The following is a 56164-nucleotide window of genomic DNA, read 5'->3' as shown; positions in this document are numbered from 1 at the left end:
GATCACGCAAGCCAGCACATAGATGACCGCCAGGGCGCGCAGGAATTGCAGATAGCCGGCCGGTTCTGCCCCCACCCATCCGGCGAGGGAGCTATTCAACGCGAACAGCAGCACCACCGCGACGACAGCCACGATGAACGCAGGCAACTGAAAGAACCGTGACCCCACGCTGGCCGGCAACAGACCGGTGGCGACGTTGGCGATCTTTTGATTGGCCATGAAGGGCTGGCCATAGGCGACATAGAGGAAACGGCCGACGGCCGTGGCGATCACCACGGCGGCGAGCAAGCCCCAGCGCTGAGTCAGGACCAGTTCATTGGACATGTTCTGACCGGTCTTCAGCCCGATGAACAGCACGAACAGGCCAAGCGCAATGGCGCCGGCATAGAACGCTTCCTTGACAGCGCGTTGGATGGGGGTGGCGACGATGTCGCGCTCCGGAGATATGGTAACGGCCATGATCTCAGACCTTTTCGACTTCAGGCCGGCCCAGAATGCCGGAAGGCAGGAAGATCAGCACGATGGCCAGGATCGAGAACGCCGCGACGTCCTTGTAGTCGATCGAGAAATAGGCCGACCACATGCTCTCGATGAAGCCGATCAGCAGCCCGCCGAGCACGGCGCCCGGCAATGAGCCGATGCCGCCAAGCACCGCCGCGGTGAATGCCTTCACACCCGGCACAAAACCGTCGGAGAAAGCCACCACGCCATAGTACATCAGGAACAACGTGCCGGCGACGGCGGCAAGCGAGGCACCCATGATGAAGGTGATCGAGATGGTGCGGTCGACGTCGACGCCGAGCAGTGCGGCCATCTTGCGGTCCTGTTCGCAGGCGCGTTGCGCCCGGCCTAGCGAGGTTCTGTTGACCAGATACCAGAACAGCACCAGGAGCAGCGCGGTGACGATGACGATGATGATCTGCTTCAGCGACACGCTGACGCCGTCGATGTTGTAGACTTGGCTGACCATCGGCGGGATCGGCTTGTTGCGCGGGCCCTGCGTCACCTGGACGAAGTTCGACAGCGCGATCGACATGCCGATGGCGGTGATCAGTGGCGCCAGCCGGAACGAACCGCGCAGCGGCCGGTAAGCCACCTTTTCGATCGTCCAGTTGTAGAGGCTGGTGAGCAGCATCGCCACGATCATCATGACCAGCAGCGCGATGACCACGGGCACCGAATAGAACATCGCGCCGAGGATGAGGAAGACGATCAGCGCCGTGAAGGCGCCCACCATGAAAATGTCGCCATGGGCGAAGTTGATCATGCCGATGATGCCGTAGACCATCGTGTAGCCGATCGCGATCAGCCCATAGATCGATCCCAGCGTCAGCCCATTGATAAGCTGCTGGACAAAGTACTGCATGTGTACATGGCTCCCCTGGAATGTCGCCCATGCAGACGCATTCCTTTTCGTATTTCCCCTAGTCGTAAAGTTTCGAGCCCGGATTGCAACGTGATTTTTTTGACTGCCCCGCGTGTTTCTGATTCACGTCGTTTCGACCGCCCGTTTTTTGCACCCGACCCCTGGACTACCGCGGACCCTATCATTGGCATAACGCAATGTCTTTGACGATTCGGCCGCATCATGCGCCCCGTTTCGAAGAAATCGCCGTCAAAATTAGGTGATAAGAAGAATCGTTGCGTTCCTGACACGGTTCGTTTTTTCGCCACACTCCTTTCCCCAAGGTCAGGATTCCTCCTGGCTGGCCTCAAAGCCATGCTCGAATGGATCGCGGTCGCCCGCGAGCATCACATTCAAGCGACTGCGCCTGTCTGGCTGCCGATCGAGGAAATTGCCCTACTCCCGATCAGTACGCCGATCCCCCGTCTTCGCTCAGCGCATGCCGCTCCGTGCCCTGAAGGGGAGGATTGAAGACACTCACCAGGATCATATCGCCGGAGGCGTCGGCACGCAGATAGTGGTCGTCATGTTCGTCGAGCACATAGATCGTGCCCGGCTCGATGCGATGCACCGCACCGGACATGTCTTCGACCTCACCAGCGCCGGCGATGCAGTAGCAGGCCTCGAAATGCCTGCGATACTGGAGGCGCGATTCGCTGCCGGCGCGCACGACAGTGTGGCAGACGGTGAAGCCCATGCCGTCCCGCTGTGTCAGCAGGCGGTGGCTGGTGCCATTGCCCCAATCCACGAAGCAGTCAGATTTTTCTACATCAGCCAATTGTCTGGTGAACATGTTTTCTTTCCCTGCAGATCGTGGCCCGAGCCAGGAATGCCAATAGGGCCGCTGGAACGGATGCAGGAGTGCCGCAACGTGCGCGGACATTCAAATGATTGCTTCTCACCTGATGTGTTAGTAAATTTTACAGATGGACTATATCCCACTGAATGCCATCCGCGCCTTTGAGGCCGCCGCCCGTCGCTTGAGCTTTTCGGCGGCGGCCGAAGAGCTTCACGTCACCCATCCGGCCATCAGCCACCAGATAAGGCGGCTCGAAGAGTGGCTGGGCACGCCTCTGTTCCACCGGGACGCACGCAAGGTACGGCTGACGGATGCCGGCGTGATCCTGCAGGCGTCGGCGAGCGGAGCCCTTGCCGAGCTTGGGGCCACATGCCGGCGCATCCGCCGCAATGCGGGGTCGGCGACACTATCCGTCGGCTGCATACCGTCCATCGCCAGCCGCTGGCTGGTTCCCCGCCTGCCGGACTTCACCGCCAGCCATCCCGATATCGGCATGCGGGTCGCTTATGCCAAGGCCGAGGACAGGCTTGGAGATGGTGAGAACGATGTGCTGATCACGCTCGGAGCCGATCCGACGCCTGGCGTCACCAGCCTCAAGCTGTTTTCACGCCTCAACCGGCCGGTGTGCAGTCCGCATTACCTGGCTGGCAGGCAGCATCTGCGGACAGCTTCGGATATCGCTGCCGCCGATCTTTTGCATGACGAAAACCGGCAGGGCTGGCGCGAATGGTTCTCCGAGGCCGGACTTCCCAATGTCGATGTCGGCAACGGACCCGTCTTCGCCGACTTCAACATTCTTGCGACTGCGGTCATTGCCGGCCACGGCGTGGCGCTTTGTCCGGTCGACGTCTTTCGCGACGAACTGAAGCGCGGCGACTTGGTGGTTCTGTCTGATGTCTCGACCAACCGCGACAAGAGCTATTTTCTGACGATGTCGGTGGATGCCTCATCAGCCGCGCTCACCTTCGCCGACTGGTTCCGCCGGGCAGTCTCGGTCGATGCTGATGATCAGCGATCCGCTGGTATCACTTGACCACGAAACCATGCGCGAACGGATCGCGGTCGTCGATGAAGATCGTATTCAGTCCGGTCATGCGCGCCCAGCCGCCGATCGAGGGAATGATCGCCGGCTTGCCCGCCACCGTGACCTCCTTTTCGACCTTGCCCTTGAACAGCGAACCGATGATCGATTCATGCACGAAGGCGTCGCCGGCCTTGAGCTTGCCCTTGGCATGAAGCTGCGCCATGCGCGCCGAAGTGCCGGTGCCGCACGGTGAGCGGTCGATGGCCTTGTCGCCGTAGAAGACGGCATTGCGGGCGTCGGCCCCTTCCACCGTCGGCTTGCCGGTCCACAGCATATGCGACAGCTTGTTGATGCCGGGGTTTTCCGGATGCACGAAAGTGTATTTCTCGTTGAGCCGCTGCCGCACCACCGGGCTCCAGGCGATGAGGTCGCCGGCGGAATGGTCCGCCATGTCGCGATAGTTCTTCTGCGGCTCGACGATGGCGTAGAAATTGCCGCCATAGGCGACATCGACGCTGATCTCGCCGAGCCCGGGGCATTCGACCGTCAGACCTTCGGCATAGAGGAACGACGGCACGTTGGTGATGCGCACCTCCTCGACATACTCGCCGACCTGTTTGTATTCGGCGATGACCAGGCCGGCCGGCGTGTCGAGCCTCAGTACGCCCGGCGTCTTCGGCTTGATCAGCCCATGCTCGATGGCCATCGTCACCGTGCCGATGGTGCCGTGGCCGCACATCGGCAGGCAGCCCGAGGTTTCGATGAACAGGATGGCTATGTCGCAATCCTCGCGCGTCGGCGGATAGAGGATCGAACCCGACATCACGTCGTGACCGCGCGGTTCGAACATCAGGCCAGTGCGGATCCAGTCATATTCGGCGAGGAAGTGCGCCCGCCGTTCCATCATCGTCGAGCCCTCGAGCAACGGGCCGCCGCCGGCGACCAGCCGGACCGGATTGCCGCATGTGTGGCCGTCGATGCAGAAGAAGGATTTCCTGGCCATGGCGTTCCTCGAAAATTCAAAACCGTTGTGGACTGAAAGGGGCGAGATCAACAGGCGCAACCTGCCCCAGAATGATTTCCCGGATCAACCGTCCGGTCGCCGCGGCCTGGGTCAGGCCGAGATGGCCATGGCCGAAAGCGTAGACCACCGGCCGGCTTCCCGACGCCTTGCCGATGACAGGTACCGAATCCGGCAGCGAGGGCCGGAACCCCATCCATTCGCGCCCGCCCGAGGGATTGAGTCCAGGCAGGAATTGCTGCGCCTTCCGCAGGAGCGCTTTCGACCTGGCATAGTTGGGCGGCCGCTCGATGCCGCCGAGTTCGACGGCGCCGCCGACGCGCAGGCCCGTTTCGAGCGGCGTGATGACGAAGCCATGGCCGGAGAAGATCAGCTGCCGCTTCACGTCGAAGGCGCTTTTGGGCAGCGTCGTGTTGTAGCCGCGCTCGGTCTCCAGCGGAATGCGGTCGCCAAGCTGCCGTGCCAAAAGGTGCGACCATGCACCAGCGGCGACGACGAGGTGCCTGGCCTGCCTGGTCGTGCCGTCGGCCAGGGTCAGCGTCGCGCCATCCTGGTCCGCCGCGACCCGGCTGATCCTGGCCATTTCAAAGCGGGCGCCCCTGGCCTCGGCGTAGGCCCACACCGCCTTGCCAAGCAATTTCGGATCGGAGACGGTCTTCCAGCCCGGCACGAAGGTGCCCTTGATGAAGCGCGGGGACAGGCCAGGCTGCAAACCGGCCAGGTCCTTACCCTCGACATGGCGGAAGCCGATGCCGAAACGCTCGCGCGCGGCCCAGCCGGACAGCGAGGCGCGGAACTCGGCCTCGCTTTCATAGAGTTCAAGCGAGCCATCCTCGCGCAGCATCGGCCGCGTGCCGGAGCGATCGAGCAGATCCATCCATTCCGCTTCGGCGAGCTTCATCATGCCGGCCTGGGCGGCGAGGCTCGCTTCGTATTTCGCCGGCGCGCCGGCGCGCCAGAAGCGGATCAGCCACGGCAGCAGCTTCGGCAGATAGGCGGGCGGAATGCTGAGCGGACCGAGCGGATCGGCCAGCCATTTCGGCAGGTTCTTGATCATGCCCTTGTGTGCCAGCGGCAGCACGTCCGAGAAGGCGAAGGCGGCGGCGTTGCCGGAGCTCGTCTCCTCGCAGATGCCGGTTCGGTCGAAGACCGTAACGTTCCGCCCTGCCTCGGCAAGGAAGGCCGCCGCGCAGATGCCGATGATGCCGCCGCCGATGATGGCGATGTCCTCGCCTTCCCCATGCGAACGGGGAGAAGGTGCCCCAGTGGCGGAGCGTCGCTCCTGTTCCGGGGATTTGGAATTTCCTGGCACGTCGGTGCTGTCCCTTACTCGGCTGCCACCAGTTTGTCCGCCGATAGAGGAGACGTCTGGAGCGACGGCAGCTTCGGCCGCACCGCCAGCGCATCCCGTATGATCTTCTCCACCGCCTTGCGGCGCTCGCCCGACAGCGGCTGGCGCGGCATGCGCACCCGGTCATTGGTACCAATCGCCAGCACTTCGGCAAGCTTGATGTTTTGGACCAGATAGGTCGAGACATCGAGGTCGAGCAGCGGCCGGAACCAGCGATAGATGGCGAGTGCCTCCTCGCGGCGCCCCTCTCTCATCAGCTGGTAGATGGCGACGGTCTCGCGTGGGAAGGCGGTGACCAGGCCGGCCACCCAGCCGATGGCGCCGACCGACAGCGCCTCGAAGGCGAGATTGTCGACGCCGGTGAACAGATCGTAGCGGTCGCCAAGCCGGTTGATGATCTCGGTCGAGCGCCTGATGTCGTCGGAGGATTCCTTGATGGCGACGAAGCGCTTGTCCGATGCCAGTTCCTCCATCTGGTCGACGGTAACGTCGACGCGGTAGGCGAGCCGGTTGGAGTAGATCATGACCGGCAGGTCGCCGGCCTCGGCGACCGCGCGCAGAGCCGCCACCGTTTCTTCCGCATTGGTGTGGTAGATCGGGCTCGGCACCACCATCAGGCCATTGGCGCCTTCCTTGGCGGCGCGCCTGGCGATGCTGGCCGCTTCCCGGGTGCCCGCCTCATTGACCGTCAGCAGCACCGGCTTCTTGCCAGCGACTTTCTGCGCCGTCTTCAGCACCTCGATCTTCTCGTCAGGCGATAGCATCGGCCCTTCGCCGAGCGAGCCGCAGACGATGATGCCGTCGCAGCCGGCCTCCATCTGCAGGTTGAAGCAACGCTCCATCTCGGCATGGTCGAGCCGATCGTCGGCAGTGAATTTGGTCGTGACGGCGGGGAAAACTCCGGTCCACATGGCTGTCTCTCCAAGTTGATATATCAGCCGTATATCTATTAAGAGCTGGCCTGTCAACGCTGACTCCATTATGATATATGAAAAATATATCAGGAGCCGGCCATTGATCTCCCCGCTGATATCCATCGAGACGAACGCAACCTTCGAGCCTGCGGCGACGAAGGCCTATCGCATGCTGGAGCACATGATCGTCACGCTGGAACTGGCGCCGTCGAGCTTCGTCACCGAAGGCGCGCTGATCGACAAGCTCGGCCTCGGCCGCACCCCGGTACGCGAGGCGATCCAGCGGCTGGCTTGGGAAGGGCTGCTGGATGTCCGGCCACGCGCCGGCATCGCGATCGCGCCGCTGCATCCCGGCGACTGGCTGCGCGTGCTCGACGCCCGGCGCGGCGTCGAAGTGGTGCTTGCCCGTTCGGCCGCCCGCTTTGTCACCCGCGAGGCCGCCGACCTGTTTCATGAGGCGGCGCTTGCCATGCAGAAGGCGGTCATCTCAGGCAACGTGCTGGCCTTCATCCAGGCCGACAAGGCGCTCGACGAGGCCCTGGCGCTGGCTGCTGACAACCCCTTCGCCGCCCGGTTGGCCGCACCTCTGCAAACCCACAGCCGCCGCTTCTGGTTCCGCTACAAGGCGGATACGGGCCTGGCCGAATCCGCCGAGCATCATGTCGCTCTGATCCGCTCGATCCTCGACGGCGACGAGGAGGGAGCCGCCAAGGATGCCAAGCGGCTGATGGCGCTGCTGCGCGGCCATGCCGAGGTCGCCGCGACGCGCTGATTGAGCAGTCAGATCCCTTGCGTGGTGGTGATGGCGGTATTCTCCCACCCGTCACCGGTTGCGAAAATGCAGCTTCGGCCCTGCACGTCGGTCACCAGCATCGACCAAGTCCCACTTGCCGAAACATAGACCTCGACAATGGCGGCCTGACCAACCACACCGTAGCCGATCTGCTTTTGTTGCAGGGCCTTTGCCAATGCCGCGACGAGGTCACTGTGGCCGCCGCAGATGAATTGCGCCTGCGCCGATAGCGTCGACAGCGCCAGCGCGATGCCGACCGCGGCTATCCTGATCCATCGAAACGAAAATTTGTGTGCCATCTGGCACCTCCTTCGCCTTCGCGTTCCGGCAAAGGGAGGCACATGAGGCAGCCTCAATACACCGAAACACTCCAGGCCGGGTTCGACGTCTTCATCACGTCACTCCTTCTGGTTTCCGGTCTGTCGTCAGGGGAACTTTATCATTCCCTGGAATCGATATGGTGAGGCCCCGATCCGAAAACAAGCGCCATTTCGGAGCTCGGGGCGCGTTGCAGGACGAAGACCCGCGTCAAGCTTCCGCAGGTTCGCGAAGTGCCGCCCATTTCAGCAAGGCATCGAGAGCCGGGCACAGAGCCTGGCCCCAATCGGTCAGGCAGTACTCGACCTTGGGCGGCACTTGGTGGTGCACGATCCGGCGCACGATTCCGTCGGCCTCCATCTGCCGCAGTTGCTGAATCAGCATTTTCTGCGAGATCGCCGGGATCGCCCGTTCGAGGTCGGAAAAGCGCAGCACCTTGCCGCCGAACAGGTGAAACAGGATCACCAGCTTCCAGCGGCCTTCGAGAATGCGCAGCACATTCTCGACGCCGCTCGCTGCCGAAGAAGGCGTCAATGACTCGGGCTTACCTTCAGGTAAGTACCTTACTTTTTCGTCGGTTCTTGTCATTTCACCAGCATATCTCATTTTAGGAACCGGACAAGCGCCGCCGGCCTCGACGGGCGGCGGCAACGCGCATCGGAGACGACAGCATGATCGCAACCCTTCCGCAGCCACTGGCCGATTATTTCGCCGCCAAGAACCGGCATGACATTGACGCCATGCTCATTCCTTTCTCGCCGGACGCCACGGTCAGGGACGAAGGCAGAACCCATCGGGGTCCAGCCGCGATCCGCGGCTGGATGGAGGAGACGACACGCAAATACCGGGTGACCGTCGAGGTCGCCGAGGCGACCGCCAATGGCGATGCATGGCGAATCGCCGGCATCGTGTCGGGGAATTTCCCAGGCAGCACTGCGACGCTCCACTATAACTTCACGCTGGCCGACAACCGGATCGCCCTGCTGGAGATCGGCGCATGACCATCGTCCAGAAATTTGCAATCGACGACCGGGAATTCACCGGCAAGCGCGTTCTGGTTACCGGCGGTACCAAGGGTGCCGGCGAAGCGATCGTGCACAGGCTTTCGGCGGCAGGTGCTGTCGTTCTCACGACCGCCCGCTCGGCGACCGAAGCATGCCAGCCGAAGCTGTTCGTGCAGGCCGATGTGAGTACTTTGGCGGGTACCGAGACGGTGGTCGCGGCCATCATGGAACGGCTTGGCGGCATCGACATCATCGTGCACAGCGTCGGCGGGTCGAAGAGCCCAGGTGGCGGGTTTGCCGGACTGACCGATCAGCTCTGGCAGGACGAGCTCAGCCTCAATCTGCTGGCGGCCGTGCGGCTCGATCGCCTGCTTGTCCCACATATGATCGAGCAAGGCGCAGGCGCGATCGTTCACATATCGTCGATCCAGCGCCGCCTGCCGTTGCACGAATCCACCATCGCCTATGCGGCGGCCAAGGCCGCCCTTTCGACCTACAGCAAGGCGCTGTCCAAGGAGCTCGGCCCCAAAGGCATCCGCGTCAACGCCGTGGCGCCGGGCTGGATCCACACCAGCGCTTCGGAAGCCATGGTGAAGCGACTGGCCTCCCACTCGGGTTCGGATCAGGCAACCGCCCGCCAGAGCATCATGGATGCGCTGGGCGGCATCCCGATCGGCCGGCCGGCATGGCCGCAAGAGGTTGCCGAACTTGTGGCATTCCTCGTCTCGGACCGTGCGGCATCGATCCACGGCGCCGAATACGTCATCGATGGTGGCACGATTCCAACAGTGTGATGCCGCGCAAGAAACAAAGGGCGCGGCCAAAGCCGCGCCCTTAACTCGATGAAAATCCGAATTCAGTTCATCGTCGGAATGACGAACTCGGCACCGTCCTTGATGCCGGACGGCCAGCGCGAGGTGACCGTCTTGGTCTTGGTGTAGAAGCGGAAGGCGTCCGGGCCGTGCTGGTTGAGGTCGCCGAAGGACGACGCTTTCCAGCCGCCGAAGGTGTAATAGGCGATCGGAACCGGGATCGGCACGTTGACACCGACCATGCCGACCTGGACACGGCTTGCGAAGTCACGAGCGGCGTCGCCGTCGCGGGTGAAGATGGCGACGCCATTGCCCATCTCGTGGTCGTTGGCGAGCTTGATCGCGCTCTCATACGTCTGCGCGCGCACCACCGAGAGCACCGGCCCGAAGATCTCTTCCTTGTAGATGCGCATGTCCGCCGTGACGTTGTCGAACAGGCAGCCGCCCATATAGTAGCCGTCCTCATAGCCCTGCATCTTGAAGCCGCGGCCGTCGACGACGAGCGTGGCGCCTTCCTTGACGCCGGTGTCGACATAACCTTTCACGCGCTCCAGTGCCTGCGCCGTCACCAGCGGGCCGAAATCGGCGGCCGAATCCGTCGACGGGCCGACTTTCAGGCTTTCCACGCGCGGTACCAGCTTTTCCATCAGCCGGTTCGCGGTGTCGTTGCCGACCGGAACGGCCACCGAGATCGCCATGCAGCGCTCGCCTGCCGAGCCGTAGCCGGCCCCGATCAGCGCGTCGACGGTCTGGTCCATGTCGGCGTCGGGCATGATGATCATGTGGTTCTTGGCGCCACCAAAACACTGCACGCGCTTGCCCGCCGCGGTGCCGCGCGAATAGATGTAATGCGCGATCGGCGTCGAGCCGACAAAGCCGACGGCCTTGATATCGGGATCGTCGAGGATGGCGTCGACCACTTCTTTGTCGCCGTTGACGACGTTGAGGATGCCCGCCGGCAGGCCGGCCTCGAGGAACAGCTCGGCGATGCGGATCGGCACGCCCGGGTCACGCTCCGACGGCTTCAGGATGAAGGCATTGCCGCAAGCGATTGCCGGCGCGATCTTCCACAGCGGGATCATCGCCGGGAAGTTGAACGGCGTGATGCCGGCGACGACGCCAAGCGGCTGGCGCATCGAATAGACGTCGATGCCGGGGCCGGCGCCATCGGTGAACTCGCCCTTCATCATGTGCGGCGCGCCGATGCAGACCTCGACCACTTCGAGGCCGCGCTGGATGTCGCCCTTGGCGTCGGCGATCGTCTTACCGTGCTCGCGCGCCAGAATGTCGGCCAGTTCGTCATAGTCGCGGGCGACCAGTTCGAGGAATTTCATCAGCACGCGCACGCGGCGCTGCGGGTTGGTGGCGGCCCATTTCGGCTGTGCTGCCTTGGCGTTCTCGACCGCCGCGCGCAGTTCCGCCTGCGAGGCGAGCGCCACCGTGCCGCGCACGGAGCCATCCATCGGCTGCATGACGTCCTGCTTGCGGCCGCTGGTACCGGCGACACGCTTGCCGCCGATGAAATGACCGTATTCGATCATGATGTCTCTCCCTTGTTTGTGATGGGTGCATTGTCCGCCTTTGTGGTGGCGAAGGCAACGCGAGGGAGAACGCAACCGTTGTGCGAAAATTAGATATCGATTGACTGGCGAGCATCAATTCTCGCAAATGGCCGACAACAAGATATCTCCTGGGGGATGCCCGTGAACTGGGATGACGTCCGCATCTTTCTCGCCGTGGCGCGTGCCGGCCAGATTCTCGGCGCCGCCAGGCGGCTGGAGCTCAACCACGCCACCGTCTCGCGCCGCATCGCAGCACTCGAGGACGCGCTGCGCACAAAACTCTTCCGCCGGCTGACCACCGGCAGCGAGTTGACGCCCGCCGGCGAGCGGTTCCTCGATATTGCCGAGCGCATGGAGGGCGACATGATCGCCGCGCGTTCGACCATATCAGGCGAAGGCGACGATATCTCCGGCACCGTGCGCATCGGAGCACCCGACGGCTTCGGCGTCGCCTTCCTGGCCAGACGCCTCGGCGAACTGACCGCGCTGCACCGCGAGCTGACGATCCAGCTCGTGCCGGTGCCGCGCTCCTTCTCCCTGTCGCGGCGCGAGGCCGACATCGCCATCACCGTCGAGCGGCCGACCGAAGGTCGGCTGGTGGCGGGCAAGCTGGTCGACTATTCGCTCGGCCTGTTTGCCTCGCGCGCGTACGCAGATGCCAATGGCCTGCCCAAAACAGCGGCCGAACTCGGCCGGCACACCCTCATTGGGTATGTGCCTGACCTGATCGTCAGCCCATCGCTCGACTACGCCGCCGAATTCAGCGCGGACTGGCGCACCAGCTTCGCCATTTCCTCCGCACTCGGCCAGGCCGAAGCGGTGCGCTCGGGCGCCGGCATCGGCATCCTGCACACCTTCGTCGCCCGTTCGATGCCCGAGCTGGTGGCCGTCGATGTGGTGGCGCCCATCCGCCGCGCCTACTGGCTGGTCTATCACGAATCGGTCAGGCCGCTGCGCCGCATCCAGATCGTCGCCGGCTTCATCACCAAGGCGGTGGAGCGGGAAAGAAGCCTTTTCCTTTAGAAGCGCTGTCAGAGGCGCCTGGCAGGTGCAACACACGACGCCTTTCCCTTGCCACAAAACCGGCCAGTGTGGCATCAGGCGTGCGGTCGCCGGCCACGAGGCAAGGCCGCCGGGTGGGGAAATCGTTCAGAAAGCTGGCGCGGATAAACATGCGAGCCGTTCTTGCCATCCTGCCGCTGCTTTTCGTCTCGGCCTGCGCCAACCCATGGGCCAAGGTGCCGGAAGCCGAATTGCCCAAGCCGATCCGCTACGCCATGGCGCGCCCCTCGCCTTTCGTCATCGGCAATTATTGCGGCCCCGGCACCCGCACCGGCGATCTGTCGGCCCGGCCGGTGAACCGCCTCGACGCCGTATGCCAGGTCCATGACGCCTGCTACATCGCCCGCCACAATCATTGCGACTGCGACTCCGCGCTTATCACCTCCGCCAGGGCAATTCGCGACGACAAGACGGCGCCACGCAAGATGCGCAGCGAGGCAGAATTGCTGATCGCTACCTTCGCCATTCCCGTCTGCAAGGTGTTTCCACAGGGCTTCATGCCGCCGCGCGACCCGGCACAGTTGAGCGCGATGAAGGCCGGAGCCGCCGGTTGAACCGCAGCGCATCCATCATCCTTGCCCTAATCGGGCTGGCCGCCCTTGCCGGTTGTACCGGCACAGGCCGCAATGCCTGCGACCTCCTGCCGGGACAGGAAGCCTGCGCGCGGCCTTCTCTGTCGGCCGGCACGCCCGGGCCGCAGGTCGCGGCGTCGCAGTTTTTCGGCGATGCCGGCGCCAGTGACTACGAAAGACGGTTCCTGGCGCTGCTTGCCCACAATCAGCTCGGCGCCATGGACCGCGCCAACGGCACCGGCCCATTCGGGCGCAACCGGCGCGACGTGCAGAACAGTGACTTCCAGGCGACCTATTCGACGCTGCAGCAACTGGCCGGACCGGTCGCCAGGGCGCATCTGCCGCCCGCCAGTGGCGGCAGCGGCGAGGGCCAGTTCGACGGACGCTGGCGGGTGTCGCGGCAGACGCTTTACATCGATGCGGCGGCGCGGCCCACAGCCCCCAAGACTTTCGATTTCTCCGGCCTGCAGGCACGCAGCACCGAGATCGTCGTGCGCCAGGTCGGCGAGCAGCCTGCCGACATCGAGGCCACCTGCGACGGCGCGTTGGCGATCCGCGACGCCGGCGCCTCGCGCACCATCGCCGCTGGCGCGGCATTTCGGTTCCGCCTGTCTGGCGAGGACGACGCAGTCAGCCTGTTTCCAAGCGACAGCCTGAACCGCTGCACGGCAAGGATCCGATCCAGCCTTGCTTCGGCCGGCGCGCCGCTTACGATCCGGCGCGAAGAGGCCGCCGATCCCTCGCTCGCCAGCTTCGACAGCCGCTACGAGCGTTGCCCGGTCCCCGACAGCGCCGGCCTCGACGCGCTTGAACGCGCCTTCTATGCCAGCCGCTGGCTGTCGCAGACCTGCGCCCTGCCGATCGGCGCGCCCAAGCTGCTGCGCAAGTCGCGCGACGGTTTCAACGCCAAGGTCGAGGCGCTGATGGGCGCGCCTCTGTCCGATGCGGCAATAGACAAAGGCGACCCCGATCTGCCGCTCGATTTCTCCAGGGCACCAAGGCTGAAGCTGATCTATCTGTCCTCGCTCGAATTCAAGGCCGACTTTTCCGGCTGCATCATGGAGCGGCTGATCCGCCATCATGCCGCGCTGGGCACCAAGGTGCGCATCTTGGTCACCGACGTGCTGGAGCGCGAGAAGGACGACGCCATGCTGCACCGGCTGGCGGCCGAGTTCCCCAATGTCGAATTGCAGGAGTACCGCTGGCGCGCCGACCATGGCGCGCCGATCGACGAGCAGATTTCACAATTGCACAAGACCCATCATATCAAGATGCTGGCGACGCTGGCTGAAGACCCAGCGCGCTCGCGCGTCATCATCGGCGGCCGCAACATCCATGATGGCTTCCTGTTCCATCAGCCGATCGACCTGTCGCGCTATCCAGACCTGCAGCAATACGGCAAGACCGACGGGCTTTCGCTGAACTACTATTCGAACTGGAGCGACTTCGACATCGAGTTCGCCGACAGCGCCACGGTCGAGACGCTCGCCGCGCATCTGTCGACGATATGGTTGCGCGACGCCGACACCAATCTGGCGCGCCCCTTCTCCATCCCGGTTCGCGGTGATGGCCCCCAAGGCAATGCCCGGCATTTCATTTCGGTGCCCTATGAAGACGATCATGCGCTGGAGGCCTATTTCGTCGAGCTGGTCGATGCCGCTCAACACCACATCCAGATCGTCAACCCCTACCTTAATTTGACGCCGAGCCTCGCCCAGGCCTTTGACCGGGCGCTCGCCCGCGGCGTCAAGATCGACATTGTCGGCCGCATTGATCTCAAGGGCGATATCGGCGGCAGGTTCCTCACCGCGCTCAACAAGCTGTTTGTCGAGAAATATGGCGACCGCATCAACATCCGCGAGTTCAAGGCGCCCGACGTGGTGCTGCATTCCAAGATCATGATGATCGACGAAAGGCTGGTCGCCATCTCCTCGGTCAACCTCAACAACCGCAGCTTCTTCCACGATTCAGAGAACGGCATGATGGTGCTCGATCCCGCCTTCTACATCAGGATGAAGCCGATCTATGACGACTATCTCGCCCACTCGAACCCGGTTTCCACCAAGGTGACGATCCCGTGGGCCTATCGGTTGCTGTTCGATGAGGCCTGGGTCAGGCAGGCGTTCTGATGCCATTCCAGGAATAGTGTGAAGCGGTTTTCCGTCCGGAATTGCATCCCCCCCAGAGGACGCGCCGCGCCTATTTCAGGTAGCGCTCCTGCGCCAGCGCACGGGCATCGATGTCGGGCACCTTGTTGGACATGATGTCGGCCAGCACCTTGGCCGAGCCGCAGGCCATGGTCCAGCCGAGCGTGCCATGGCCGGTGTTGAGGAACAGATTGGAAAGCTCGGTGCGGCCGATCAGCGGCGGCCCATCCGGCGTCATCGGCCGCAGCCCGCACCAGAAGGTCGCCTCGCGCATGGCGCCGGAGCCGGGAAAGAGATCGCCGACCGAATGTTCGAGCGTGCGCCGCCGCGATTCATGCAGCCTGAGGTCGAAGCCGGAAATCTCGGCCGTGCCGCCGACGCGGATGCGGTCGCCGAGCCGGGTGATCGCCACCTTGTAGGTCTCGTCCATCACGGTCGACACCGGCGCCAGGACGGCATCCTTGATCGGCACGGTGATCGAATAGCCTTTGACCGGATAGACAGGGATCGACCGTTTCATCCGGCGCATGAAGCCCGCCGAGTAGCTGCCCAGCGCCATCACATAGGCTTCGGAGGCCTTGAAACCCTTGCTGGTGCTGAGATTGGCAATGCGGTTGCGGCTGCGGATGACGCGCCAGATCGTCGTGTCGTATTCGAACGTGACGCCACGCGCGACACAGAGCTCGGCCAGTTTCTCGGTGAACATCTTGCAGTCACCGGTCTCGTCATGCGGCAGCCGCAGCCCGCCGACGAACTTCTCGCGCACACCGGCCAGCGCCGGCTCCGCCGCGATGCAGCCGTCCTGGTCGAGGATCTCGTAGGGCACGCCATATTTCTTCAGCACCTCGACATCGCCGCCGGTGCCGTCGAGCTGCTTTTGCGTGCGAAACAGCTGCAGCGTGCCCTGGGTCCGCTCGTCATAGCTGATGCCGGTCGCCTCGCGCAGCGCCTTCAGCGTGTCGCGGCTGTATTCGGCCAGCGGCACCATCCGCGACTTGTTGATCGCATAGCGCTCGGCCGTGCAGTTGCGCAGCATCTTGACCAGCCAGGTCCACATATGCGGGTCGAAGGCCGGCCGCACCACCAGCGGGCCATGCTTCATCAACAGCCATTTGATCGCCTTCAGCGGAATGCCGGGTCCGGCCCAGGGCGATGCATAGCCGGGTGAAATCTCGCCGGCATTGGCGAAGCTGGTTTCCAGCGCCGGGCCCTTCTGGCGGTCGAGCACAGTCACCTCGTGGCCAGCCTCGGCAAGATAATAGGCCGTGGTCACCCCGATGACGCCGCCGCCCAGCACCATGATCTTCATCGTTCACTCCTTGCCGCGCCGCGCATCCTCAGGACGCCCATGGACGCGACCGCATTTCTCGATTTGCGCATGATCCCAAATGAAAATCGATGCCGATTTTCGAGACCCATGCGCTGTGGCCCATTCACGCCGCCGAGGGACCGGGGTCGTCGTCTTCTGTCTGCCGCATTCCGGCCGTCTCGCCAAGAGGCCGCCAATCGTCTTCGGCGCTGTAGACAAGAGTGAGCCCGTGCGGTCGTCGCCCATCGGCCCGGTCCTTCTGCCTGACCGCGCGCCGGGCAGCCTCCGGCTGGTAAAGCACGGCCTTGATCAGGATCGACTCCCGTCGGCCATCGGCGTGCTCGATCAAAGCCGTTTCGCCCTGCGCCATGCCTAGCATGCAGAGCCCGCGCCTCGTCGCCACCGACAGGCTGGAGCCGACCGGTCCGCGCACCTCGTTCTGCACCAGGGTGCGCGTCTCGGTCTGACCGGCGTCGATGCTGAACACCACTCTGCTATTGAGCGTCACAATACCGGGCTCGACCGAATCGAGCGGAACGACATCGGCGCTTGAAAGCTTGTGTTCGAGCATACGCGCGATCGGATCCGCGAATGCCCGCCGGCGCGCCAGCATGACTTCGAGGACTGCGAAGTCCTTCGTCGTCAGGCAGCAATTCGTGCTCGTCATCATCGCCTCCACGATCAAGGCCGTCGCGGGCCGGAGGGCGGCGTATCGACGGCTTCAACGGTCACCGACAGTTCCCGGCCGCCACGGCTGCTCCAACACACCGCCTGCCCGATGGTCGCGCCGATGAGCGCCGTTCCCATCGGCGTCAGCACCGAAATCCTGTTTTCGGCAATGTCGGCTTCGCCGGGATAGACCAGCATGATGCGCTGGGTCTCCCCGCCGTCGGCACGGACCGTCACGATCGAGCCCATACGCACCACGCCGGCCGGCATCGCCGCCGCGTCCGTGATGACGGCCCGGTCCATTTCCGAAAGCAGCTCCTCGGCCGTCTCGGGGGTGCGATCGAGCAAGGCCCTCGCCAGGCTGGTCAACCTGCCGTGGTCGGTATCGCTGATCAAAATCTGGCTGCTTGGTCGCAGTCCGATTGCATGTTGCATGGCAAACCTCATGGATCGGCGCATCGAACGAATGCGCGCTTGCCACCGCGCTGACGGCGGCGTGATGAAAAGCCGGCAGCCGCGAAAAGCTGCACGACTTGATGGCGATGGTGGATGTATGGATGCCCCGATAAGGACGGACGCCGGAAGGCGGCCGCGCCGGGGCTACGATCCCGCGATCGGGCAGACCCTGAACAAGGTTCTGGTATAAGCGAGGTTGCTCATGCTCCGAACCTTGCCGACAGGCGCCCGCTTGTCAAGCGCGGCCAAACCGCTCAACCGCCGACATAATGGCGATAAAAGCGCGGACCGAGACTGGCCAGGATTTCATAGCCGATGGTGCCGGCATGGCCGGCGGCATCGTCGACGCTCTGCGAGGGGCCAAGCAGCTCGACCAGATCGCCCTCGCGCAGCCTGCCGGGCGGCAGAGCGGAAATGTCGAGAATGATCGAATCCATCGACACGCGCCCGAGGAAAGGCAGACGCAGTCCTGCGAACCAGGCCGCCGAAGCGGAGCGGCGCAGCCAGCCATCCGCATAGCCGAACGAAATCGTCGCCAGGCTCAGCGGACCGTCCGCGTGATAGGTGTGGCCATAGCCGATGCCGGTGCCCTTTTCGACGCGGCGCGTCTGCGCCACCTTGGCCTGCAGCCGCACCACGGGCAGCATCGGATTGGGTTCGCCGGGCGTCGGGTTGATGCCGTAAAGCGCCGCGCCGGGGCGGGCGAGATCGTAATGATAGGACGGCCCGAGAAAGATGCCGGAAGAATTGGCAAGCGAGGCAGGCGCCCGGGGCAGCATGGCGCGCAGCCGCTCAAACGCCAGCCGCTGCTGTTCATTGGCCGGATGATGCGGCTCGTCGGCGCAGGCCAGGTGGCTCATCACATATCTGATGTCGATGCCGTCGAACGCGCTGCTATCCCCGGCCAGTGCCTCGACTTCGGCTGGCGCCATGCCGAGCCGCGACATGCCGCTGTCGACCTGGAGCGCGGCCGGCAGCCGGCGCCCGGCGTCGTGTGCCACCGTGCGCCAGGCTTGCAACTGCGCGCCACTGTTGATGGCCGCGCAAAGCCCAGCCGCCACTGCTTCCGGCTCGGAGCCCGGCGGCAGCCCGTTCAGCACGTAGATGTCTGGTCCGGTACCGATCGCCTTGCGCAACGCGATGCCTTCAGCCAGCAGCGCGACGAAGAAGATGTCGCAGCCTTCCCGGGCCAACGCTGCTGCCACCTGGGCCGCGCCGAGGCCGTAGCCATTGGCCTTGACCACGCCGGCGCAACGCACGCCGCCCAACCGCGCCTTCAGCCGCCGGTAGTTTTCACGGATGACGCTGAGATCGATGGTCAGGATGGCGCCAGCCGCCACTTCGCTGACCGGCCAATCGGTGACGGTTTTCGCGGCATTCCGGTTGACGGTGTCGTTCATGGCGACCCTCATTGCATCGGCCATCAATACGATCCCCGCACCGGCGCGGCAACCGCGACGCGCCGCTACCGCGCCAGATGGCTGAACGCCGCCACCACCTCTTCATAGACCTTGCGCTTGAACGGCACGATCAGGTCGGGCAGGTCCTGCATCGGCCGCCACGACCATTTGTCGAATTCGGCGGTATGGCCTCCCGGCGGCGGATTGATCTGGATTTCGCTCACATCGCCATGAAAGCGGAAGGCGAACCATTTCTGCGTCTGGCCGCGATAGCGGCCCTTGAAGGCAATGCCGACGAGATGATCCGGCAGGTCGTAGTTGATCCAGTCCGGCGCCTCGGTGAGCAGCGAGACGCTGCGCATGCCGGTCTCCTCATAGAGCTCGCGCTCCGCCGCCTGCAACGGTTCCTCGCCCTTGTCGATGCCGCCTTGCGGCATCTGCCAGAGCTGCGTCGTGCCGGCGAATTCGCTGTCGGGTTCGGCGATGCGATGCCCGACCCAGACCAGGCCCTCGCCATTGAGGATCATCAACCCGACACAGGGGCGGTAGGGCAGCGTTTCACGATCGATGTGTTTGGTCTTTGACATGCCCCTTTCAACCACGTTGGCTGCGAGGAGTCACGATGCATCGAGGAATCGATCGCGATGCCGGGAATCTTCAAGCAAGGAAGTACAGAAAGACTCGACTCCATCTTTTGTTTGCGCCACTGTGTATTCGGGGGATAAGAAGATGTCTTTACAAATGTTGAGGGCGTTAGCCCTTGTATCCATTCTGCCCATGGTCGGCGGATGCCTTCCGCAATCTGTGAAAGGTTGGCCATACCGCAACGGTCCGGACCCGGTCATGCCATATGCGGCGGTAAAACCACATCTCGACAATCAAGTTCAGATCATGAATGCGTTCAAGAGCAACGTGATCGGATATGGCGGCGCTCAACCCGAGAGCAAGATTTGGTATTACACGGCGCTGGAGGGATATAACTTCGTGGACGGGGAGTGCGATCAATACATGGATGAGCTCTACGCGCTGGACCATGGGCGTGATCGCTTCAAATCCGCTGTCGACAGCACCGGGCTGCTGGTGAACGCCATAATGGCGACGGATCCGTCCTCCAAGGTCGCGATGTCTATCGTCGCGCAAGCGTTTGGCCTGGCCAGCAAATACGTCGACACATTCGCAAACAGCTATCTGTATTCCGGCCACTCGTCGACCGTCCATCACGTGGTCTCGGAGATGCAAGCCGCCTACCGCAGCAAGGTCGTGCCCTCGGCCATTACATCTGAACCCGAAGCCTATCAAAGCATCAGGGGCTACCTGGAACTATGCCTGCCGCCGACCATCGAGGCCAAGATTGACGAAGCGCTTTCGGCGAGCAAGGCCAGCACCCCACCCAAGGAAGAAGACGGCAACCCCAAGCCGTCGGCAGCGCCGTTGGTAACGCTCACCGCGCCGCCCACCGACTAGAGCAATTCCAGGAAAAGTGTGTGCGGTTTTCCCGGGGAAAGCGCGTAGCGCTCTCCCTTGGGAATTGCGTCAAAACAAAGAGTTAGAGCAGTTCGCCATTTCCGCGAAGCGGTGAACTGATCTAGATCCTTCCCCGAACCGGGTGATCGCTCGCGACGGGCCTTCGCGGTGTCGCGGCTTCGTCACCTCTTTTGCGGATCGATCGCCACTGCTGAAATCGGCACGATCTCGATGCCGCGTTTCTTGGCCTCGGCAATCCAGGACGACACGGTGTCGACCGTCAGGTCGAAGGCCGAGCCGATGCCGACGGCAGAGCCCTTGGCCCGCGCGGTAGCTTCGAGACTGTCCAGTTTCTTCAGGATGGCGCCGCGATCCTGCACCGCGTCGATCGCCGTATCGCCGGCGACGAAGGGCACGCCGTCCTTCAGCGCCAGGTCGGGCGCCAGGCTGCGCGCCGACGAACCATCGTCGATATAGGCGAGACCCCGTTTGCCGAGTTCGGCCATGAACGGCTCCATCGCCGCCGTGTCGGCGGAAAAGCGTGCGCCCATATAGTTCATGACGCCGGTATAGTTCGTCGTCCGCGACAGCGCCCAGTGCAGATTCTTGAGATTCTCTTCGGCGCTCGCCGCCACGGTCAGCGTGTTGCGGCCGGGGTTGACATTGGGATAGTCGAACGGTTCGAGCGGCACCTGCATGACGATCTCGTGGCCGCCCTGCCGGGCGGCCTGCATCCAGCGGCCGATGCTGTTGCCTTGCGGGGCAAAGGCCAGCGTCACTTCCGCCGGCAACCTGGCAATCGCCGCCTGGGTGCCGGTCTGCGACACGGCAAGCCCGCCGATGACGATTGCCACCCGCGCACCGCGCGCGCCGGACCACGGCCGCGCATAGACATCGAAGGGCCGCCTGCCATCGGCGGAGCGCATCGGCAAGGGTCCGGTGTCGCTGGTTTCGATCAGCGCCTTGTCGGGAAGATGCGCGACCTTCAGGTTCTGCCCGACGGTCGATGGATCACGGATGATGATCGCCGGCTGCGGAGGACCATCGCCCTCCTCCTTCTGCACATGGATGATCTGCGGACCACCGGTCTTGGTTGGCGTTTCAACCTTTGGCGCCGCGACAGGAGTCAAGGCGGATGGCGCGGCAGCGGGCTCGGCCGCCGCCGTCACCTTCGGCGTCGAAACGGCGACCTCTTGCGGCTTGCGAAATGGCTTTTCCCTGAGGGCTATCGCGGCCGAGGCGCCGACCACCGCCAGCACGACAATTGTCGGCACGATCACGCCCGCACTGACCTTGCCGGCAGCGCGCGGCGCCCGGACGGCCTGTCCCAGCGGGCGTTCGATGTCCTTGCCGATATCAGCCAAGCCCTGTCCCCGGAGCACATGATTCCGAAGGCGCCCCTTCGGCGACATACGCGAATTCATCAACCCTGGCGCGCCACTGGCACCGTATCTGGAGGCCTTGTCTTGCCTCGCCGAATCAAACTGCCGGAACCTTTCGGTCCCGGCAGCATCGCATTGCTTCGTTCAGCCGGCCAGAGCTGGCCAGCCAAGCCGTTACTGGTTGAGCACGGCCTTTTCCGGATTGGGCGGGAAGGCCGGGTCGGTCTTCTCGCCGCGCAGCAACTGCTCGGCGAAGATGAGCTGCAGATCGTCCTTCGGATCCGGCGGCACATAGGCTGCCGAGCCCGAGCCGGTCGAACTCTCGTCGGCGCCCTTGATGTGGCCCTTGAGGTCGGACTCGCCGCGCGTCAAATCCCTGCCCTGCAGTTCCGGCGGCAGCGGCTGGTCGACCTTGATGTCGGGCGTGATGCCCTTGCCCTGGATCGACTTGCCCGACGGCGTGTAATAGAGCGCCGTCGTCAGCCTGAGCGCGCCATTCTCGCCGAGCGGAATGATGGTCTGCACCGAACCCTTGCCGAAGGACTGCGTGCCGACCACCGTGACGCGGCGCAGATCCTGCAGCGCGCCGGCGACGATTTCGGAGGCGCTGGCAGAGCCGCCATTGACGAGCACGATTATCGGCTTGCCGTTGACGTCGTCGACCTGCTTCGGCTTGGCGTCGAAGCGGGTGACGTCCTTCGGATCGCGGCCGCGCGTCGAGACGATCTCGCCGCGCTTGAGGAAGGCGTCGGACACGCTCACCGCCTGGTCGAGCAGACCGCCCGGATTGAGGCGCAGGTCCAGCACATAGCCCTTGAGCTTGTCGTCCGGCACCTGCTTCTTGATGGTGTCGATGGCGCTCTCGAGGTCGTCATAGGTCTTTTCGGTGAAGGAGGTGATCTTCATGTAACCGATGTCCTTCTCGACCCGGAACTTGACCGCCTTGACCTTGATGATGTCGCGGACCACCGTCAGCTCGATCGGCTTGTCGGCACCCTGGCGCAGGATGGTGAGCTTGATCGGCGTGTTGACCAGGCCGCGCATCTTGTCGACCGCGTCGTTGAGCGTCAGGCCGCGAACCTCTTCACCGTCGATCTTGGCGATGTAGTCACCGGCCAGCACACCAGCCTTGGCGGCAGGCGTGTCGTCGATCGGCGTGATCACCTTGACCAGGTCGTTCTCCATGGTGACCTCGATGCCGAGGCCGCCGAATTCGCCCTTGGTCTGCACACGCATGTCCTGCGCCTGTTCGGCGTTCATGTAGGAGGAGTGCGGGTCAAGCGACGAAAGCATGCCGTTGATGGCGTTCTCGACCAGCGACTTGTCGTCGGGCGGCGTGACATATTGTGCCCGCACCCGCTCGAAGATGTCGCCGAAGATCGCCAGCTGCTTGTAGGTCTCCGATCCCGCAGCGTTCGCCGACGAGCCAGGAGCACCATAGACAAGGCTCATGGCGGAGGCGCCCATCAGCGCACCGGCAAACAGAAGCGACAGTTTCCGCATCATTTCACGTCCTTCCAGAAAAACGGTCCGCCCACCATGGGGCCGGATCGACGGGTTTTCCATCCTTGCGGAACTCGACATAAAGTTCCGGCGTGGCATTTCCATTCTTCGAAACCGAGGTGCTTGCCACCCGGGCCTCCCCCATCGCGCCGACCGGCTCTCCTGCGAGCACCGACTGGCCGGTCACGACGCTGATTCTGCTCATCCCCGCCAGAACGACATGATAACCGTCGCCGGCATTGAGGATCAAGAGTTGACCATAGGAGCGAAACGGCCCCGCATAAAGCACATTCCCATCCGCCGGCGCGGTAACGATGGCTCCCGATTGTGTCGCAAGCATGTCTCCAAGCATCACCGCGCCGTTACCGTCATCGGCGCCGAAGCGGCGCTTGATGCGGCCGGTGACCGGCAGCGCGATCTGCCCCTGCAGCGCCGAAAAGGGAGCAGCCGCGGTGAGCCGATTGCCTTCGGGGACCGGCAGTGCTGCCAGCGATGCCGTTTTGTCACCACCCGTCTGATCGTCACCCGGCTGAGCGGCGGCGGCTGCCTTTGCGGCATCCGCGGCCTTGCGGGCCTTGTCGGCCTGCGCTTCAAGCGAGGCAATCAGGTCCTTCAGGCTGGAGGCCTTGGCCGCCAGTTGCTCTGAACGCTGCCGTTCGGCCGCCATTTGCGCCTGCGTATCGGCCTCGAGCTTCTGCTTGGCTTCCAGCAGCATGCCGAGCCGCTTCTTTTCCGCCACCTGCTCGCCGACGGCCTCCGTCAGCCGCGCCCGCTCGGCCTCGATCGAGGCGGTCACCCGGGTCTGCTCCTTGAGGTCGGCCAGCAGGCTGTCGGTCTGCTGGCGCAATTCCGGCACCACGGCGCCGAGCAGGATGGCGCTGCGCACCGACGACAGCGCATCCTCCGGCTTGACCAGGATCGCCGGCGGCGGGTTGAGGCCCATGCGCTGCAGCGCGCCCAGCACCTCGGCCAGCACGTCGCGCCGCGCCACAAGCGAGGCGCGGATCTTCTGCTGCTGGCCCTTCAGCCCTTCCAGCTTGGCACCGATGTCCTCGATGTCCTGGCCAAGCTTCTGCTCGGTCATCGCCGACTGGATCAGCGCCGCGGTGATCGAGGCATGGTCCTTCTTGACCGCGGCGATATCGGCGGCGAGCTTGGCCAGCCGTTCCGACGACAGCGTTATTTCCTTGGAAACCTGTTCGTATTCAGCGCGGCTCTGGTCCGGATCGGGCGCCATGTCGAGCGTGTTCTCGGCCCGGGTGGCATGCAACGACAAAAGCACCGCCACCGCCGCGATGCCGCAGCGCGCGCGCCCAAAGCGCCCGGTTGATGAGCCCGCTGTTGAGCCCAGTGTCGATTTCCAGCCTTCAGACATTCGCGATCTATACTATCCGCGGCTTCGTTAACGAATCATCAACCATGTTTGGGAGCCCGTCTCCGACTGCATGTTGCCCAAAAGTGGTCCGCTCTTTGGGAAAACGGCACGCATAAAAACCAGAGATTTTCCATCTTGCGCGGCATTGGGGCGGAAATCCGGGCAATGGGCGACGAATCACGCTGCCGGCAACTGTAGCGGCAGGCTCACGAGCGATGATAGGGGTGGCCGGAAAGGATTGTCGCCACCCTGTAGAGCTGCTCGCCCAGCATCACCCGCACCAGCTGATGCGGCCAAGTCAGCGCGCCGAACGACAGCACGAGGTCAGCCTGGTCGCGCAGCGGTGGATCGTGGCCATCGGCGCCGCCAATGGCCAGCACCAGCGCCTTGCGCCCACCGTCGCGCAACTGTCCGATACGATTGGCGAAATCCTGCGAGGAAAGGCTCTTGCCGCGCTCATCGAGCAGGATGAGCGCCGTGCCCGGCTGCAGCTGCGCCTGCAGCCTGGAACCCTCGTCGCGCTGGCGCTCGGCAGCGCCCTGCGACCGGCCCTCGGCGATCTCGGTGATCCCGGCGAATTCCAGCCCGACCGCTGGCCCGCTCTTGGCGAAGCGCTCGAAATAGCGGTCGGCCAACTCCCGCCCGGGGCCGGCTTTCATTCGGCCCACGGCATGAACTGAAATCTTCATCCCGCCTCTATAAACCCCGTGAAGGGCTTAGTGGAGGGTCTCTTCCTCGAGATCCGGCGCCTGCCACATCTTTTCGAGATTGTAGAATTCGCGGACTTCGGGGCGGAAGACATGGACGATGATATCGCCCGAATCGATCAGGACCCAGTCGGCGCCGGACAGCCCCTCGACGCGCGCCGTGCCGAGGCCGGCATCCTTGAGCGCCTTGAGGAGATGGTCGGCGACAGCCGAGACATGACGGTGCGATCGACCCGACGCGACGACCATGTAGTCGCCGAGGCTCGATTTCCCCTGAATGTCGATTGAGACAATATTTTCGGCCTTGGAGTCTTCCAGACTGGCAAGGACTGTCTTGATGGCGCGGGACACGGCGTCGTCTACGCTGATCCCGGCCGGCGAAGGCATGATGTCGGCCTTCTTCCGCAGTGCTGTTCTCAGTGTATTTCCTTTCGCAGCAAGAACAACCAAATCACCCCCAAAAGCAGGTGACACCACTTAGATAGGCAGAGTTCCCTGACAGTTTCAAGACGCAGCCCCAACTCACGCGAACTCGCCGGTTGCCCACTTGTTCCACATGGCGGGCAAAAAGATCGGAACCCAGGCGTCTGGCATGGGTTATCGGCTGACCGACCAACCGGAATCCAGCCATGCCGATCGACCCGCAAAACACCCTTCTCACCGTCCAGGCCGGCCTGGCACAGCTCAGCACGTTGATCGTCTCCTATTCCTTCTCGGCCATCGGCGCGATCATCCTGCTGGTGGTCGGCTACCTCGTCGCCGGCCTCGCCGAGCGTTCGATCTTTGCCGGCCTCGGCCATATCCATGGTTTCGATGCGACGCTGCGGCATTTCTTTTCCAAGATCGTCCGCTACGCGATCCTGATTCTTGTCGTCATCATGGTGCTCGGCCAGTTCGGCGTGCAGACCGCCTCGATCATCGCCGCGATCGGCGCCATCGGTCTTGCCATCGGCCTGGCGCTGCAAGGCACGCTGCAGAACATCGCCGCCGGCATCATGCTGCTGGCACTGCGGCCGTTCCGCATCGGCGAATCCGTCGAGGTTGGCGCCATATCAGGCTCGATCGAGGAAATCGGGCTGTTCGCTACCAGGCTCAGGACCGCGGACGGCGTCTACATCCTGGCGCCCAATTCGACATTGTGGAACCAGCCGGTGCGCAACTTTTCGCGCAATGGCGTGCGCCGCGCCGACATCAGCTTGAGCATCGGCTCGTGGAACGACATCGATGGGGCGCAGAAGACATTGCTTGCCATTGCCGCTGCCGAGAAGCGCATTCGTCGCGAACCAGCACCGATCGCCTTCGTGGCCAGCCTCGGCGACACGACCGTTTCGCTCACCCTGCGCTATTGGACCGCGGCCGCCGACTACTTCTCCACGAACATCGACATGACGAAACGCGCCAAGCAGGCTTTCGACAGCGCGGGCATCTCCATCCCGCTACCGCCACCGGAAGCGCCGGTGACCGAGGCCCGCAAGCAGTAGAGCAATTCAGCCCAGACCGCGAAAAAAGGACTTCAGTCCTTGACCCGGCCTTGCGGTTCGTCGGTGGTGAAGGCGAGTTCGACGGGCAAGGGCGCCTGCGCCGACATCGGCGTGAAACTGCCCGTAGCGGTTGCCGGGACCGGCCGAGCCGCTATTACCCGCCATAGCACGAACAGGCAAAACAGCGCGGCGATGATGATTCCGACATAGATGAACGTCGCGGTGCCGAAAACCACCGAAAGCGCCGTGACGATGCCCGGCACAACGAAGCCGGCCAGCGACCAGGCAAACAGCATCGAACTCGACAGGGCGAGAAGCTCATCCTTCTTGGCGCGGTCAGCGGCATGCGCGCTTGAGAGGGAATAGATCGATTCCGCCGCACCGTCCCAGATCAGATAGATCACCACCAGGACCATCAGCGCACCGCCGTCGAACACGATGGCGAGCACGCTGGCGACAATCGCCAGCATCGCGGCGCCGGCGAGCACGAAGCGCCGATCCGTGCGGTCCGAAATCCAGCCAAGAGGGATCTGCAGGATCAGCGTTCCAACCGGCATCGCCGACAGAAGCAGCGCGACGTCACCTTGCGTGTAGCCCTTGGCGGTGGCGTGTATGGGCGCAAAGCCCGAGATGATCATCGACAAGCCACCGACCGCCAGCATACCGGCGACCCCAACAGGCGAAATGCGCCATGCTTGCCGCAACGCGACAGAAGCCGCCTGCGGCGCTGGCGGCTGAGCAAGGCGGGTCATGCCGACGGGCAGGATCGACAAGGCCGTAAAGGTGATGCCGATCAGAGAGGCTGCGGCGGTGTGGATGTCGACGATTGCAAGTGTCGCATAGCCGACACCCAACCCGGCAACGTAGGAGACGTAGAATACCGCCATAACCCGCCCGCGTATGGCATTGGGGAGCGCGTCGTTGAGCCAGCTCTGCGCGACGATGAACAGGCCGCATATGGCAAAACCGTAAAGGGCACGCGCGCCGATCCACAACAGGGGATGCGGCCCGGCGCCGATGGCCGCGTTGGAAAGCGCGATCAGCGCCGACAGCACCATGAAGGCGCGGGCGTGGCCGACCCGGCGCACCAGTGGTCCGGTGAGGATACAGCCGGCAAGGCCGCCGGCCGAAAGCCCGGTGACGATCAGCCCGGCCCAGGTCGGATCGAAGCCCTCGACACCAAGCCGGACCGGGATGTAGGCGAACATCAGCCCGTTGCCGATGGCGATCAGCGCCATCGACACGATGACGCTGGCAATCGCGATCAGCGGCGTCGCCGCGCTGCCATGCTCCGGCTCGATCGTGGGTTGGGTTTTGGTTTGAATTGCCATTTCAGGTCAGCATCGCCGATCGGCTGGGCACGCGCCGCTGTAAAAACGACATGGCCGGACAGCTGAAACGCTGGCACTTCCCTTAGCGGAGAAGCTTACCCCTTCGCCATCTTCCGGATCGCGCTCGACGACAGCGACGAGCGCGGGCCGTGGATGAAAGTCCAGGCCGGTGCCTGCATGCGGGCAAGCAGCGGCGCGTCGCCTTCGTCGATGCGGGCATAATCGAAGGTCTTTGCGACGACCGACGACAGGAACGACAGCGTCGCGCCCGGCCGGTCAATGACCGCGATCGGGAAGGTCAGCACGATCTCGCGCCAACGCTGCCAGCGGTGGAAGTCGCGCAAACTGTCCGCCCCCATGATCCAGACGAAATCGACGCCAGGGTTGCGCGCCTTGACCAGCGCCAGCGTGTCGGCGGTATAGCGCACATGATGCGCCGCCTCGAAGGCGGTGACCTTGATCTTTGGGTTCCTGGCGATCTTCTCCGACAGCTGCAGCCGTTCAGTCAGCGGCGCCAACTCACGCGTGTTCTTCAGCGGGTTGCCCGGCGTCACCATCCACCACAGCTGGTCGAGCGCCAGGCGCCGCAGTGCAATTTCGGCGACCAGCGCATGGCCAGCATGCGGCGGGTTGAACGAGCCACCGAACAGGCCGACCGTCAGCCCTTTTTCGGCATGAGGCATCTTCAGGTAACGGGAGGGGACCGCCGGTTCGGAAGATGCCAGCATCGCCTCAGGCTCTAGCGACAAAAAGCGTCAAGGCCTCACCTGTCCCGACCCGCGCACGCGGTATTTGAACGAGGTCAGTTGCTCGACGCCGACCGGCCCGCGCGCATGCATCTTGCCGGTGGCGATGCCGATTTCGGCGCCCATGCCGAACTCGCCGCCATCGGCGAATTGCGTCGAGGCATTGTGCAGCAGGATCGCCGAATCGATCTCGTTAAAGAACCGCTCCACCGCTTTCGCGTCCTCGGCGATGATCGCCTCGGTGTGATGCGAGGAGAAGGTCTCGATATGTTCGATCGCACCGCTGATGCCATCGACCAGCTTCACCGCGATGATGGCGTCGAGATATTCCGTCACCCAGTCGGCGTCGGTCGCCGGCCTGGCGTCGAAAAACACCTTCAGCACCTCCTGATCGGCATGGATCTCGCAGCCGGCGGCGCGCAAAGCATCGAGGATCGGCACCAGATGGGTGGACGTCACCGCACGGTCGACCAGCAGCGTCTCGGCGGCACCGCAGACGCCTGTGCGCCGCATCTTGGCGTTGACAGCGATCCTGATCGCCATGTCGAGATCGGCGGAGCGGTCGATATAGAGATGGCAGATGCCTTCGAGATGGGCAAAGACCGGCACCCGCGCTTCGCTCTGCACCCGCCCGACCAGGCTCTTGCCGCCGCGCGGGATGATGACGTCGAGCGTGCCGCCGAGGCCCTTGAGCATCTCGCCGACGGCGGCGCGGTCGGTGGTCGGCACCAGCTGGATGGCGTCTTCCGGCAAGCCGGCGGCTTTCAGCCCCTCGACCAGGCAGGCATGGATGGCGGAGGACGAATTGAGCGAGTCCGAACCGCCGCGCAGGATCACCGGATTGCCGGCCTTGAGGCAGAGCGCACCGGCATCGGCCGTGACGTTGGGCCGGCTCTCATAGATGACGCCGACGACACCGAGCGGCGTGCGCACGCGCTCGATCTGCAAGCCGTTGGGCCGCTCCCAGGCAGCGATGACATCGCCGACCGGATCCTTGAGTTCCGCGATCTCGCGGATGCCATCGGCCATGGCGCGGATGCGTGCCGGATTGAGCTTCAGCCGGTCCATGAAGGAAGCGGAAAGCCCGGACTCGTGGCCATTAGACACATCGATGGCATTGGCGTCGAGGATGTCCTGCTCACGGGAAATGATCGCGTCGGCCATGGCGACAAGCGCGCCATTCTTGGCGGCAGTGGCGGCGATGGCCAGCGGTCCGGCAGCGGCGCGAGCGCGACGGCCGATATCGGCCATCAGCGCCACGGTGTCGTCTCCGGATTTTTCATGCAGCTTCAGCATGGCTCATCCTCCGCTTATGTCGCCTCCGGCGTGACTCACCACGAGATCGTCGCGGTGGATCATCGCCGAACGCGCTTCGTAACCGAGCACGGTTTCGATCTCGGCCGTCTTCAGGCCTGCGATCCTTACGGCATCGGCGGCATCATAGGCAACCAGCCCGCGCGCGATCTCGCGGCCCTCGGGCGACAGGATCGCCACCGTGTCGCCGCGCGAGAAATTGCCGCTGACCAGCTTGACGCCGGCCGGCAGCAGCGATTTGCCCGATGTGAGCGCGCCGACAGCGCCGGCATCGACGGTCAGCCGGCCGGCCGGTTCGAGCTGGCCGGCGATCCAGGTCTTGTAGCCTTTCACCGGATTGGCGCTCGGCTTGAAGAAGGTGGCGCGCTCGCCGCGCTCGATCGCCATCAGCGGCGACAGCCGCGTGCCCGAGGTGATGATCATCGCGGTGCCAGCGGCGGTGGCGATCTTGCCGGCATCGAGTTTTGTCCGCATGCCGCCGCGCGACAGCTCGGAGGCGGCCGCCCCCGCCATCGCCTCGATATCAGGCGTGATGCGGTCGACCACCGGAATGAATTTTGCTCCTGGATCCTTGGCCGGCGGCGCCGTGTAGAGCCCGTCAATGTCGGACAGCAGCACCAGAAGATCGGCGCCCATCATCGTCGCGACGCGCGCGGCCAGCCGGTCATTGTCGCCATAGCGGATTTCGGAGGTGGCGACCGTGTCGTTCTCGTTGATGACCGGCACCGCCTTCATCTTGAGCAGCGTCGAGATCGTCGCGCGCGCATTGAGATAGCGGCGTCGCTCCTCGGTATCGCCAAGCGTCAGCAGGATCTGGCCCGATTTCAGCGCACCCTTGCCGAGCGCATCCGACCAGGCGCCGGCCAGCGCAATCTGTCCGACGGCGGCAGCCGCCTGGCTCTCCTCGAGCTTCAGCGCCCGCTTGCCGAGGCCAAGAATGGTGCGGCCAAGCGCGATGGCGCCGGAGGAGACGACGAGGATTTCGGCGCCGCCCTGAGCAAGCACCGCGATGTCGTCGGCGAGCGAGTCCAGCCAGTCGCGCTTCAGGCCGCTCGCGCGGTCGACGAGCAGCGCCGAGCCGATCTTGACGGTGATGCGCCGGTATTTTTTCAGCGACTGCATGGCCTTACTTTTCCCAGCGCGTCTCGACCACGGGCGCGGCCTCCGCGCGCGCCTCGGCAATCACCGTCATCAGTGCCCGCAGCACGGCCTCGACCCCTTCGCCGGTGACCCCCGCCCGCCGCCGCCCGCCCCCCCCCCCCGCGGCGCCCCCGCGCCCCCCCGCTTCAGCGAGGCGACCTTCTTCTTGCGTTCATCGGCATCGAGCGTATCGACCTGCGAAAGTGCCAGTATCTCGACCTTCTCGACCAACCCATTGCCATAGGCATCGAGCTCGGCGCGCACGGTTTTGTAGGCCTTGCCCGGATTTTCCTCCTGCGCCGAGACCAGGTGCAGCAGCACGCGTGTGCGCTCGACGTGGCCGAGGAAGCGGTCGCCGATGCCGACGCCCTCATGCGCGCCTTCGATAAGGCCCGGAATATCGGCGATGACGAATTCGCGCGCATCGATGCGGGCAACGCCGAGGCCGGGATGCAGTGTCGTGAACGGATAGTCGGCTATCTTCGGCTTGGCGGCGGTGACAGCGGCGAGAAATGTCGACTTGCCGGCATTGGGCAGCCCGACCAGCCCGGCATCGGCGATCAGCTTCAGCCGCAGCCAGATGTTGAGCTCCTCGCCGGGAAGGCCGGGATTGGCGCGGCGCGGCGCCTGGTTGGTCGAGGTCTTGAAATGCTGGTTGCCGAAGCCGCCATTGCCGCCCTTGGCGAGCAGGAAGCGCTGGCCGACCACGGTGAGGTCGCAGATCAGCGTCTCATTGTCTTCCTCGAACACCTGGGTTCCGGCCGGCACTTTCAGCGTGACGTCGGCGCCCTTGGCGCCGGTCATGTTGCGGCCCATGCCATGGACGCCGGTCTTGGCCTTGAAATGCTGCTGGTAGCGATAATCGATCAGCGTGTTCAACCCATCCACCGCTTCCAGCCAGACATCGCCGCCACGCCCGCCGTCGCCGCCATCCGGCCCACCGAACTCGATAAACTTCTCGCGCCGGAACGACACCGAACCGGCGCCTCCGTCACCCGAGCGGACATAGACCTTGGCTTGATCGAGAAATTTCATGGGACTGCAGTTTCTTTTATTGGCCTTGCGGCATTGCTCTAAACCTTGGGCCTTGCTCTAAACCAAGGCGCGGCCAAGGGCGAGGCCGTTTTGTGACAATGGCCGCTTGGGGTCGGCCGGAGAAATCTTGCTATGAAGCTTGTAACCTATAACATCCAATACGGCATTGGGCTTGATGGGCAATACGATGTCGCCCGCATTGCCGACGCGGTGCGCGGCGCCGATGTGATCGCGCTGCAGGAGGTCACCCGCAACAATCCGAGGAACGGTGGACGCGACATGGTCGCCGAGATCGGCGAAGCGCTGCCCGATTATTTCGCCGTCTATGGCAGCAATTTCGAGGCCAATATCGGCTCGCGCATCGAGAACGGCCGCGCCATCACCACCACCTTCCAGCTCGGCAACATGATGCTGTCGAAGTCGCCCATTCATCTGTCGCGCAACCTGCTTTTGCCGCGCAGCCGCAGCTTCGAGATGATGAACTTCCAGCGCGGCGCGCTGGAAGCACTGATCGAGACGTCGCTTGGCTTCATCCGCTTCTATTCCATCCATCTCGATCACCGCAGCCCGGTCGAACGCGCCAGCCAGATCCAGTTCCTGCGCCGCCGCCTGTTGAACTATGCGCTCGAAGGCGGCGCGCTGTCCGGCGTCGCCGAGATCGGCCTGCCGGAATTGCCGCACCCCGAGGCGTTTGTGGCCATGGGCGATTTCAACATGCTGGCCGGCTCGCCCGAATATGTCGAACTGGCCGGCCGGCCGGACCACCAATTCGGCATGCCGCTGACCGCCGATTTCGCCGTCGATGCCGCCGTGCGCCTGAACGTCACTGGCGACGATCTCGTCAGTTGGGTCGACCCCAAGGACCCGGCAAACACCAGCCGCCACAAGCGTATCGACTACGTCTTCACCAGCGCCTCGCTTGCCCGGTCGTTGCAGCGCCTGTGGGTCGACCACAAGGCAACCGGTTCGGACCATCTGCCGGTGTGGGCCGAACTGGGCTGACGGCTGTTCATCCGGCTGCGTTTTCGCGTTCGACGATCGCCATCATGATCGTATCGCCGTATTGCCCGTCGATACGGATAGCGTCGCGCTGCACACCCTCCCTGACAAACCCGACCTTGTCGTAAAGAGCGATGGCGCGGGCATTGTCGGCATGCACGGACAGCTCGACGCGGACAAAGCCGGCCTTGCGTGCCTGCGCCAAGGTCTCATTGATAAGCCGCAGTCCGAGGCCACGCCCGCGGTGGGAGGCAACAATTCCCATTCCGAGGGAGCCGCGATGGGCGTGGATGAGCCGGTCATGGCGTGAGATATCGCACCAACCGACAACCCCGCCGCGAACAATGGCGACGAAACCTGGATCGCCCGCCGCGATACGGTCCAATACGAATCGCCGGGTTTGATCCAGCGGTGGCGCCTCGAGGAAGGACAGGTACTTCCGCTCACGCGCAACGAGATCAAGCGCGCGATGAAAGCTTTCGATGTGACCAGGCGTTATCGGCGCGATCGCGATCGTTTCAATATCGTTGCTGTCATCGACCATTGGCTTGACCGGCGCCATCCATCAAAAGTGGACCCAGTTGCGCAGGCTGATCCACGTCTTGCGATCCAGCCTGTAGCGCTCGACCGGCACCTGGCCGGCGACGATCGAGTTCAGCATGCCCTGGCCGGCATACTGGAAGCCGCACTTGTGGATCACCCGGCGCGAGGCCGGATTGATGACCCGCGTCGAGGCATGCAGCACCTGGACCGACGTCTTCTGGAAGGCGAGGTCGACCAGCGCGTGGGCGGCCTCCGTCGCATAGCCGCGCTTCCAGTAGGGTTCGCCGATCCAGTAGCCGAGTTCCAGCCCGCGATCGGTGGTGTTGAGCCCCGCGCAGCCGACGAAAGTGTCGGTGCCGGCCAGCGTCAGTGCATAGGCGATACCAGCGCGGCGCGACCGTGTCATGGCGAGAAAGGCCCGCGCCTCGGCCTCGCCATAGGGGTGCGGCATGCGCGCCAGCATTTCGGCGACATGACGGTTGTCGGCAAGCTCGACCAGTTGCGCGATGTCGCTCTCGCGCGGCGCCCGCATCACCAGCCGCTCGGTGACCAGCACCGGGCAGTCTATCGCGTAACTTTCGTCTTCTGAGTCTTCCGCTTCGGCAACCATTTCAAAGTCCTCCAGGCAAGAAAAAAGGGAGATGGAAACCCATCTCCCCTGATCCTTTTCCTGGCGTTGCCAGACACCGGTCCCGAGATGGGCGCCGGTGTTCTAGTGCGGAACCGGCTACTCCGCGGCTTTGGTAATCGGGTTGACCGATACGTAGGTTCGGCCGTTGGCTTTTTTGTTGAACGTCACGGCGCCGGATTCGAGCGCAAAAAGGGTATGGTCCGTGCCCATGCCGACATTGACGCCGGGATGCCAGGTCGTGCCGCGTTGACGAATGATGATGTTGCCCGGGATGACGGCTTCGCCGCCGAACTTCTTCACGCCCAGACGCTTGGAATGCGAGTCGCGACCGTTGCGCGACGAGCCGCCAGCTTTCTTGTGTGCCATCTAACTAACTCCGTTGCGCCGCAAGGCGCCTAAAAGGCCTTATGAACGCGTTCGCGTTCCGTTTCAAGTCCGATCCGGCTGATGTTTCGCCGGAAAAATTACTTCTTCGCCAGTTCCTTGGCCTGTTCACGCCAGTCCTTGATCTGGTCGGCGCTGAACGGCATGTGTTCGTCGATCTTGGCGACATCCTTGTCGGTCAGCTTGGCGAGCTGCGCGAAGGTGATGATGCCCTGCTCGTTAAGATCCTTGGCGGCGACCGGGCCGATGCCCTTGATCACGGTCAGGTCGTCCGGCTCGCCCTTCGGCGCCTTGAACAGCGGCGCGGCGGCCGTCTCGGCCGTCACTTCTGCCTTGGGGGCAGCTTCCTTCTTGGCCTTGGCTTCCTTCGGCGCGGCCTCGGCCTTCGCCTCGGCGGCAACCTCAGCCTTGGCTTCCGCCTTCACGGCGGCCTTCTTGGCAGGCTTCGCGCCACCCAGCAGGATCTCGGCGATCCGCACGGTGGTCAGAAGCTGGCGATGGCCGATCTTGCGGCGCGAATTCTGGCGGCGGCGCTTCTTGAAAGCGATGACCGTGCGGTTCTTGCCCTGCTCGACTACTTCGGCGGTGACCAGAGCGCCATCGACGAACGGCGCCCCGAACGTGACATTCTCGCCCTCGCCATGCGCGAGCACGTGGCCGATCTCGACGATATCGCCGACATTGGCTTCGACTTTTTCGATCTTCAGGAGATCGTTGGCGGCAACGCGATACTGCTTACCGCCCGTTTTAATGACTGCGAACATTTTTTGCCTTTCGCTGTTCGGTCGGCCTCGATGAACCGCCTGAGGCGGTTCGGCCGTCTTTTTGTCAGTCTGCGGGTTCAAAAAACAAGCGGCGCGGAAGAACCCTCCACGCCGATTGCGCGCTGTCCCTAACCGAAGGTTGAGGTGGAGTCAAGGCAACAGCCGTTGCCGAGAGGCGGGCAACCACTGATCGCGTCAACATGACTGCCGGCGTCACCGTCGCTTGGCGGCGAGGCGTGGACGGCCGTGGACCCCGGCATGGACCTGCCATGAATCCGCTGCCTCTCCGGCAAGCCAAATAACTGGTGGATTTGGCCTTGTAACCTGCCCGATCAGCCGTTATCTAGTGCGCCGCGCCGGCAACGGCCGACCATGACCGCGGAGAGGTGGCAGAGTGGTCGAATGCACCGCACTCGAAATGCGGCATGGGTGCAAGCCCATCGGGGGTTCGAATCCCTCCCTCTCCGCCAATGTCATCTGATTTCATTGAGTTTTTTCGATTTTTCTTAGACTGCCATAAACTCAGCCATAAGCCCGCAAGAAGGCGCCGGTGAGCCATTTTGCGATCCGGGCTGGCCTGCTAACTCGCATCCGGATAAGCAGCCAAAAGGCGATGACGGGGTTATCATTTCGCAATTTGGGCACTCGGGCGAAGGCGCGAAGCTGGCGCAGTGGACGTTGCGGTTATCCTTCACTACCCGGTGCTGAAATTCACGATTGAAGCTATCTTGCTTGCCGACCAATCGGCCCACCTCTATGGAGTGGCCTCGTGCTGCAAGGGGGGACGAACGATTTATGGATATCGAAGTCATACTCGGCCAGTCGGAAGAGGTGCCTGAGGTCGACATACCGGATCCACACCCGGTGGATCCCGACGAATTCTTTGCAAAGAACGCATTCCGGATCGTCTTCCAGACGAATAATTTCTTCCTGCCCCAAATCCGCGATTTGATCGAGAAGGGGGAGGTTCTAAACCTGCGTCCGGAGTATCAGCGGAGACTTCGCTGGTCGGCGGCGCAGAAGTCGAAACTCATCGAATCGCTGCTACTGAACATACCTATTCCGCCGGTATTCCTGTACGAAAGCGACGCTGCACGGTACGAAGTCATGGACGGACAACAGCGACTAAATGCCGTAAGGGAGTTCCTCGCCGGCGATTTCTCGCTTACCTCGCTGACAGTGCTCAGGCCCCTCAACGGCATTCGCTACTCAAGGTGCCCCCCACGTATTAAGAGGGCATTGGACCGGGCCAGCCTTTCGGCAATCGTGCTCTTGCTAGAAAGCGATGCCGAGACGACCCAAAATCGGCTCACTATGACCGACATCCGTCGCTTCATCTTCGACCGTCTGAACACTGGCGGGACGAAGCTGAACCCACAGGAAATTCGAAATGCCCTCAATCCAGGCCCGTTAAATCGTATAATTATCGAACTAACGCAGAATGATCTTTTCACGCGTGTCTTCGACATCCCTCCCTATATCGAGACTGACCCCAACGATTACTATGAAAACCCAAAGCGCCAGAAGAATATCCTCTATTCAAGTATGGCTGATTGCCAGCTTGTGTTACGGTATTTCGCCTTGAGGGACGACGCAAACATCCGCGGCTCAATTAAATCTATGCTAGATCGCGCTATGGAGATTCAGGTCACTGACGATCAGGCAAATTCCCTCAAGCAAGAATACATCGAGCGCTTCTCTTTCCTGTACGCTCTGTTTGAAGGGAAGCCTTTTATGCTTCCGCCTGATGAAAAAGGGCGAGAGCGGGTGTCCGCAGCGATCTACGACGCCTCGATGGTGGCCATCAATCGACTGTGGGCCGTGCGTACGGAGATTCTAGCAGATGCGGCAAATGTACGGCATCGTATGGAGGCAACCGGAGCAGATCCCGATCGACTTGCCATCTTAACCGGTCAGGGCAACACAGCCAACGCTGTTAGGGAACGCATCGACCTTGTGCGATCGATTTTCCGACCGGAGTGACCGTCGTGGCCACCGTCTTTGAGGCTATCGCTGAGGACTTTGCTGAGGACCTAAATGCGATACGGAGTTTGATCGCCGCGTTCTCCGATGCGAAACAACCACCCAAGACTCGGATAGCCGCGGCGAATTCCGCGACGCTTTTGGTGGCCGCTACCTTTGAGGAGTTCGTCCGCGAGATGGCCCGTGAGTACGCGCGAGCGGTCGTTCTCGGTTCGGAATCGTTCGAGAAACTTCCCCCAAATTTGGCCAGCACAGCCTGGAAGCGCACGATGGACGGCCTCAGCAAAATCAAATTCGACGGCCATAACAAATCGGGCACCGACTTCTTCGGCGTCGCGCAGGCGCGCTTCGCGTTGATCTATGAGTTCTGCAAGGGTGACCTCTCCAAGGACATCTACCGAGACCTAATCCACAATGAGAACAACATGCGCCCGGTACAGATCAACGGCCTCTTCAAGGTGTCCGGCATGAAAGACATCTGCACCCTGTGCTCCGACAAGCAACCGTTTCTGAGCGTCTTCGGCGAGACGGAACCCGGAAGGGCGCACGGCAAATTTATGTCAGCCTTGGAGAACTTCTTCGAGCGGCGCAACGAGATCGCGCATGCTCTAAACCCTCGGCAATCCAGCAGTCCGGAACAGATCGCCAACGACATTGAGGTCTTTGAAGGCTTTGCAATGGCTATGCGTGAGACGTTGAATGCAATGGCACCGCAACCCTACGCGGGGTCGATGGTAAGGAATCATTCAGCGATCGCCCCAGAGGGTGTTGCCTCTTCCTCACCGCTCGCTGACGAGACGACGCGGCTGAGTAGAGTCGCGAATTGGTTTTTATCTCGCCTACAGTAGCTGCGGTCGACGGCGACCCCGGATAGCGCGCCGCTGCGAAGCCACACTCCGCGCGAGCATAGGCATCGATTGCAGATGTCAGAAATTTCGATACAACGGGGTATGATTGACCAGCTTTTGCCGGAAGCGCGCAGCGCGCTCATGGCGCGCGTTCGCCAGAAGAATACCGAACCCGAACTTGTCGTTCGTCGTATCCTACACTCCATGGGTTATCGATTCCGCTTACATCGCAGAGACTTGCCCGGAACGCCCGACATCGTGTTGCCGGCGAAGAGGAAAGTCATCTTCGTGCACGGTTGCTATTGGCATGGTCACACGTGTCCGGCGGGCCGGCTTGCGAAGACACGCACCCAGTTTTGGGCTGCGAAGGTCCGCTCAAATCGCGCACGCGATGCACGGAGCATACGAGCCTTGCGTCGAGTGGGCTGGTCGGTCGCTATCGTGTGGGAATGCCAGACGAAACGAAAATCCGAAGTCGAGCTTCGCGTTCGTCGCTTTCTTTCCGAAATGGCCTACCTCAATCGCGCCTGAAGTTCGGCCCAGCTGCCGCTTTTCCTTATGTCGCTTTCTAACGCCAAACCGATATCTATCCTGTACCCGAGCGAGCGCTGCCGACCGGCCCATTCCTTGGCCGCCGCATTTTTGAGGCGATCTTCGCTAAGGGGATCCGACCATCTGAAGTCCGCCTTCGGTTCCAGCAGCAGATAAGATTCGTGCTCGCCGACTCTGTTCAGCACCACGAAGTCAGGCCTGTACCTACCCGCCGGCGTTTCGATTTCCATCCTGAACGGGTCGTTCCTCACCCACCACACGACATCCTCCGCACGATCCAGGAGCAACGCTGCGAGAGCCTCCGGCTCGGAATCAAAGGCGTATGCCTCGTGACCGCCTCTTCCCCAACCCCTATAGAGCAGGCGCCTCCGGAAACTTCCAGGAGCGAAAATCGGCAGGTCGGAAACAGATATCGACGGAGGCTGCGAACCGGAACCCATCATGACCTCGAAGGACCCTACATAGTCGGAGAATGTAAAGACCTTTTCGGCCCGGCTCTCCCCATATTCGGGCGCCGTCAATTTCGCGTTTCGACGAAGCGCGGCGGCGACTTGCTCCCCCACCTCAGACGGATCGAAATCGACCGGACCGTCTCCCGGTCGAATCGTAGACAACCACTCCAGCACTATGGCCTGGACTCGACCTGTGTGCTTCTCGTCCGAAAGAAATGCTGGTAGCGCGCGAATGCATCGCAAGGCAGCCGCGCGGGCAAATCGGATCCGCTCGACTCGAACGCGACCAAATCCGAGCCTGGTTTGAGCCGCCATCAAATCCACCTCAGTCACGATCGCTTCCGAGACATGGCGCAGCGCCTCTGGAGAAAGCCTCAAATCAAGCTCTCGGGGCAGTATCCGCAGGTCGGCGCAGCGCAACGAAGGGCTGCCAATGGCTTTGACAGGAACCGGCACCAACTCCGGATCGGCTTCGTCCGACGTGGTGATCTTCACTCCCCCGGCGTCGGCGGTCGCCGTCCGCGTCCATTCGGTTGCCTCCGCCACAATCCGCTCAAGCTTTTCTCGTCCGAAACAGACAACGTCCAACTCATCCAGGACGGGTCTTCCGATCCGCCTTCCCGCAGGCAACCGGAGACCACGTCCCATAGCTTGCAGCGCACCCTGGAAGGTGGCCATCGCTCGAAGCGGTGTGACCACGTAGACGTTCGTGACATCCCAGCCTTCGCTTAGCTCAGCCACGTTCACCACCACTCGGACGGGATTGCCGACGCTCTCAATGCTGAGGAGCCGCTCAAGTTCCTCTTCGGACTTTGTCATCGCGGAATGCGTCAGAAGAACCTCGTTTTCGGTCACTCGCCCCGTGTCTATCAGCCAGGTTGTGACCTCCTCTGCATGCGCGATGTCGCGAGCGAAAAAAACGCACACCGGTTTGACCTGAGGAAAACCGTCGCTAAGCGCATCAGCCGCGGCCTGCCGTTTTCGCTCCAGTCGGTCCAACGAGTAGTCGATCGCGGCCCGATCAACGTCTTCGTCTCCGAGACCGGTGGCGTCGAACGTGCGAACACAAATGTGAACGTCCTTGGTATACAGTCCATCCCTTAGGGCTCGCCGCAGAGGATAGTCGTACAGAATGTGCTCGCCTTCCTCGCCCCGCGGGGTAGCAGTCAGTCCGAGTTGAATGGCAGGCGACAGTCCACGGATAGCGGCGGCCCAAGCCGTCGTTTCGCTTCTCGCCTGGCGGCCGACATGGTGGGCCTCGTCCACTATAACGACGAGGTCCTTCCTGGCCGAAATGGCCTGGGCCGGCGACTGACCGGCGAACGCCACCGGACGCGTGAACCGGTCGCTGCTCGCGATAAGTTGCGGCGAGAGTAGGAAAATCTTGGGCCCCTGGGCCAGGAGGTCGCCCTCGAATTCGAACCCCCGCGGCCCGTCAATCTCGTCAGCCCGGACGATGCTCGGTTCCGGAACGAGATTGGGATCGACAAACAGATACTCTCGGAAGCGAACGTCGAAGGCGCTCTCGAAACGACGCAGAACGGCGCGCCGAGGAGCCAGGACCAAAAACGTTTTCGCCTCGCCGGTCAGCCACAGGAATGCGATTATTCCTCCTGCAAGCCTCGTCTTGCCGACTCCTGTCGCGAGTGCGAACGTGAACACCGGATGGAAGGCGTGTCTCCAACCTTCCCGGACGGCGAGAAATTCTCTTCGCTGCTCCAGTGTGCAATCGCAGAGCCGCGTAGGAAGATACAGGAGAGCGTCCCGCAACGCTCGAAGCGCCTCGGCCTGAGGTGGCCGAAGGTTCATCGTTCGCACCACGAGTTCACACGCTTCACGCAGAAGCCGATCCCTATTCATGCGGCGCCCGCGGACAGCACCAGCGAGAACGGGATACGGCGAACCTCTAGGCGCGGATCCGAAACATGATCGGGATCGGCGGGGCCGCGGTGGAAATAGATACGCACTCTTCCGCCCGCATCGACGTGTGACGCAAACTCGCGGCCGACTTCTTCGACGTCCGGGCGATCGAGCCACTCGTTGGAGGAAAAATACACTGCGACAACACGACTGTCCCAAGACTTCCCGAAGACGCGTCCTTTCGGCGCGACAGGGACCAGACCTTCCACCGAAGCCAAGGCCGAGAGAAACTCGGGAGATCCGACCGGATATCTCTCGTAGTCGATTGACACCGTCGACAGCTGTGGATCGACTTCGGCAAAAGTCTGACCGGGCCTCAGGACGAAAACTGAACCGCCATTATCTGGCGGTCGAGGATTCCCGTCGACAATGTACCCCGTGCTCGGCACGTCGGATTGCGTGACCGAGAACGACAATGAGTCAGGCAACGGATGTGCGCCTTTGGCCGCGAGAGCAAGTCGCGGTAGCCAAACTGCCTCGGCGAGTCTGTCGTCGGGTGGCATTGCGACGAAGACTGCTCGTCGCCCTGCCGCCGTCGCTACTGCGGCCATTTCGGCAGCTGGGGAACCGATATCGACTACCGTCGACGTGCCCTCGGAGAAAAGAGCCAATAGACGGGCCATCAATTTGGCCGGCTTTGCCGTGGCGACTATCTCGGAGACGATACCGGCGGCGCGCAAGGCGCCTTGTTCCTTCTTTGCGTCCTGAGAGTAGTCGACTTCGGTAGGATCGCCCTCTTCTCCGCCCTTTCGAGCTCTTCCGAACCAGATGCTTGTTTGATTCAGGCGGCTTTCGTCCCCGTCTTCGTAGATTTTGAGCGCGGGAATGGCATCGTGTTTGCTCTTGAAATCCACAGCGTCCTCAGCGGCCCTCGACATAAGCGTCGAGAAAGGAAACTCCCAGTAGCGCCCCTTTCCGCCGACGGCTGTCTTGCCCGGCCTCGTCGTTCCGATCCATGGCGCACCGCCAGCGCCTGAGATGCAAGCCGAGTACACTGCGCCGACTTTGCCGATCGGGAGGGCAGAGGTCTCGATCCGGAGGGGCCCGTCCGAATCAGGTCCACCAATGAAGTTGCCCGCGTCGCCACGCACGGCCTTGAGCCACGGAATTTCTGCAAGCGGGGGCGCAATCCCATTGTCCCGTATCTCGATCTCAAGCGTTTTTTCAACCGACTTCTCAGCGCTATCGGTCAGTCGAACGCTGAAGTTCCAACAACCTGCTGCCTCAGGTTGGCCCCAGACAACCCCGGTTTTAGGATTGATCCGCCACAATCCCGGAGGAAGCGTGCCGGACGTTACCTCCCATCTATAGGGACATACATGCACCTCGTAGTCGCAGTCGGGTTTGTTGGCGCCTTTTTGTTCCGCCTTCCACGGCCCGCGCGGATCACCGTCTCGATTCGCGAATCCTTTTGCCAACAGCCGGAGAGAAACTGGCGGAAGGCTGTCCATTCGACGGGCATAGATCAGGATATTGTCATGGATCGGAGAAATCTCGCGCATGTTGGGCATGTTGCGCGGGCTATAGCCCTTCTGCCATGCGACCGTGCCGACGTGGTTCTGAGAACCTGCGAGTTCGTCCAGCAAAAGCTGCGCGAATGCAGTCTCGTGGATACCGCATAGCACCGCGATAGCACCGCGATCTTCAAGCAGGCCGAGCGCACGACGCAATAGTGCGCGCGCGACAGAGAGCCAAGTGTCCAGTACCTTTTCGCGATCGGTCGCATCGAACGATCCGGCATTCGTGCTGATACGCGGCAGGTCGACGTAGACCAACCTCACTTGCCGACCGATCTGTCGCCGCAGCGCGTCGAGCGAGGCGCACGGGTCACCAAGAACGAGCCAGGGGTCCGACTCCGAATTCCCTGTCCCGCCTGTCGGCAGCAGTGGAATCGCTCGGGCCCCAGTCACCGAATCCGCTTCTTCGAGAACCACCCAACCGCTTTCGTCCCAACGGACGGCGGCTCCGCGACTCGGCCAATCAAGGCCGACGCGAAGCCGATTTTTCGGCTCGTAAACGAGGCTCTTTCCCGGTGCGAGATTAGTAGGCAAGTCACTCATTTCGTCTCTCTCGTCTTCCCGGGCCACCGGTACCGGCCAGCGGTGCCACTTGGCCTGCGATCGGTCCCAATCCTCTATTGCCTGAGCGATGGTTTGCCATGGCGAAAGACCCAGCATCGACGAGGTACGCGGATTCGCGTGGGTTCGGCGAGAGAAAACCCGATCAAAATAGTCGTGCACGTCACTTGTCGTCTTTCCCCTCGCCCCAACTATAAAGACACGTCTGCGGGTTTGAGGTACACCATAGTCGGCGGCGTTAAGTACAGCGAGTGCTACCCCGTAGTTTGCAGGGCCGCCGGCGTCCCTTAGTCGCTCGACCAAATCCTTCGCATAACTTTCGTTCTCGCCCGACAAAAGCCCGGGTACGTTCTCGAAAACGAAGCCATTGGGAAGGACTTTGGCTACGATTTCGGGGGTGGCCCCGAGAACGTCGCGATGGTCGTCCGAACCGAGCCCCTTGCCGGCATGCGACCACGGTTGGCATGGAGGTCCCCCGGCAAGAACGTCCACGCGTCCTTTGTATGCGGTCCAATCAATTTCCCGGACGTCGGCTTCCAAGACGACGCGCCTGTCGAATTCGCCACACTCCCTCAAAACCTCGCAGGCTACGTCCCACTTTTCAATCAAAGCTAGGTGCTTGAGCCCCAGAGCCGTTTTCTCGCCAAGCGCGAGTCCGCCGAAGCCGGCACAAATCTCCAGACCGGTCTTCGGTCGCGTTCCGATCAAACTCGGCAACTCGAGAAATACAGCCTCGCTCAGCGGCGGCGGAACGGCATCACCATACCCTCTTAACAGCAATAATTCGTCCTGGACTGCAGGACGTCCCCAATCCGCCGGAAAACCTTGCAGTGTGGCCACCTCAGATGCGAGGAGGCGCCTGTAGCGACCTTTTGCTCGATCCAACAGATGCGCTTCCTGCGGGTAGCGCCACCATTCTCTGCGCGCAGTCGAAGCGGGACGAGAAGGCTCTTGCGGTCGATGCTTCGGGTCGAGAGCCACTGCGATCGACCAACTCGGCTCGGCCAAACGGTCCTGCATTTGCACACTGGGTTCGTGCGCTAGTTCGCCAGTATCCCCTGGACGTCCGTCGAGCCATTCTTGAACTTTGTGCACGTCGTAGCGAACACTGCGGCCAAACTTTATCGTGGGCAAACCCGCCTTGCGGAGACGCCAAAGCGATGTCCTTGGAATACTGAGTAGGCGAACCAAATCCCGCTCCGTAACGAAGCGCCTCGCTCTCGCTTCGTCGAGTCCTAAAAAGAGTTCTCCGTTAGAAAACATTGGAACATCCTGGAACAATCTGAAACAGAGATATCCTTAGGTCGACACGAGCGTCAACGGATAGAATGCCTTCGGATTCACTATCCCCAGCACAAACGCGCGCATCAAGTAGCTCTGTCTACTGCATCCTTTGGCGAGCCTAATCGGATCCCGCAGCCGACTCAATCTCAGCCGCTACCGGCCGTCGCCAGGGTTTACGCCGCCGCCCGGTCATTCGAACAGGAACCAATCGACGTGCCGAAAGTCCTGTCGATCTTGGATGTTGCGTCATAGTTGTTTGCGGTGAGACCCGACGAGGAGGGGCCGCCTCGCGGCACGGCGGGAGGTTGCCGTCTCCCGTTGGCCGCTTCGCGGCACCGCGAGCGCTGTCAGTTTTCGCCGAAATCTACGCCTCTAGTCAAACGTGTATTCAACGCAAGCGGCTTGTGAGGAAAGCAAGAAACCGGAAAGCTCCTGCAGGTGCTAGCGGTCTTTAAGGAAGGCCCGAAGCTTGTCGGCCTCGATGAGCCGCCGCTTCCCAATTTTAACGGACGGCAATTCGCCCATGGCGACTAGCTTCCAAACGTAATCGACTGACAAGGACAGCGCTTTCGCGGCTCCCGGTACACTATAGGCGAGTTTCTCTGGCTCCGCTTCGGGCCGCTTCGTGCGCGTAGGGGCGGATAATAGCGGACGTTCCTTTCGTGGCGTCCAATAGCCAACCCAGAAGGTACCAAACTGTCAATCTAGACAACAAACAAGTGCTTGTTTCTAAAACACAATCTGTTTGCTTTTTTGGGAAAGGCGACCTCAGAGATGCGCCCCTCCGGGGTAGGGGTGTAGCACCAGAGGGTGCTGATTATTAATGCGCGCCCCGTCATAGCCCTCTGGCGGGGGGTGTTGAAAGGCCGGCCGATAAACGCGCAGATTACCCTTTCGTTACGGGAAGACGCTGCGGAGAAATGCAACGACATAGCCCGACTTTAGCACGTGAAAGATTTCCCGCCCGCCCTGCACGACGATCCCCGCGAAGTATGCTCGGAGTTCCGTCCCTGCCAACTGAATTACGAACGCTGAGCCTCCGCTCATGCCGTCCGGATCGATGGCAATCGGGCTTGTTGAACGCACCGGATCAACGCGTCGTCCTTTGGCTGTCCATCTGGTAGGCAGGGGACATCTAGGCGGGATAGCCCTAGGTGTCGTTTCGTTTCCAACTCGTAGGCCTGGCCGGCGGACGGATAGCCGGTCAGAAGCATCGCCATGATATTTGTGACGGGTGTGTCAGGTGGCAATTCTGTCAGGTCAAAGAAGCGCCTCTTCAGATCGGGATGTGCTGCGACGGGCTCCGTGAAATCAAAGGCAGCGATGTCATTCGCATCGGTGTCTGGGCGCGGCTGATAGGTCCGGAAGCCTCCCGACGTGACGAGCAGCCCCCCGTCATCTTTCAGCATTGCCACTCGTTGGGGGTCTACCCCGCGTAGCTGGTGATTGCTGCAAAGCAGGATGTATCGTCCGTCGAAGCGGACGGCGGTCGCGGACCCAACTAACGAGACTTCGTACGTCTCATGATCGTTGTGTACGACGAGATTAAATGCGTATCTCGACAAGGCCCGCTGGATCGATCTCCCCGGTACGACGAGCTCGTTTAGCCGCACGCTCAGCCGGGTGAAATCCTGGATCAGCCTCATTCTTTTTTTGAAGCTGGATACCTCGAAGGCGCACCCCAGAGCGGGGGGGGGTAGCGCCTGAGGGTGCTGATTACTAAAGCGCCCCGCTGCATCGGCCCCGGCGGGGGGGGTGTTTGGGGACTCTCAGCGGGCTCTGGCAAGCTGACAGCCGTCGTCACGTGCACGTGCGGACCGTGCCTTCCTTCAAGAGCTTCTGCCAATCTGGCCCAAGCGTGTCGCGGGCAGAAACTGCCTGGGCCGCGCCCGGCTCGCCTTCCCTGAACATCTTCACCCCGAGCGATTGATGGTGGCCGCCTGACACAATAGTGGGACCAGGGATGTATTGCGTGTTGGCGTTGAACGTCGCCATGTTCCCGTACACCGAGGCGGTGCCCATAGTCTGGTAACTGCCCGGCATTTGAGTTACGCGGACATCGTTGCTCGCCGCCGCGTCATAGATGATGTAACGATCATACCCGGCCTTGAGAGTGTCAATTGCCGCCTGCTTTTGCGCGACTCGCGCGGCACCGATGCCGCCGCAGACTGGTGCGGCCGAAGTTTGGACAATCTCCGTACTGGCAGATGTTCGGATGGCGCTGCTGGCCGCACACGCTGACACAAGCCGCACGACAGTGCGAGCGCAATAGAATTGGCTTTCATGATGTCCCCTGCTCCTAACCCACCTCGACTAGAACGTGGGCATACGGCCCTGACAATCATTGAGCAGAGCAAGTCGTCGCCTCATTTGGTTGGGCTGCCCGAGAACTCAACCTACTCCGGAGGCAATCCAGCTTTTGCTCTCATTTCTGCATAAAGTTCTGGGTATTGCTGCTTCAGGCGTCTGGTCGCATCGGCGGACGGAACAGCAATCTCACGGATAACTTTTCCAGCCGGCACCAAGACCTCCACGCATGGTTGGTCCGTTCTCTCACTGTTCCAGTATCGTTTCGCCAAAGCCGGGTCAGGCTCTTCCCGGCGCAAAATCGCAGCATCGATTAGGTCAACCAGATGCATGTCGCCCCAATGGACGATCTCAGCGCGTTGAACTTCGACCTCGTAGAGCCTGCGTGTACTGCTATCCATTCGGGAGTAGTAGTTTTTAGCACACTCCTCGCTATCAAATAGCATCAGGTATTCCAGCCGCCTGCTATATCCGTCCGGCCGTACCGCATCCAAAAAGGCGGTAACTCGCCGAGCATTTGGAGTTTGGAGAGCGTCGAATTCACCGGCGCGCGTTATGGGTTGGCCCGGCAGGAAAGGGCGCTTGTCCGCTCGATAAAGTCGCTTGGTCCGCCCCGCCGGCTGGCTATGCATGATCGGTTTCTTCTTTCTCATGTCGGTGACTCTATTTCCTTTCGGAGCGATCTGAAACCTGGCTGCCTGTCCTCGTGGACATCGACCTAAAGAAAAATATTGGGTCGAGCCCGATGAAAATTGATCCCTGCCTTCAGAAGGGTACACCTTTCGCGAACCGCTCTTTGTCTGGTTCGATAGACGCTTGTTGACAACTCAAATCGAACCGATAATAACAGAACCATCCAAAACGAACCGAAAGGGAGTTCACTGTGTTTGTCCGTGCCTACCTTAGAGCATCCACCAAAGAGCAGGACGCTAGCCGCGCCAAAGCCCAGCTTGAAAGCTTCGCGCGGGATCACGGGTTGTGGATCGCGGCTACTTACATGGAGAACGAAAGCGGGGCGTCTCTCGCGCGGCCGGAATTGTTTCGTCTGCTCGGTGACTGCCAGCCTGGGGACATTCTGCTCATTGAGCAGGTGGACCGCCTAAGCCGTCTCAACGCAACTGACTGGGAGCGGCTCAAAGACGAAATTCGGCGAAGGAGCCTGCGGATTGTGGCGCTGGACCTGCCGACGTCGCACGGCATGGCGACAGCAAAGGAAGATGATTTCACGGCGCGAATGTTGGAAGCGCTCAACGGCATGATGCTGGACATGCTGGCGGCAATCGCACGGAAGGATTACGAAGACCGCCGCCGCCGGCAAGCGCAAGGCATTGCCAAGGCCAAGGGCGAAGGGCGCTATCGCGGCCGGCCGGAAGACGGTGAGCGCAACGCGGCCATTGTGAAGATGCTAAAAGGGGGCCAAAGCTGGTCCAGCATAGTGGCGGCCACCGGAGCATCCAGAAGCACGCTGGCTCGCTTGTCCAAGCGGGGCGACAACGGGGCGCAGGTATCGCAAGAGGGGCGGAGCGCCCCGGCGCGGGGCTAGCCATCGCTCTCGATTGCAAGGGGCGTAGGGAACGCGGGTGCTGCATCTACAGACTCATGGCGCGGGAGGGCTGCCAGGGAAACCGTTTCTTGTAAGAAAGCGGTTGGCAACATGACAGCACCAGAAAAATCTAAAACTCCCTCCCGATTGCAAAAGGCTAAATAGAGGCCCAATCAAAGCGGCCCGCGTATCCTTCGGGATGCGCGGGCCGTAAAATGGACGAATGCCTATGCCAGTTGTATGGTCGGTGGCAATGCAAGTGGGGCCAGCTGGGAAAGCACGGCGGTCGAGACGGTTCATTTACCGCAACTCGGCATCACCGGATGAGCGGGTTCGATCCCCGCCCTTGCAGGATCACCACGCTTGCCGCCCTGGGCGAAACAGTAGATCAGCGCCTTTTCCCCAGGCGTTTAAACATCACTCTCGTTTGCAAGGGGCGCAGGGAGCGCGGGTGCTGCATCGATAGTTAGCGCCTCGCCTGTGTGTTGGGAAGCCGCAAGCGCTGACAAGCGCACGAGCGCTTCGAGGTGAGCTTGGCCATTATCGACAGTCGCTTTGACATCAAGCGTAGCATGAGGCTTGCCCAGAGAGCGGTTCAAGACTTCCTGTGCGGCCTGGAAGCGCAATTTGGGATCGTCGCATTCCAACGTTTCAGCCATGATTTCTACCGCACGGGGGGTTAGACGCCCGAGCATTTCCTTGACGTGGGCGGGGGTCGCCGCGCGGCCGCCGGGATTGCCGCTTTGACCCTTGGCGAACCTGCCCCTTTCAACCCGCTCGATTGCCTGCTTTTTGTTTGTGGTTTCCATTGCTGTTCCTAGAGAGCCGGTCTCGTGCAACCGACGTGTTTTGAGGCGCATTTTGACGCAAGAGACAAAATTGTGTGGGACGTGAATTTTTACAACCTATAAGTGTCTACAACCGGGAAATTTGGTTGTAGAGGTGTTTTTGGGGCTTTTCGGGAAAACCGGCCTTGTAACAAGCGGCGTAACCCTTGCACGGCAAGGCTTGTGACATGTTACTGACAGACCCCCGAGAAACTTTTTCAAAATCGACGCGTTAACGGCTGTAAGATTTCGCGATCGATTTGGCTGTAACTTGTCGCTGAAGGTGGAACGCCTCAAACCATTGCACGGCAAGGCTTGTAACTTGTTACATATTTTTCTCTCTCTTTTTCTAGAAGATGTAATTAGAAGTATAATGAGGGATATAGGGGGAGAGTCCTGGGAGAAGTTTTCAAACACCCCCTGTAACGCGAACAGCGTAACAACCCCTGCTCCCGCTTTGTGCGACCATTTTCCGAACGATGCAGAGGGGATGAAGGAATTGCACTGGGGGCTGACCTATCAATTACCTATCGGACTGGCGAGAAAGCAGCGCCAGCGTGCGCGGACTGAGATGCCGCTGTCAGACACTTGCCGACACCCAAAACGCTTCCACGGTCTTCCCTGAGTCAAACAAAGCCTATCGGGAAATTTCGCGCAACAAAGCCAAGGCTAGCACCCGCCGACACGGGAAACGGGGGAGGATAACCAGTCCGCTGTCCGAGGGCGCGGCCCCCTGGGCGAGCACGGGATTACCGCTGCCCCAAGGGGATACCCCTGTCCACGGGATTACCCCTGCTGCCGGCGCTGGGTCACGGCGCGGCGCGCCCTCTTTTCAGCCAGTTCTGCCTCCCAGGCGTCACGGGCCATCCTCCTGAACTCATCATCCAGGAAATCCCTAGCATCGTGCCCGTAGGGAAACAGCAAGCCAGACCCCACAATAGTCCACTTGGCACCAGCCCTTAGACCTGTAGGCTGTATTAGGGTCCGAGCATCTGTTGAGCCGTAGCGCCTATGCCAACTCGCGAGGTGCGAAAGGATTGCTTTGTCAACTTCCTCACGCGGTGCGGCATGATAGGCCGCAAGCGTTTCGTCTAAAATCGACCGGGCAACCGATATCAGCGCTTCATGGTCCTTCTTAGCGCCGGTTGTGTTGGCACGAGCAATAATCTCGTCAATGGCGCGCTCGGCTTTAGGGGTGAGATAGTGCCGTGGCACGAACGCGCCCAGGAATGACTCGGGACGACGGTGCATAGCGAAAACCTTTCAGTTCAGGGTTGGAGTGTGTTCGGAGGCCAGAGGGTCAAAACCCCTAGCAAAGCAAGCCGCCGCCCAGGCGCGGACCACGGTTTCGGGGTTGTTGGGGTCAAGATCGGCTCGTGGTGGCGGCTCGATCCCGCTGGCCCTCGCGTATTCAATATCTCCCGGAGAAAGCGGCGCTGCCGCGCAGCGCACAAAAGCCGAAACGATTTCCTGGTCGAAATCCGTCATTGGGCACCGCCCAACAGCCGCCCTGCGCGACCTGCCTGGAAGGCGGATTGGCGCAAGAGCCGGCTTTGTGCCGGGCTGAGAATTTGGGCGGGATTGAGTGCCCGCCGGGCCGCGCCAATGCCGTAAGCGGTTTCGCCCACGATGCGCGGCGATGACAGGGCAAGCGTCGAGAGAGCAGCCGCCAGGGCCGGCGGACTAGAGAGCAGCGCCGCCCCTGGCACGGCATAGCCTGCGCTGGAATGAAGAACGCGGGCAAGGCCTTGCGGCTCTAGGGCTGACATAGCGCGACCGGCAAGCATCCCTGGTAGAGGCGGTTCTTTCTGGGCGAGCTGATCGACAAGGTTCTGGCGAGTGCCGAAGTTGGTGCTGACATTGCTACGGGTCGTTGACAGGAGCTTGCGAAGGGCGGTGTCGTCCGTCGTGTTTTCGCCCAGGCTTAGCGTCTTCCTGATTTGAGTGCTGTTGTCAGCCGCAACCTGATATGCGCGCATCGCTGCGGCATACGACGGCACTTGCGCCTCAATCTCACCTTTGACCTTTGCGTAAACATCGTTGGCGGTCTTGCGCGCAAGCGAGCCAGGGTCTGTGCTTTGGCGAGTGTCGTTGAGAAGCTGCTTCAGCGCGTCGAAGCCAATAGGCGTATGGTATTCGGCGGGGTCAAGCTGCTTCCAGTCGTTGACAATCGACTGCATCTGATCGACGGCTTTCGCGCCATCGGGGTTTTTAACGACACCCTTGAAGCGAACCTTGTCGTTCGCATCAGAAAGCGCCTTATCGATCCCGGTGAAGTCCAGCACGGTCGGGTCAGCCCGAGCCGGTGTCATGTCGATATTGTACTGGCGGGCGCGGTCGGTATCGAGCTCGCCCAACGCGTTTTTGGCGCGGTCGAGGATATCTGTGGCCGGGGCGCTGCCGCGCATCTGCTCAAGCGCTGCGGTGTTCCCTTCCAAGCCAGCGCGTTGCATCGCCCGGATTGCATCGCCGCCGACGCCAGTAGTCAAGCCCAGGCCAACCGAAGCCGTTGTCCCTACCCCACGCCCGACCTTGCCGATGACACGGCCGGCGTTTGTCAGCGGGTCCACGATGTCAGCGGCGGTGCCGGCGGCGCGTACGACGGTGCCGAGCACGCCCGGAGCCTTCGCGCCGATCAGCGAGCCGCCGGAGAAGACCGTGGCCAGGTCTGACAGGAAGCCGACAGGGTCTTGCGCCATCGTGCGCTTGAAGTTCTCGATACCGCCGTAGCGCTGCGCGAAAAACTGGCCCACGGCGTCAGCTGCGGACTGATCAGCGTTGCCGATTCCGGCCTTCGCCGCGACACCCCCGGCGATGTCACCGATGGACTGCGCGGTCTGGATAGGGTGCAGCACGGGCTGCGCTAGGTCCGACGCGAACTTCCCCGCACTGGGCAGGAAGTTGTTGACAGCGCCTGACAGCACGTCGGCGGCCGACATCGCCTCCTGCGGGCCGGCGGAAGCCGTGTTGACAGGAGCCTGCGGCGCAGCGACCGGAGCCTGGCGGTACTTCGCCCACGGCCCATCCGGCACCGCGTCAGGCTGTGCGGCCGGCGCGGCGTATTTTTCCCAAGGCTTCATCTCAGCCATCTTTACTTCGCCCCGTGCGCTGAGATGCCGGATGGCTGGGCGTCGAACCAAGCGCGCGCGTCTTCTATCGGGATGACGGTACGGGAACCGATTTTCTTTGTTTTCAAGCGCCCGGCTTGAATTTCCATGTACGCCTTTGAGCGTCCGATTGCTGCCCAGCGGGTGAAATCCGGGATAGAAAGCGCACGCGGCTCAATGGTGGGCATTGCTGTATTCCTTCAGACTGCGTTGGATGCACCACCATCCAGCCCAGGCCGCAGGAACTCAACTTATTGTGCCAAACAGGGGGTCGTTGCCCCTATATTTTGTCTCACGGCGCGCTGTCAGCAATGCCTACGCGCGTTAACCAGGAAGGCGGTTAACGTTGGTCGTGGCGAATGCCGCGCTACCGCCTTGGGCTTGTTGCAACTGATTTCTCGTCAGTTGTCGCCGGAAATTTGTATGCGACAAAGCCGAACAGCGCCGCGCAAATCAGATCGATTGGCATCCAAACGGCCCGAGAGAGGAACACTGGCAAGAACGGATTGAAAGCCAAGGCGACGAAAAACAATCCGTACGCCAACCTCTCGTCGCCGGTCGACTTTAATCTGATGCCGCAATAAATACCTGCGGCGAAAATCCCCAGGCGAAGCAGCTGATAGTACCCGTAGGGCAAGGTCAGAATTGCGGCTACCAGGGCAATGACCGCGCATATGGCGATGATCCGAGTCATCCGCGTGCACGCTCCGCAACGCCGCCGATAGCGGCGACCAGTAGGCCAGCAATCATGAATGCAAGCCCAGGGAAAAAGACGGGTACGACAATCCAAAGCGGCCATTCCCAAGCGAAGTAGGCTCCGTAGCCGCCCACCACCATGGCTGCTGCGATGAGGAGGCCCGCGCGGAATATGATCACGCTAACAAAAAACAGGACCGGCACCCACCAGCCGTGCCAGCCGAACCATTCGCTAGCACCGGCCTCGAATGCTACGCTATAAAAAGCAAGTGCGCCGATGCCAATCGCCATCGCACCAAAGACACCGACAACGCCCAAGACTGACGTGACAAAATTCTTCATTATTGCTTCCCCCAAATACCCGTGACGAAGATTGCTTAAAGTCGACAGCATGACAAGTCTTTTCCGATTTATCTTGTTGAACGCCTGCAACCAACGCGTCTAGATGTTGTAGTGCTAAGGCAACGCGTCAGCGCTGACAGCTGTTGTCACGAACGCCGCCCAGTCGTCCATTAATATGCGCCGCTTCGCCAGGGCGTCACCACGACGGTACGCACGCTCGGTCGCGTCCCCAACCGCGTGGGCAAGGGCAGCCTCCGCCACTTCGCGAGGGGCGTCGGTTTCCTCGGCCGCCCAGTCTCGGAACGCTGACCGAAAGCCATGCACTGTCACGGTATTTTGCCCGCATTGCCGCAGCATCATGGCTAGCGCCATTTGCGAAAGCCCCTTGTCCTCTTTGGCCCCCGGGAAGATGAAGCCGCCAGGAGCAGTGCGAGCAGGAACCACGGCGTTTAGGATTTCCAGCGCGCGTGTTGAAAGCGGGACACGATGCTCGCGTCCGGCTTTCATCCGAGCGGCGGGAACCGTCCACACGGCGCTTGCCGCGTCGATTTCATTCCAGCGGGCGGCGATGACCTCCCCAGTACGGGCGGCTGTCAGGATGAGGAATTCCAGCGCCAGCGCTGAAACCGAGTCGGACTGGCGCAATTTAGCGAGGAAGGCGGGGACGTCTCCGTAGTGAAGCGCCGCATGGTGCCCGCGTGATAGCTTACTCTGGCGAGAGAGTAACTTATCGAGGTGGCCACGCCATCGGGCGGGGTTCTCTCCACCACGCAAGCCTTGTGCCTTCGCGGCGTCAAGGATGCGCTCGATACGCCCCTGTGTGCGCTTGGCGGTCTCGGGTTTCGTCGTCCAGACCGGTTGCAGCACGGCCAGCACGTCGGCGGTTTCGATCTTGTCCAAGGGAAGTCGTTGAAGGCGCTTCGCATACACTTTCATCGTCATCTTCCACTGCGCAATGTGCTTGGCGTTGCGAAAGCCTTTGGCCTGTTCCGCAATGAACGTGTCCGCGAATTCGCCGAACGTCTGCGCTTTGGTTTGCTGTTCCCTTTCGCGGCGCGCGTCGTTCCAGGGATCGCCACCTAGCGCTAGCGTCGCCTGATACGCACGGGCTTGGTTGCGAGCGTCTTTCAGGGAAATGCCCTTAGGACCATCCACCACCCCGAGCGCCAATTCGCGGCGTTTGCCATGACGGCTGTATATGAACACCCACCGCCGCGTGCCTGACTTCGTGACAAGCAGATAGAGCCCAGTGTCCTTGATGCTGTCGGAATAGATTTTGCCCGGTCCCGTAAGGGCCGAGAGCGCCTTGTCAGTGGTGATTTTCGCCTTGGTCGTCATGGCTCGCCCCTTAAAAACATAAAGGCAACCATAAACCTATCCGGCGGAAACAGGCAAACAAGAATGAACGGCTGCGGACAGCTTTTAAGAAAAACCATTTAGTATCATATATTTACAGTACAGTCCAAACCATCACAGCCAATCCTAGGGTATCTCTTAGGGCGGACTCCCTCTCCGCCATTGATTTCCTATATGCCTGATATTTAACGTTTTTTCGTGCTGACTGGCTTCTTTCGCCGTGCATTAGCGCACATGTCACGTGACAAAAATCCGACTATGGCCGATAAATAATTGGATCTCTCAGGGGACCATCCTGCGGAGGACCGTTTCGATATGCGCTCCGCGCGCAATCCAACAGTGTCCAGCCGCTCCTTGGATCGGCTGTTCACAACGGGTGACAAGATGATCGGGCGAACACTGGCGGCTGCCTTTGCAATTGCGGTTTCCCTTTCGCCTGCGCATGCGCGACTACAGCATCGTCTACCGAGCGGTTATAAATGGGGCCGCTGCCTGCTTACTGTTCACGGTCAGACCCGCATATCCGGAAAATGCTACTACCAAATCGAGAAGGGCGGCGATTTCAATATCCAGGGGCCCCGGCAAGTTTTTGCGGGGATCGACTATCCTGACACGAACAGTGGGGCTGGTGAAATGTCCCGGGATTACTGGGCGGTTGTCTACAAGGACGGAGATTCCTGGACAGGCTACTCGAACTCGGAGATTGACGAAACGCACGCCGACGAACTCGATTGGGGTGAGCTTCGCCGCGAAGGCGCATGCTATGTTGGCAAGGACGTCCGGGTTTGCCTCTGGCACTAGCCATTCGCCTCCTGACTGGCGGATTCATCTCCTGGTACCCCACTGCACGACCCCAGCCGGAATTACCCTGCCGTCCCCGATTGGTCCTTGCCGCCGCGCCGGCCCCTCGGCGGCACACTGTCCAACGGGCATGATTTGCTGGAGCAGCATCGGGACCGAGGCTTTCAAAGTGACTTTCGCGGACTTCGCCGGTTCACGAGATCTTGATGACTCGTCTGGCGCTGATCACGCACAGCAATGGCGCAAGGGCGAAGGCGGTAAACAGCCAGCTGGCAGCACCACGCGATAGCTTACTTCGACAAACCAGTAGCTTAGCAAGATGACCCCGCTATCGCGCCGGGTTTTCCCCGTGCCGCAGAACTTGCACCAGTGCAGCGTCGAGAATGCGCTCAATGTGGAGCGGAAAACAGCACTTGTGGGGGAATTGGGGCTAGGCTAAGCAATTGGTATCTGAGGGTTCCAAGAACAAAAAATGGGAGAAGTATCGTGACATCATCACGTTGGATTGCGCTTGCAGCACTTGCGTTGACCTGTTCAACCCCGGCGCTGGCCAAGGACTGGAAGACCGTAACGGTTGCCATGGAGGGCTCTTACGCCCCGTGGAACCAGACCGACGCCAGCGGCAAGATCGTCGGCTTCGAGGTGGACATC

The 56164-nt window shown here is 61.9% G+C and carries 54 protein-coding genes, 1 tRNA gene and 3 pseudogenes (1 of these 58 running past the window's edge); 17 read left to right on the top strand and 41 right to left on the bottom strand.

Annotated elements, in window-relative coordinates; translation table 11 throughout:
* Positions 1 to 132: 132 nt before the first annotated feature.
* The 3 genes and pseudogenes from AC04SF_RS20305 to AC04SF_RS20295 all read right to left on the bottom strand — a co-directional run.
* Positions 133 to 459: pseudogene (locus AC04SF_RS20305) on the bottom strand (DUF3382 domain-containing protein); the annotation flags it as partial.
* A gap of 4 nt (positions 460 to 463) precedes the next feature.
* A complete protein-coding gene (locus tag AC04SF_RS20300) occupies positions 464 to 1366 on the bottom strand; it encodes a branched-chain amino acid ABC transporter permease (protein WP_096451310.1) in 903 nt (300 codons plus the stop codon).
* 445 nt (positions 1367 to 1811) lie between these two features.
* On the bottom strand, positions 1812 to 2198 hold the full coding sequence (locus AC04SF_RS20295) for an ectoine synthase (protein WP_488479265.1): 387 nt from the start codon (positions 2196 to 2198) through the stop codon (positions 1812 to 1814).
* Positions 2199 to 2331: 133 nt separating this feature from the next.
* Between AC04SF_RS20295 and AC04SF_RS20290 the strand changes: the two genes are divergently transcribed.
* Positions 2332 to 3237 (top strand): LysR substrate-binding domain-containing protein, encoded by a 906-nt coding sequence (locus AC04SF_RS20290; RefSeq protein ID WP_488479264.1) that lies wholly within the window; start codon positions 2332 to 2334, stop codon positions 3235 to 3237.
* Here the strand turns inward: AC04SF_RS20290 and AC04SF_RS20285 are convergent.
* The 3 genes from AC04SF_RS20285 to AC04SF_RS20275 are packed head-to-tail and all read right to left on the bottom strand — an operon-like array spanning position 3230 to position 6511.
* Positions 3230 to 4231 carry a 4-hydroxyproline epimerase gene (locus AC04SF_RS20285; protein WP_488479263.1) on the bottom strand — a complete coding sequence of 334 codons (1002 nt, stop codon included), beginning with the start codon at positions 4229 to 4231 and terminating at the stop codon, positions 3230 to 3232. The two genes, AC04SF_RS20290 and AC04SF_RS20285, sit on opposite strands and share 8 nt — an antisense overlap.
* A 16-nt stretch (positions 4232 to 4247) precedes the next feature.
* Positions 4248 to 5561, bottom strand: a complete 1314-nt coding sequence (locus tag AC04SF_RS20280; protein ID WP_488479262.1) for an NAD(P)/FAD-dependent oxidoreductase — start codon at positions 5559 to 5561, stop codon at positions 4248 to 4250.
* Between the two features lie 14 nt (positions 5562 to 5575).
* Positions 5576 to 6511: a dihydrodipicolinate synthase family protein gene (locus tag AC04SF_RS20275; RefSeq protein ID WP_202352354.1), complete on the bottom strand. Its 936-nt coding sequence runs from the start codon at positions 6509 to 6511 to the stop codon at positions 5576 to 5578.
* A gap of 70 nt (positions 6512 to 6581) precedes the next feature.
* On the opposite strand from AC04SF_RS20275, the gene AC04SF_RS20270 reads away from it, so the two are divergent.
* Entirely contained in the window at positions 6582 to 7286 is a 705-nt protein-coding gene (locus tag AC04SF_RS20270) for a GntR family transcriptional regulator (RefSeq protein ID WP_488479261.1), read from the top strand.
* A gap of 8 nt (positions 7287 to 7294) precedes the next feature.
* Here the strand turns inward: AC04SF_RS20270 and AC04SF_RS20265 are convergent, their stop codons facing one another.
* Together AC04SF_RS20265 and AC04SF_RS20260 are read right to left on the bottom strand one after the other, a co-directional pair.
* Positions 7295 to 7606 carry a hypothetical protein gene (locus tag AC04SF_RS20265; RefSeq protein ID WP_202352352.1) on the bottom strand — a complete coding sequence of 104 codons (312 nt, stop codon included), beginning with the start codon at positions 7604 to 7606 and terminating at the stop codon, positions 7295 to 7297.
* Positions 7607 to 7835: 229 nt separating this feature from the next.
* Positions 7836 to 8213: a winged helix-turn-helix transcriptional regulator gene (locus tag AC04SF_RS20260; protein WP_096451320.1), complete on the bottom strand. Its 378-nt coding sequence runs from the start codon at positions 8211 to 8213 to the stop codon at positions 7836 to 7838.
* 83 nt (positions 8214 to 8296) lie between these two features.
* Here AC04SF_RS20260 and AC04SF_RS20255 point away from each other — a divergent pair, with 83 nt between their 5' ends.
* Positions 8297 to 8626 carry a nuclear transport factor 2 family protein gene (locus AC04SF_RS20255; protein WP_488479260.1) on the top strand — a complete coding sequence of 110 codons (330 nt, stop codon included), beginning with the start codon at positions 8297 to 8299 and terminating at the stop codon, positions 8624 to 8626.
* The gene (locus AC04SF_RS20250) at positions 8623 to 9423 is read left to right on the top strand and encodes an SDR family oxidoreductase (protein ID WP_488479259.1); all 801 of its coding nucleotides are present in this window, start codon (positions 8623 to 8625) and stop codon (positions 9421 to 9423) included. Before AC04SF_RS20255 ends, AC04SF_RS20250 begins: the two co-directional genes overlap by 4 nt.
* A gap of 62 nt (positions 9424 to 9485) precedes the next feature.
* On the opposite strand, the gene AC04SF_RS20245 is transcribed toward AC04SF_RS20250, so the two are convergent.
* Entirely contained in the window at positions 9486 to 10982 is a 1497-nt protein-coding gene (locus tag AC04SF_RS20245; RefSeq protein WP_488479258.1) for a CoA-acylating methylmalonate-semialdehyde dehydrogenase, read from the bottom strand.
* A gap of 162 nt (positions 10983 to 11144) precedes the next feature.
* On the opposite strand from AC04SF_RS20245, the gene AC04SF_RS20240 reads away from it, so the two are divergent.
* From AC04SF_RS20240 to AC04SF_RS20230, 3 genes are all read left to right on the top strand, one after another.
* Positions 11145 to 12026, top strand: coding sequence for a LysR family transcriptional regulator (locus AC04SF_RS20240; RefSeq protein ID WP_096458081.1), 882 nt, complete (start codon positions 11145 to 11147; stop codon positions 12024 to 12026).
* 149 nt (positions 12027 to 12175) lie between these two features.
* On the top strand, positions 12176 to 12619 hold the full coding sequence (locus AC04SF_RS20235) for a phospholipase A2 family protein (RefSeq protein WP_488479257.1): 444 nt from the start codon (positions 12176 to 12178) through the stop codon (positions 12617 to 12619).
* On the top strand, positions 12616 to 14766 hold the full coding sequence (locus AC04SF_RS20230) for a phospholipase D-like domain-containing protein (RefSeq protein WP_488479256.1): 2151 nt from the start codon (positions 12616 to 12618) through the stop codon (positions 14764 to 14766). Before AC04SF_RS20235 ends, AC04SF_RS20230 begins: the two co-directional genes overlap by 4 nt.
* A gap of 70 nt (positions 14767 to 14836) precedes the next feature.
* Here the strand turns inward: AC04SF_RS20230 and AC04SF_RS20225 are convergent, their stop codons facing one another.
* From AC04SF_RS20225 to AC04SF_RS20205, 5 genes are all read right to left on the bottom strand, one after another.
* Entirely contained in the window at positions 14837 to 16093 is a 1257-nt protein-coding gene (locus tag AC04SF_RS20225; protein WP_488479255.1) for a D-amino acid dehydrogenase, read from the bottom strand.
* A 124-nt stretch (positions 16094 to 16217) separates the two neighbouring features.
* Complete coding sequence (locus AC04SF_RS20220) at positions 16218 to 16772, bottom strand: GreA/GreB family elongation factor (RefSeq protein WP_488479456.1); 555 nt, start codon at positions 16770 to 16772, stop codon at positions 16218 to 16220.
* 2 nt (positions 16773 to 16774) lie between these two features.
* Complete coding sequence (gene rnk / locus AC04SF_RS20215) at positions 16775 to 17197, bottom strand: nucleoside diphosphate kinase regulator (RefSeq protein ID WP_488479254.1); 423 nt, start codon at positions 17195 to 17197, stop codon at positions 16775 to 16777.
* A gap of 275 nt (positions 17198 to 17472) precedes the next feature.
* Positions 17473 to 18618, bottom strand: coding sequence for an alanine racemase (gene alr / locus AC04SF_RS20210; RefSeq protein ID WP_488479455.1), 1146 nt, complete (start codon positions 18616 to 18618; stop codon positions 17473 to 17475).
* A gap of 65 nt (positions 18619 to 18683) precedes the next feature.
* The gene (locus AC04SF_RS20205; protein ID WP_488479253.1) at positions 18684 to 19205 is read right to left on the bottom strand and encodes an RNA pyrophosphohydrolase; all 522 of its coding nucleotides are present in this window, start codon (positions 19203 to 19205) and stop codon (positions 18684 to 18686) included.
* A gap of 142 nt (positions 19206 to 19347) precedes the next feature.
* Between AC04SF_RS20205 and AC04SF_RS20200 the strand changes: the two genes are divergently transcribed.
* Positions 19348 to 20082, top strand: coding sequence for a hypothetical protein (locus tag AC04SF_RS20200; RefSeq protein WP_488479252.1), 735 nt, complete (start codon positions 19348 to 19350; stop codon positions 20080 to 20082).
* A 182-nt stretch (positions 20083 to 20264) separates the two neighbouring features.
* Here AC04SF_RS20200 and AC04SF_RS20195 read toward each other — a convergent pair whose 3' ends face one another.
* The 5 genes from AC04SF_RS20195 to rsfS all read right to left on the bottom strand — a co-directional run bounded on the left by AC04SF_RS20195 (position 20265) and on the right by rsfS (position 25436).
* Positions 20265 to 21446 carry a divergent polysaccharide deacetylase family protein gene (locus tag AC04SF_RS20195; RefSeq protein ID WP_488479251.1) on the bottom strand — a complete coding sequence of 394 codons (1182 nt, stop codon included), beginning with the start codon at positions 21444 to 21446 and terminating at the stop codon, positions 20265 to 20267.
* Positions 21447 to 21638: 192 nt separating this feature from the next.
* Entirely contained in the window at positions 21639 to 22970 is a 1332-nt protein-coding gene (locus AC04SF_RS20190) for a S41 family peptidase (RefSeq protein ID WP_202352347.1), read from the bottom strand.
* Between the two features lies 1 nt (position 22971).
* Positions 22972 to 24342: a murein hydrolase activator EnvC family protein gene (locus tag AC04SF_RS20185; RefSeq protein WP_488479250.1), complete on the bottom strand. Its 1371-nt coding sequence runs from the start codon at positions 24340 to 24342 to the stop codon at positions 22972 to 22974.
* A 206-nt stretch (positions 24343 to 24548) separates the two neighbouring features.
* Positions 24549 to 25031, bottom strand: a complete 483-nt coding sequence (gene rlmH, locus AC04SF_RS20180) for a 23S rRNA (pseudouridine(1915)-N(3))-methyltransferase RlmH (RefSeq protein WP_488479249.1) — start codon at positions 25029 to 25031, stop codon at positions 24549 to 24551.
* A 27-nt stretch (positions 25032 to 25058) separates the two neighbouring features.
* Positions 25059 to 25436 (bottom strand): ribosome silencing factor, encoded by a 378-nt coding sequence (rsfS, locus tag AC04SF_RS20175; RefSeq protein WP_023766075.1) that lies wholly within the window; start codon positions 25434 to 25436, stop codon positions 25059 to 25061.
* 242 nt (positions 25437 to 25678) lie between these two features.
* Between rsfS and AC04SF_RS20170 the strand changes: the two genes are divergently transcribed.
* A complete protein-coding gene (locus AC04SF_RS20170) occupies positions 25679 to 26530 on the top strand; it encodes a mechanosensitive ion channel family protein (RefSeq protein WP_488479248.1) in 852 nt (283 codons plus the stop codon).
* A 32-nt stretch (positions 26531 to 26562) separates the two neighbouring features.
* Here AC04SF_RS20170 and AC04SF_RS20165 read toward each other — a convergent pair whose 3' ends face one another.
* The 5 genes and pseudogenes from AC04SF_RS20165 to obgE all read right to left on the bottom strand — a co-directional run bounded on the left by AC04SF_RS20165 (position 26563) and on the right by obgE (position 32096).
* A complete protein-coding gene (locus tag AC04SF_RS20165; RefSeq protein WP_202352346.1) occupies positions 26563 to 27861 on the bottom strand; it encodes an MFS transporter in 1299 nt (432 codons plus the stop codon).
* A gap of 95 nt (positions 27862 to 27956) precedes the next feature.
* Positions 27957 to 28544 carry a nicotinate-nucleotide adenylyltransferase gene (locus AC04SF_RS20160; protein ID WP_488479454.1) on the bottom strand — a complete coding sequence of 196 codons (588 nt, stop codon included), beginning with the start codon at positions 28542 to 28544 and terminating at the stop codon, positions 27957 to 27959.
* 72 nt (positions 28545 to 28616) lie between these two features.
* Complete coding sequence (locus tag AC04SF_RS20155; RefSeq protein WP_488479247.1) at positions 28617 to 29903, bottom strand: glutamate-5-semialdehyde dehydrogenase; 1287 nt, start codon at positions 29901 to 29903, stop codon at positions 28617 to 28619.
* 3 nt (positions 29904 to 29906) lie between these two features.
* The gene (gene proB / locus AC04SF_RS20150; protein WP_488479246.1) at positions 29907 to 31043 is read right to left on the bottom strand and encodes a glutamate 5-kinase; all 1137 of its coding nucleotides are present in this window, start codon (positions 31041 to 31043) and stop codon (positions 29907 to 29909) included.
* A gap of 4 nt (positions 31044 to 31047) precedes the next feature.
* Positions 31048 to 32096, bottom strand: a pseudogene (obgE, locus tag AC04SF_RS20145) (GTPase ObgE).
* A 132-nt stretch (positions 32097 to 32228) separates the two neighbouring features.
* On the opposite strand from obgE, the gene AC04SF_RS20140 reads away from it, so the two are divergent.
* Positions 32229 to 33098 (top strand): endonuclease/exonuclease/phosphatase family protein, encoded by an 870-nt coding sequence (locus AC04SF_RS20140; RefSeq protein WP_488479245.1) that lies wholly within the window; start codon positions 32229 to 32231, stop codon positions 33096 to 33098.
* A gap of 7 nt (positions 33099 to 33105) precedes the next feature.
* Here AC04SF_RS20140 and AC04SF_RS20135 read toward each other — a convergent pair whose 3' ends face one another.
* From AC04SF_RS20135 to AC04SF_RS20120, 4 genes are all read right to left on the bottom strand, one after another.
* Positions 33106 to 33639, bottom strand: coding sequence for a GNAT family N-acetyltransferase (locus AC04SF_RS20135; protein ID WP_096458103.1), 534 nt, complete (start codon positions 33637 to 33639; stop codon positions 33106 to 33108).
* 21 nt (positions 33640 to 33660) lie between these two features.
* The gene (locus tag AC04SF_RS20130; RefSeq protein WP_019861830.1) at positions 33661 to 34248 is read right to left on the bottom strand and encodes a GNAT family N-acetyltransferase; all 588 of its coding nucleotides are present in this window, start codon (positions 34246 to 34248) and stop codon (positions 33661 to 33663) included.
* 117 nt (positions 34249 to 34365) lie between these two features.
* Positions 34366 to 34635, bottom strand: coding sequence for a 50S ribosomal protein L27 (gene rpmA / locus AC04SF_RS20125; protein ID WP_010912120.1), 270 nt, complete (start codon positions 34633 to 34635; stop codon positions 34366 to 34368).
* A gap of 98 nt (positions 34636 to 34733) precedes the next feature.
* Positions 34734 to 35417 carry a 50S ribosomal protein L21 gene (locus AC04SF_RS20120; RefSeq protein WP_096451350.1) on the bottom strand — a complete coding sequence of 228 codons (684 nt, stop codon included), beginning with the start codon at positions 35415 to 35417 and terminating at the stop codon, positions 34734 to 34736.
* A 380-nt stretch (positions 35418 to 35797) separates the two neighbouring features.
* Here AC04SF_RS20120 and AC04SF_RS20115 point away from each other — a divergent pair.
* The 4 genes from AC04SF_RS20115 (at position 35798) to AC04SF_RS20100 (ending at position 38779) form a co-directional block, all read left to right on the top strand.
* A tRNA-Ser gene (locus tag AC04SF_RS20115) sits at positions 35798 to 35887 on the top strand.
* Positions 35888 to 36212: 325 nt separating this feature from the next.
* Positions 36213 to 37400 (top strand): DUF262 domain-containing protein, encoded by a 1188-nt coding sequence (locus tag AC04SF_RS20110; protein WP_488479244.1) that lies wholly within the window; start codon positions 36213 to 36215, stop codon positions 37398 to 37400.
* Between the two features lie 5 nt (positions 37401 to 37405).
* A complete protein-coding gene (locus tag AC04SF_RS20105; protein WP_488479243.1) occupies positions 37406 to 38248 on the top strand; it encodes a HEPN domain-containing protein in 843 nt (280 codons plus the stop codon).
* Between the two features lie 75 nt (positions 38249 to 38323).
* Positions 38324 to 38779, top strand: coding sequence for a very short patch repair endonuclease (locus AC04SF_RS20100; RefSeq protein ID WP_488479242.1), 456 nt, complete (start codon positions 38324 to 38326; stop codon positions 38777 to 38779).
* Here AC04SF_RS20100 and AC04SF_RS20095 read toward each other — a convergent pair.
* The 6 genes and pseudogenes from AC04SF_RS20095 to AC04SF_RS20070 all read right to left on the bottom strand — a co-directional run bounded on the left by AC04SF_RS20095 (position 38761) and on the right by AC04SF_RS20070 (position 47494).
* On the bottom strand, positions 38761 to 41061 hold the full coding sequence (locus tag AC04SF_RS20095) for a DEAD/DEAH box helicase family protein (RefSeq protein ID WP_488479241.1): 2301 nt from the start codon (positions 41059 to 41061) through the stop codon (positions 38761 to 38763). The two genes, AC04SF_RS20100 and AC04SF_RS20095, sit on opposite strands and share 19 nt — an antisense overlap.
* Before the next feature lie 47 nt (positions 41062 to 41108).
* Positions 41109 to 44531, bottom strand: a complete 3423-nt coding sequence (dcm, locus tag AC04SF_RS20090; RefSeq protein ID WP_488479240.1) for a DNA (cytosine-5-)-methyltransferase — start codon at positions 44529 to 44531, stop codon at positions 41109 to 41111.
* A gap of 444 nt (positions 44532 to 44975) precedes the next feature.
* A pseudogene (locus AC04SF_RS20085) lies at positions 44976 to 45113 on the bottom strand (excisionase family DNA-binding protein); the annotation flags it as partial.
* 464 nt (positions 45114 to 45577) lie between these two features.
* Positions 45578 to 45943: a hypothetical protein gene (locus tag AC04SF_RS20080; protein ID WP_488479239.1), complete on the bottom strand. Its 366-nt coding sequence runs from the start codon at positions 45941 to 45943 to the stop codon at positions 45578 to 45580.
* 391 nt (positions 45944 to 46334) lie between these two features.
* Positions 46335 to 46787: a hypothetical protein gene (locus tag AC04SF_RS20075; RefSeq protein ID WP_488479238.1), complete on the bottom strand. Its 453-nt coding sequence runs from the start codon at positions 46785 to 46787 to the stop codon at positions 46335 to 46337.
* A 143-nt stretch (positions 46788 to 46930) separates the two neighbouring features.
* A complete protein-coding gene (locus AC04SF_RS20070) occupies positions 46931 to 47494 on the bottom strand; it encodes a hypothetical protein (protein WP_488479237.1) in 564 nt (187 codons plus the stop codon).
* 230 nt (positions 47495 to 47724) lie between these two features.
* Here AC04SF_RS20070 and AC04SF_RS20065 point away from each other — a divergent pair, with 230 nt between their 5' ends.
* Positions 47725 to 48384: a recombinase family protein gene (locus AC04SF_RS20065; RefSeq protein ID WP_488479236.1), complete on the top strand. Its 660-nt coding sequence runs from the start codon at positions 47725 to 47727 to the stop codon at positions 48382 to 48384.
* A gap of 410 nt (positions 48385 to 48794) precedes the next feature.
* Here AC04SF_RS20065 and AC04SF_RS20060 read toward each other — a convergent pair whose 3' ends face one another.
* The 7 genes from AC04SF_RS20060 to AC04SF_RS20030 all read right to left on the bottom strand — a co-directional run bounded on the left by AC04SF_RS20060 (position 48795) and on the right by AC04SF_RS20030 (position 54694).
* On the bottom strand, positions 48795 to 49193 hold the full coding sequence (locus AC04SF_RS20060; RefSeq protein WP_488479235.1) for a hypothetical protein: 399 nt from the start codon (positions 49191 to 49193) through the stop codon (positions 48795 to 48797).
* 1281 nt (positions 49194 to 50474) lie between these two features.
* On the bottom strand, positions 50475 to 50699 hold the full coding sequence (locus AC04SF_RS20055; RefSeq protein ID WP_488479234.1) for a hypothetical protein: 225 nt from the start codon (positions 50697 to 50699) through the stop codon (positions 50475 to 50477).
* Positions 50696 to 52300, bottom strand: coding sequence for a hypothetical protein (locus AC04SF_RS20050; protein WP_488479233.1), 1605 nt, complete (start codon positions 52298 to 52300; stop codon positions 50696 to 50698). Before AC04SF_RS20050 ends, AC04SF_RS20055 begins: the two co-directional genes overlap by 4 nt.
* Before the next feature lie 2 nt (positions 52301 to 52302).
* Positions 52303 to 52506, bottom strand: coding sequence for a DNA-binding protein (locus AC04SF_RS20045; protein WP_488479232.1), 204 nt, complete (start codon positions 52504 to 52506; stop codon positions 52303 to 52305).
* Between the two features lie 179 nt (positions 52507 to 52685).
* Positions 52686 to 53012 carry a DUF6804 family protein gene (locus AC04SF_RS20040; protein ID WP_488479231.1) on the bottom strand — a complete coding sequence of 109 codons (327 nt, stop codon included), beginning with the start codon at positions 53010 to 53012 and terminating at the stop codon, positions 52686 to 52688.
* A complete protein-coding gene (locus AC04SF_RS20035) occupies positions 53009 to 53356 on the bottom strand; it encodes a hypothetical protein (RefSeq protein WP_488479230.1) in 348 nt (115 codons plus the stop codon). Before AC04SF_RS20035 ends, AC04SF_RS20040 begins: the two co-directional genes overlap by 4 nt.
* A 114-nt stretch (positions 53357 to 53470) precedes the next feature.
* Positions 53471 to 54694 (bottom strand): tyrosine-type recombinase/integrase, encoded by a 1224-nt coding sequence (locus tag AC04SF_RS20030; protein WP_488479229.1) that lies wholly within the window; start codon positions 54692 to 54694, stop codon positions 53471 to 53473.
* A 333-nt stretch (positions 54695 to 55027) separates the two neighbouring features.
* Here AC04SF_RS20030 and AC04SF_RS20025 point away from each other — a divergent pair, with 333 nt between their 5' ends.
* Entirely contained in the window at positions 55028 to 55513 is a 486-nt protein-coding gene (locus tag AC04SF_RS20025) for a hypothetical protein (protein WP_488479228.1), read from the top strand.
* Positions 55514 to 55999: 486 nt separating this feature from the next.
* Positions 56000 to 56164: the 5' portion of a transporter substrate-binding domain-containing protein gene (locus AC04SF_RS20020; RefSeq protein ID WP_488479227.1), read on the top strand. It continues 678 nt past the right edge of the window; the window shows 165 of its 843 coding nt (coding positions 1-165); the start codon lies at positions 56000 to 56002; the stop codon falls past the right edge of the window.

The sequence above is a fragment of the Mesorhizobium sp. CNPSo 4671 genome, from assembly GCF_057784245.1.
The sequence above is the reverse complement of the archived record's forward strand: the minus strand, read 5'-3'. Positions and strand labels throughout refer to the sequence as shown.

Excerpts from the sequence above, each read along its gene's own strand:
- AC04SF_RS20300 (WP_096451310.1), bottom strand. The coding sequence starts at position 1,366 with ATGCAGTACTTTGTCCAGCAGCTTATCAATGGGCTGACGCTGGGATCG.
- AC04SF_RS20295 (WP_488479265.1), bottom strand. The coding sequence starts at position 2,198 with ATGTTCACCAGACAATTGGCTGATGTAGAAAAATCTGACTGCTTCGTG.
- AC04SF_RS20290 (WP_488479264.1), top strand. The coding sequence starts at position 2,332 with ATGGACTATATCCCACTGAATGCCATCCGCGCCTTTGAGGCCGCCGCC.
- AC04SF_RS20285 (WP_488479263.1), bottom strand. The coding sequence starts at position 4,231 with ATGGCCAGGAAATCCTTCTTCTGCATCGACGGCCACACATGCGGCAAT.
- AC04SF_RS20275 (WP_202352354.1), bottom strand. The coding sequence starts at position 6,511 with ATGTGGACCGGAGTTTTCCCCGCCGTCACGACCAAATTCACTGCCGAC.
- AC04SF_RS20270 (WP_488479261.1), top strand. The coding sequence starts at position 6,582 with ATGATATATGAAAAATATATCAGGAGCCGGCCATTGATCTCCCCGCTG.
- AC04SF_RS20265 (WP_202352352.1), bottom strand. The coding sequence starts at position 7,606 with ATGGCACACAAATTTTCGTTTCGATGGATCAGGATAGCCGCGGTCGGC.
- AC04SF_RS20260 (WP_096451320.1), bottom strand. The coding sequence starts at position 8,213 with ATGACAAGAACCGACGAAAAAGTAAGGTACTTACCTGAAGGTAAGCCC.
- AC04SF_RS20255 (WP_488479260.1), top strand. The coding sequence starts at position 8,297 with ATGATCGCAACCCTTCCGCAGCCACTGGCCGATTATTTCGCCGCCAAG.
- AC04SF_RS20250 (WP_488479259.1), top strand. The coding sequence starts at position 8,623 with ATGACCATCGTCCAGAAATTTGCAATCGACGACCGGGAATTCACCGGC.
- AC04SF_RS20245 (WP_488479258.1), bottom strand. The coding sequence starts at position 10,982 with ATGATCGAATACGGTCATTTCATCGGCGGCAAGCGTGTCGCCGGTACC.
- AC04SF_RS20235 (WP_488479257.1), top strand. The coding sequence starts at position 12,176 with ATGCGAGCCGTTCTTGCCATCCTGCCGCTGCTTTTCGTCTCGGCCTGC.
- AC04SF_RS20225 (WP_488479255.1), bottom strand. The coding sequence starts at position 16,093 with ATGAAGATCATGGTGCTGGGCGGCGGCGTCATCGGGGTGACCACGGCC.
- rnk (WP_488479254.1), bottom strand. The coding sequence starts at position 17,197 with ATGCAACATGCAATCGGACTGCGACCAAGCAGCCAGATTTTGATCAGC.
- alr (WP_488479455.1), bottom strand. The coding sequence starts at position 18,618 with ATGAACGACACCGTCAACCGGAATGCCGCGAAAACCGTCACCGATTGG.
- AC04SF_RS20205 (WP_488479253.1), bottom strand. The coding sequence starts at position 19,205 with ATGTCAAAGACCAAACACATCGATCGTGAAACGCTGCCCTACCGCCCC.
- AC04SF_RS20200 (WP_488479252.1), top strand. The coding sequence starts at position 19,348 with ATGTCTTTACAAATGTTGAGGGCGTTAGCCCTTGTATCCATTCTGCCC.
- AC04SF_RS20190 (WP_202352347.1), bottom strand. The coding sequence starts at position 22,970 with ATGATGCGGAAACTGTCGCTTCTGTTTGCCGGTGCGCTGATGGGCGCC.
- AC04SF_RS20185 (WP_488479250.1), bottom strand. The coding sequence starts at position 24,342 with ATGTCTGAAGGCTGGAAATCGACACTGGGCTCAACAGCGGGCTCATCA.
- rlmH (WP_488479249.1), bottom strand. The coding sequence starts at position 25,031 with ATGAAGATTTCAGTTCATGCCGTGGGCCGAATGAAAGCCGGCCCCGGG.
- rsfS (WP_023766075.1), bottom strand. The coding sequence starts at position 25,436 with ATGCCTTCGCCGGCCGGGATCAGCGTAGACGACGCCGTGTCCCGCGCC.
- AC04SF_RS20170 (WP_488479248.1), top strand. The coding sequence starts at position 25,679 with ATGCCGATCGACCCGCAAAACACCCTTCTCACCGTCCAGGCCGGCCTG.
- AC04SF_RS20165 (WP_202352346.1), bottom strand. The coding sequence starts at position 27,861 with ATGGCAATTCAAACCAAAACCCAACCCACGATCGAGCCGGAGCATGGC.
- AC04SF_RS20160 (WP_488479454.1), bottom strand. The coding sequence starts at position 28,544 with ATGCCTCATGCCGAAAAAGGGCTGACGGTCGGCCTGTTCGGTGGCTCG.
- AC04SF_RS20155 (WP_488479247.1), bottom strand. The coding sequence starts at position 29,903 with ATGCTGAAGCTGCATGAAAAATCCGGAGACGACACCGTGGCGCTGATG.
- proB (WP_488479246.1), bottom strand. The coding sequence starts at position 31,043 with ATGCAGTCGCTGAAAAAATACCGGCGCATCACCGTCAAGATCGGCTCG.
- AC04SF_RS20140 (WP_488479245.1), top strand. The coding sequence starts at position 32,229 with ATGAAGCTTGTAACCTATAACATCCAATACGGCATTGGGCTTGATGGG.
- AC04SF_RS20135 (WP_096458103.1), bottom strand. The coding sequence starts at position 33,639 with ATGGTCGATGACAGCAACGATATTGAAACGATCGCGATCGCGCCGATA.
- AC04SF_RS20130 (WP_019861830.1), bottom strand. The coding sequence starts at position 34,248 with ATGGTTGCCGAAGCGGAAGACTCAGAAGACGAAAGTTACGCGATAGAC.
- rpmA (WP_010912120.1), bottom strand. The coding sequence starts at position 34,635 with ATGGCACACAAGAAAGCTGGCGGCTCGTCGCGCAACGGTCGCGACTCG.
- AC04SF_RS20120 (WP_096451350.1), bottom strand. The coding sequence starts at position 35,417 with ATGTTCGCAGTCATTAAAACGGGCGGTAAGCAGTATCGCGTTGCCGCC.
- AC04SF_RS20110 (WP_488479244.1), top strand. The coding sequence starts at position 36,213 with ATGGATATCGAAGTCATACTCGGCCAGTCGGAAGAGGTGCCTGAGGTC.
- AC04SF_RS20100 (WP_488479242.1), top strand. The coding sequence starts at position 38,324 with ATGTCAGAAATTTCGATACAACGGGGTATGATTGACCAGCTTTTGCCG.
- AC04SF_RS20095 (WP_488479241.1), bottom strand. The coding sequence starts at position 41,061 with ATGAACCTTCGGCCACCTCAGGCCGAGGCGCTTCGAGCGTTGCGGGAC.
- AC04SF_RS20080 (WP_488479239.1), bottom strand. The coding sequence starts at position 45,943 with ATGCTGAAAGATGACGGGGGGCTGCTCGTCACGTCGGGAGGCTTCCGG.
- AC04SF_RS20070 (WP_488479237.1), bottom strand. The coding sequence starts at position 47,494 with ATGAGAAAGAAGAAACCGATCATGCATAGCCAGCCGGCGGGGCGGACC.
- AC04SF_RS20060 (WP_488479235.1), bottom strand. The coding sequence starts at position 49,193 with ATGGAAACCACAAACAAAAAGCAGGCAATCGAGCGGGTTGAAAGGGGC.
- AC04SF_RS20055 (WP_488479234.1), bottom strand. The coding sequence starts at position 50,699 with ATGACGGATTTCGACCAGGAAATCGTTTCGGCTTTTGTGCGCTGCGCG.
- AC04SF_RS20050 (WP_488479233.1), bottom strand. The coding sequence starts at position 52,300 with ATGGCTGAGATGAAGCCTTGGGAAAAATACGCCGCGCCGGCCGCACAG.
- AC04SF_RS20045 (WP_488479232.1), bottom strand. The coding sequence starts at position 52,506 with ATGCCCACCATTGAGCCGCGTGCGCTTTCTATCCCGGATTTCACCCGC.
- AC04SF_RS20040 (WP_488479231.1), bottom strand. The coding sequence starts at position 53,012 with ATGACTCGGATCATCGCCATATGCGCGGTCATTGCCCTGGTAGCCGCA.
- AC04SF_RS20035 (WP_488479230.1), bottom strand. The coding sequence starts at position 53,356 with ATGAAGAATTTTGTCACGTCAGTCTTGGGCGTTGTCGGTGTCTTTGGT.
- AC04SF_RS20030 (WP_488479229.1), bottom strand. The coding sequence starts at position 54,694 with ATGACGACCAAGGCGAAAATCACCACTGACAAGGCGCTCTCGGCCCTT.
- AC04SF_RS20025 (WP_488479228.1), top strand. The coding sequence starts at position 55,028 with ATGCGCTCCGCGCGCAATCCAACAGTGTCCAGCCGCTCCTTGGATCGG.